This is a genomic window from Coleofasciculaceae cyanobacterium (assembly GCA_036703275.1).
Taxonomy (GTDB): domain Bacteria; phylum Cyanobacteriota; class Cyanobacteriia; order Cyanobacteriales; family Xenococcaceae; genus Waterburya.
On record DATNPK010000013.1, the window covers coordinates 1 to 40,836 of the forward strand.

Genomic DNA, 40,836 nt, shown 5'->3' on the forward strand with positions numbered 1-40,836 from the left:
TTTGCTGCCCGATCTAAAACAAGAGCATGAATGGTTGAGAAGCGAAGTTTATTCTCAATCATTGCAGCAGACATCACTCAATTTGTCTCGTGCTTTTATTAACTTCTTTGAAAAACGAGCTGGGTTTCCTAGATACAAATCAAAACACGGTAAGCAGTCTGTTGGTTTTCCTCAGTCAGTAAAAATTGTCGATCACGGATACCGCTTCGCATAATGGAGACTGGATCAAGTTACCTAAGATTGGATTAGTCAAGGCTGTATTTGATCGTCGCTATGTTGGCAAAATCAAGACAGTTACCGTCACCAAAGATAGTTCAGACAAATATTTTGCTTCGGTTGTTTATGAATTAGAAGCTTGTTTTATATCTGGTAACGGTGACAAGATAATCGGCTTAGATTTAGGAATCCTTGATTTTTGCATAGCTCATGATGGAAGTAAGACTAGTAAATATGCTAATCCTAGACACTTCAAGAAGCATGAGAAAAATCTGGCTCGTAAACAACAGAAATTAGCTAGAAAACAAAAGGATAGTAAAACCAGACAAAAAGCTAAAAAATTAGTAGCTAAGGTTCATGCGCGTATCAGTAATGCCCGTCAGGATTTCTTGCATAAGCTAAGTAGAAAACTGACCCAGATAAGCAAAGTCGTTGTGGTAGAAAACCTCAGCGTAAAAGGCATGGTGCGCAACCATAAATTAGCGCAGCGCGTACGCGCTGCGCGTCGTCTTAACGACGACTGGGGAAGCTTTGCTTCCCGCGCAATATCTGATGTTGGATGGGGGATGTTTGTAAATTTTCTGAGTTACAAACTAGAGCGTGAAGATAAACGTCTAGTTGAGATTGACAGATTTTTTCCTAGCTCCCATATCTGCCCTGATTGTCTAACTCCAACTCCTAAAATGGATTTGAGTATTAGAGAATGGATTTGCTTGAACACTTCATGTGGCAAAATCCATGATCGTGATGAAGCCGCAAGCCGAAATATCAGGGCAGAAGGTATCAGAATTATAAAGACGGATGGAACAGCTGTCTCTGCTAGTGGAGGGAGTGTAAGACAAGACCGAGGACGAAAGACTAAGGTAATGCAGCACCCAGCGAAGCTAGAAACTCATGTCTTATCAAAGATTTAGTGTGAGTAGTTCATGAAAGGACTTAGGTTAGATCTTAAAGCGCAATAACTACGGCAAAATTAAGCTAGAAATCGAATCAAAAACCTAAATATAGAAAACCGCCCGAAAAATTTTCGAGCGGAGTGTGGTGTGAGGAGTGAACGGAAACTTTTGTCTCCGCCCTCTTTATTCTAAAATAGAACTTTAAAATTGCCAGAATTTTCTTTGGTGGTAAACCGAAACTTGGGATTTTTGTAGAGATTAGTTACAAAATAATATTTGAGCAAAAGGTATGCAGAATAAAATTGAACGTTTAGAATAACCTGGTTGAATCGATCGCAATGTGTTAAAAAAATATTTATGATAAAAATGTTATCTAGAACCAAGATTGGTTCTGAAGGAAAAGCCGTTCTGCTCTCGGCGATCGCTTTTTTTATCTTGACTCTAGGTTTAACTCTGCACCGTCATTTTACTTTTTACTCATCTTACGATCAAGGAATTTTCAATCAGGTTTTTTGGAACGGTATTCACGGTAATTGGTTTCAAAGTACTCTTTCTTCGCAACTCTCAACTAATGTAATTCACGCTGGAGAAGTTCCTTATGTTGGCTATCATCGTCTAGGACAACATTTTACTCCTGCGTTGTTGCTCTGGTTGCCAATTTATTATTTGTTTCCTTATCCTGCTACTTTAACTGTCTTACAGGTAACTTTTGTCACCGCGGCAGGACTTGTGCTTTATCGTTTAGCCAGACAATATTTAGATAGCGCGATCGCAACTCTAATTACTATTAGTTTTTATGGTGCTAATGCCATAGTCGGTCCTACTCTCGGGAATTTTCACGATATCTCGCAAATTCCTTTATTCGTCTTTAGTTTGTTGCTGGCGATGGAAAAACGCTGCTGGTGGCTATTTACTATCTTAGCTATCTGTGTTTTGGCAGTTCGAGAAGATAGTGGTATTACCTTATTTGGCATTGGCGTTTATTTGGTTTTAAGCCGTAGATATCCCCGCTTAGGTCTTGCAGTATGTTTTGGTAGTTTGTTGTATGTTCTAGCCCTAACTAATGTAGTTATGCCGCTGTTTTCTGACGACATTTCCAAACGGTTTATGTTAGAAAACTTTGGACAATATACCGAAGGAGATCAGGCTTCTACTCTAGAAATTATTGCCAAAATGGTTACTAGTCCCAGACTGCTGCTAAGAGAAATATTTACACCTTTTGCTGACACTTTTAAGTATTTACTAGGGCAGTGGCTACCTTTAGCATTTATTCCTGTAGTTGCCCCTGGTGCTTGGATCATCTCTATTTTTCCGCTCTTAAAATTATTTCTCAGCCAGGGAGATTTAGTCTTGAGCATTTCCATTCGCTACGCCATGAGCGTTACCCCTGGATTGTTCTATGGTTCAATTTTATGGTGGGCAGGACAGGGTTTGAGGAAATTCGACCAGGCGATCGCACTTTGTCAACCACGCAAGCTGCGTCCTAAGTTTCGGCGTTTCTGGATTTTTTGTATTTGTTTGTCAATTTTTTTCACGATCACCTCAAATCCGAGTGATACTCTATACTTTCTAATTCCCACTGCAATTAAACCCTTAGTTTATGTTTCTGCTCCCGAACAGTGGCAACATACTGAGAAAATTCAAGCTTTATTGGCTAAAATACCAGATAATGCCAGCGTTTCTGCTACTACCTTTATCATTCCCCATCTTTCTGGCCGCAGAGAAATAATTCGTCTACCAGGATTACAGATAAAAAATGATCGCCAAGAAATACATCAGGTAGATTATATTATTGCTGACCTTTGGCACAACGAACGCTATCAGGCTGTCTTAACTGATTTGCGCAACAATCTGAAGATCGTTGCTGAATCAATCGCTCTAGCTTTAAAAGAAGGTCATTATGGGATGATCGAGTTTGATGAGGGCATAGTTTTATTACACAAAGGCGTAGAATCAAATCCTGAAGCATTAAATCAATGGCAAATTTATTTTGAGCAGGTTCAATCTTTAGTTGATTAAAGGAATTGTAAAAAGCTAATAGCTTTTCAAGATGCGATCGCCATCGGTTTTCCCGTAACATAACCCTGAACGTAGTCGATGCTAATTTTACTAATATGTTCGAGAATTTGGTCGTTCTCCACAAATTCAGCGATGGTTTTAATTCCCATTAAATGGGCTATTTCGTTAATTGAGTTAACAATTGCGCGATCGCATTCCTCATTAAGTATTGCCTTAACTAAGTTGCCATCAATCTTGAGAAAATCGATCGGTAAAGTTTTTAGATAAGAAAAAGAAGACAGTCCACTGCCAAAGTCATCTAGAGCAAACTTTACGCCCAAATTTTTCAGAGCGAAAATAAATTTTTGAGCATTGCTAATCTGAGCAATTGCTGCCGTCTCACTAATTTCAAAGCACAGACAGTCCCCAGGAACTTCTGACTTGAGGATTAGATCGATAGCAAAGTTGGTAAATCTTTCATCGTTAAGACTCGCCCCAGACAGATTGATTGAAACTAAATCTTGTCCAGCCGCAAAATACTTACCGTATGAGTTTAGGGTAGCTTCTAGAACCCAGCGATCCAGTCTGGTAATTACGCCATAACGTTCTGCTACAGGAATAAATTCTTCTGGAGTAATTAAGTTGCCCGCACGATCTTTAAGACGTAGCAGCAGTTCATAATGCCGACGTTGCTTACCATCATCGACCAGCGGTTTAATTAACTGTTTAACTAAATAAAAGCGATTCTCTTGAATAGCTTGAGATACGTTAGCAATATGTCCCATGTAGGTTTGCTGCAAATCAAGCTCTCGATCATTGTTCTCGAAAATATAAACCCGACCTCGACCTAAATTTTTGGCCTGATAGCAAGCTAAATCCGCACGGCTTAATAATTCGGCAGCATCAGTAGAATTATCCTGGATGCTCACCATGCCAATGCTAACTCCTACATCAAATTCAACGGTTTTCCAGGTGAGACGATAGTTATTGATCGCTCTAATTAATTGTTCACACACCTGTTCAGCTTCGGCGATCAAACATCCTTCCAGTAACAAGCCAAACTCATCTCCTCCTAATCTACCTAAAGTATCTTCCTTACGAATCAAACTTTGTAACAGCTTTGCCAATTCTGACAAAAGACGATCGCCGACTTGGTGTCCTGCTGTATCATTAACAATTTTGAAGCGATCGAGGTCTACATAGCAGAGAACTGATTCTGTGTGATACTTTTGCGCTTTTTGGACAGAATATTTCAGCTTTTCGTTAAATTCGCGACGATTTAATAGACCTGTCAGGTCATCATATGTTGCTTGATAGGCAATCTTTTTATAAAGATTTTGTTCGGCGGTAATCTCTTGCTTTACGCCGCGATAGCCCAAGAAATTGTTTTTGCTGTCAAACAAAGGTTTACCATTAATTTTAAAGATTCTAATTCCATCATTTTTATCCTGAAAACTAAAAGTAAAGTTTTTAAATGGTTCTCTGGCTTTGGTAATACGTTCAAATAGTTTCCAATCAACATCCAGTTGAGAATTGTTTTGATGTAGCAGAGGAGGATAGCTGCCCTTCATTTGTGAAGGTCTTAAACCACACAAATCTCCAACATCGCCAGATATATACGAGTATCTCAGTTGCTCATCTAGCTCCCAAAAAACGTTCGCTCCTGCTTTGGCTAAATCCTTGTATCTCTGTTCATTCTCTTGCAGAATTTTATTCGCCAGCTCATGCTTTCTGCCTTTTTCAATCAGCAGTATAATTGCTAACAAACTGGAAAGCAAAATAAAGCCAACCAGAAAAATAAGCATTCTGTATTTAAGATAAGCTGGTGGCTCTAGATAAAGCAATTGGCTATGCTCTGGTAATAAATCAAGCTTAATGTTGTATTTTAGCAACTGCCGATAGTCAAATACCCAGCGATTCTTGCCTGTCAAGATCGGACCAACCTCATCAGGTTTGGCCCCGCTTAAAATTTTGTTTGCCAGCTCGACTGCTTGCCAGGCATGATAGTCGGAATCAAAAATTTTTCCACCTACTGCGCCTCTACCTAAGCGAACAGCATCATTCGTATATATAGGATTAGGAATTTGTGACTGCAAGATTTGCGTATCTAGCCTGGGATCGATTAAGGTTTTTGAGGAACTATCTGTTAGCAGTTGACCCAAAATTAGAACAGGTACATTATTAGGATATTTACCCAATCGGGCGACTATTTCTTGAGGAACTAGATCGTAAATTACTTTTATTTTTAGCGATTTGTTAGCAATCTTTTTAACTGCTTCAATCTGCGCTAATTCAGCTTGACTCATCTGGGTCGTGTTATCGATGATAATGATGGTATCTGTCCAAGTCTGTCGTGTTGCTTCTAGAACCGTTTCTACCACAGAATGGTTTTCCATTACCCCTGTTAGCCAAGGTGTATCAAATAACTCTTGCCGTAAATTGTCAATCCCGAGAAACACGACGGGAATGTTAGGAAAAAACTTTTCCTGCTTACGTAACATCAACTGCAAGCTGGGATCGTCTATAACCATCAGTAAACTGATTGGGATACGCTGATACTTTTTATTGATATAGTCAATAAATTCTTGTCCGTGTTCTAACTGGGGATGACGTTTGCTATCGAGAAATTCATGATACACATTGCTGCGATCGTCTATTTCCGTAAATCCCTGTTCGATACCTTCATGTTGTTGCTTTACCGAAGATAATTCTGAATGATAGGAATGAATTACCAAAATATTGTCTTCAGCGTTAATTTTCGTTACGCTGAGATTAAGCCCAAGCAGGCTATAAATCAGGATACCGCCAGATCTTCTAGAGCAATAATTAAATATGCCTACGATACTCTTCAGCAATCCGCGACTATATGACATCGATTATAAGTAAATCGGTTGAATGTTTACAAAATACCGAAATGTAGCGAAATATTCCAACAAAATAATATTAAATAATTAGACTAATGGTCAAAAGCGAAATTGACCAAGGTTAAAGGTAATTTGACTCTTTTAGGGGTTTACTGGATTAATCATGGGTTTTTACTGCGCTAGTAGTAGATACGGTTTAGCCGTCTAGTGCATAAGCATCCTTCGCTTTGCCCAAAGCGAAAGAAAGAGAATGATGCAGATTTTTTCCTGATTGAGTCACAAAAACAATCAATGCAACTAAAGCCAAAATTGCTGCCAAAAAGAATATGCCTCGGTAGCCTCCTAGTATAAAAGAAAGAGAACCAAGGATTAAACCACCTAGAGCAATACCGACATCAAAACCTCCCATACACAAAGCAAAAACTTTGCCTCTTTCGTTGGAGTATGAACGGTCAGAAATCAGCGCCAGAGTTAGTGGAATCAGTATGCCAGCACCAGTACCCTCGGCGATCGCCGAAAAGAGAAACATAGTAGGAGTACTAGCTTGAGTTAACAATACCATCGAGATGATATAGCAAATCAGCGCACCACTGATAAACAAACCACGGCCATAGCGATCGCTTGCCTGTCCGACAAATAGACGGACGGAAAAAGAAGCGATCGCCACTGCGGTATAAAATAAACCAACGTTAAAATTGAGCTGCAACTCGGTGATGAACAAAGGGAGGAAAGCCACCAGCGTGCCAAAAACCAAACCGATTAACAGCAAGATAATAGTTGGCACAATTAAGCCTGGATCTTTAGTTAGCTGCCAAAAATCGCGACGAATTACACCCGATGCTGCTTGAGCTATGGTTGCTGGTAAAGATGTTTCTTTAATCTGATTAGACAGGGCAAAAGCCAGACCACCGCAAATCGCTGAAATTGCAAACAAAACCTCATAACCCGTACCTTCAGGAATATACTGTTTACCACTATATTGCAAAAATCCGCCCAAAGCAGGGCCAACAGACATCCCTGTTGGTACGGCTAGGTTCATATAGCCAATCAAAGTCCCCCGATGCTGAATCGGTGCTAAATCTATGACCAAGGCACTATAGCCAATAGTAAAAGCAGCAATACTAATGCCATGAAAAGCTCTAATCAATCCTAAACCTAAAATTGAATGAACCGATAAATAAAATATGGGCGCGATCGCTGCTACTAGTGTACCAATGAGAATGACTATTTTTCGACTGCGGAGATCGGCTACTTTGCCTAACCAAGTTCGAGAAGCGATTAATCCAATCGCGAAGCAACTCATGACTATGCCTACCTGTTGCGTATTACCTCCCATAGCCTGAATGTAGGTTGGTAGAGTGGGTAATAATAAAGTTATGCTTATCCAAAAGAGCAATCCTGCGGCAAACAGGTTGATTAGCTTTTGTTTTGTTGTTGATTCGAGAACTTTCCAAACTTCCACAAATATTTTAAAGAGAAAAACTACTAGTTTAGTTAATCTAACTTAATACAAGGGAAATAGAGATCGTATTTGTCTAATGTATAGAGATTTGAGAGACAATTTTAAAACTCTATAGATTAAATAAAGACGCGATTTCGCGCTTTGCGTACCCTTCGGCTCGCTTGTGTACTTAATCCAGCCAAAATAACTCTAAAAAGTGGGCAGATATTCAACTTGTTATTAGAATTGAGAAGACTATTTTTACGATTGAATTAATATTGCCAACTAGTAATTAATTATTACAATCTATTCAAGACACTATGAATAAATTATCTAATACAAACTTAAAACAAGGTCTAGGATTTTTTACAGCAGCGATTGATGCTGCTTTGATCTATGGCTTTAGTCAAGATATGTCTGATATAAAGTTATTTATACTCAAGCTATTATTAACTATTTTTATTAGTGCAGGAATTTGGTTAATAATTTGTTTTATAATTGACAAAATTGAAACTTCTGCTTAGTCAGCAATTATTACTTGAACGATAAAATTTATTTATCCTAGCGATCCGTTTTGTTTTCTATAGATTTGCAAGCGATCGCTTTATTTTTGACTCAAAAGTTAGTAGTTGCTCAAAATAAAATTGCCAGATTATTGTTAATGCTACCCTCTCAAAATTAGCGAGCAGATAGGGATAGTTCATTTTACTGTCGAATAAAGCTGGACTACTTGGTAAAGTTAGGGCAGAAGCAAAAACAGAGGAGCAAAAAAGCTGAGAAGCTCACCGCTAAAATATGACAACTGCGATCGCTACTAAATTAAAATCGGTTATTGATTCCAATACCAAATTAGTCGAACTAAATAATGCTGATGTCTATTGGCAAACCAAAATCAATCAGGCAAGAGTAAAAGTTAATCAGCCAATCTATTTATTATTTCCTCAGACAATAGAGGCTTTAGCAAAAATAGTCAACCAGGCATCTCAACAGCAATGGCGAATCTTAATCTGTGGTAATGGCAGCAAATTAAACTGGGGCAAGTTAAGTCAAGATATTCAATTAGTAATTAGTCTGCAAAAATGCGATCGCCTGATTGAACACGCGGTAGGAGACTTGACGGTAACTGTCGAAGCAGGAATGAAGTTGAGCGATTTACAAGCTATATTGCGATCGCACAATCAGTTTTTACCAATCGATCCTAGTTATGCCGATGCTACTTTGGGGGGAATTGTTGCCACCGCCGATACAGGAAGTTGGCGACAGCGTTACGGTGGGGTGAGAGATTTATTATTGGGTTTGTCTTTTGTCCGCGCAGATGGAGCAATTGCCAAAGCAGGAGGCAGAGTAGTTAAAAACGTGGCGGGTTATGATTTGATGAAGTTATTTACGGGAGCTTATGGTACGTTAGGCATCATTACTCAACTAACCTTTCGTACCTATCCTTTGATTGCCACTTCCCAGACTCTTCTACTCACAGGAAAAGCCAATCAGACTGCTCAAATCAGCCAAACCATTCGCAATTCTGGTTTGACTCCTGTAGCAATAGATTTACTTTCGACTGGGGTAATTAAACAATTAGGCTTAAATGCAGAAACTGGCTTGATAGTAAGGTGGCAAACTATTGCTGAAAGTATCAAACAACAAATTGAACAGGTACAGGCGATCGCCAAGCAGCTAAATATAACCATTAATAATTATCAGGATCAAGCCGAAGCCGACTTGTGGCAAAGGTGCGCTGCCATAACTAATATTCCCAAGTCAGATACGGCAGTTACCTGCAAAATAGGCATTACTCCCACTGCCGCCGTAAATTTTCTACAATTAAAGCAGGTGATTGAGGGTAATGTTGCAATTAGAATTCATGCCAGTAGCGGTATTGGGCAACTACAGCTAGATGCAGATAATGCAGATAGTCAAACTATTTTAGCAATGCGATCGCATTGCCAACAAAACCACGGCTTTTTAAGTATTCTCGATGCACCAACAGCACTCAAACAAAAAGTCGATATCTGGGGTTATTCAGGCAACGCGCTCAAAACTATGCAAGCCATCAAAAACCAGTTCGATCCACAAAATATTTTAAATCCAAACCGCTTTTTAGTTTGATCGACAACTATAAAAAGCTAATAGCTATTAGCTATATAAACGATAATTTCTTAACAAAATACCGATCAATATAATGACTAACTTTGATGCCAAAAATCCTCCTCAACCAGCACTAATAGATGCTTGTGTTCACTGTGGTTTTTGTCTTTCTACTTGCCCCAGCTATCGAGTAATTGGCAAAGAAATGGATTCTCCTAGAGGCAGAATTTATTTGATGGATGCTATTAATCAAGGAGAGGCGACTATTGACACTACAACCTCTCAGCATTTTGATTCTTGTTTGGGTTGTTTGGCTTGTGTGACTACCTGTCCTTCGGGAGTGCAGTACGATCGGCTAATTGCCGCTACTCGCCCTCAGATCGAGAGAAATCAAACCCGCAATTTATCCGATAGATTGATTCGAGCTTTAATCTTTAATCTGTTTCCTTATCCCAATCGTTTACGCAATTTTTTGCCCCCTTTATGGCTATATCAAAAGTCAGGCTTACAAAAGCTGCTGCGTAATACAGGAATACTTAAGAAACTAGCCCCACGTCTGGCAGCGATGGAAGCAATATTACCGAAAATAACTGATAGTTCATGGCGCGATGATTTGCCCGATGTAATTCCTGCCCAAGGCGAAAAACGCTATCGAGTAGGATTGGTTTTGGGTTGTGTGCAGCGGTTATTCTTTTCTCCCGTCAATCAAGCTACGGCTAGAGTATTAGCTGCTAACGGTTGTGAGGTGGTAATTCCTAGCACTCAAGGCTGTTGTGCGGCTTTACCTGCCCACCAAGGACAAGAAGCCCAGGCACAAACCTTAGCTAAACAGATGATTGACAGCTTTATTGACGAAAATTTGGACGCGATCATTATCAATGCTGCTGGCTGTGGGCATACTCTTAAGGAATATGGTCATATTTTGGGCGATTGCCCTGAATACAGAGAAAAAGCGGAGCAGTTTGTCAGCAAAGTCAAAGATGTCCACGAATTTTTAGCCGAGATTGAGTTAACTGTCAAACTACATCCATTAACCTCAGGGGAATTGACTCTGGTTTATCAGGATGCCTGTCATTTATTACACGGACAGAAGATTAGCGCACAACCCCGTCAGCTACTAAGAAAAATTCCTGGAGTAAAACTACGTGAGCCTCTAGATGCCAGTTTATGCTGTGGTAGTGCGGGTATTTATAATATGTTGCAGCCAGAAACAGCCGATGAATTAGGTAGGCAGAAAGCTGATAATTTGATTAATACGGGAGCGAGTGTTATAGCCTCGCCTAATCCTGGGTGTTCTTTGCAAATTCAAAAGCATTTGGAATTAAAAGGTTCGCAAGTTAAATTGCTACATCCTTTGGAGTTATTGGATCATTCGATTCGGGGTGAGCAGATCTGAATTTTGTCAATTTGAAGAATTAATAAAGTCCCCTAAAGGATATGCCCGTGCATGATTTGCCCTAAAGGATTCACGGATAAACCGCACTCCGCCCTTCGGTCTCGAAGCTTATCATGCACGGACTAGCTTCGCGTCGCAAGTAATGAACGCACCCCATAGCAAATGGTTTTGGTCTGCGCTGTCTAGTCTTTAGCTGGATAAATAAGAATAGATATAGTTGTCGTATTTATCTTAGATTAATTTTCTCTAATTTGTCCTGTATTAAGTTCTGTCGCCAAAATTAATAACGCATTAAGAATTGACGCTGCTGCGGGAGAACCGCCTTTTCTACCTTCAATAGAAATTTGCGGAACGTTTAATTTGGCTAAAGCCTGTTTAGATTCAATTACAGAAACAAAGCCCACGGGAACACCGATCACTAATCCTGGTATGACTGAGGAGTTAGGCAGCTGCTGACACAGTGCTAAAAGTGCGGTGGGTGCATTACCTATTACATAAATAGCTTGGGGATATTGCGACCAACATTTTAGTAAACCTGTTTCGGTACGAGTTTTTCCTGATTCGGCAATTTTAGCCTGTTCAATTGCCGAAATGATTGGATTATTAAAAGTTTTGGCGACTAAATTACGAATTCCTTGTTTTACCATCGTTACATCAGTCACAATCGGCACTTTCTGTCGCAAAAGAGCGATCGCCGAATCGATTGCCCCAGGACTAAATCTTAACAAGTTGAGATATTCAAAATCTGCCGTGGCGTGAATTACCCGCCTGGCGATCGCATATTCTTGATGGTTAAGATTATGTTGTCCCACTTCGCGATCGATAATCGCAAAGCTTTGCTCGACGATAGGATGGTTTAATTTGTTGTTTGAGGAATTCAAGACTAAATTATTGACCAAATTTAACCACTGCCCAATCAGATTCACGGTTATATTGAATCATATCTTCAAACTTGCGTAACTGCGCCTCTTTAACGCTGAATTCTGGTAATTCGCTTTCTACAAGTCGGTCATTGATCTGCGACAGCACAATACAAAGGCGATCGCGATTTAAACTATTTGGGATATCTTTGAAATATCCCAAGGTAATATGAGCTGTTAAATCATATTGTTGCTCAATTCCTAAACCAATCAATCCCGCATTTTGATAAAGAGAGCGACGCAGCTTTACAGTTGACTCATAGCTGGTTTGATCTTTTGGTACTAAACAAGCCATAATCGCTCTCGGTTTGGTTACAAGTCCCCATAATTGCCATGCCAAAGGCTCATTATTAGATTCAGCTTGATACTGTTGAAAACTAGCTGCGACTTGCTGCTGCAATTCTCGGTCAAAATTGGGGTTAGCTACAACGGCTTGACGATAACTCTCATCCCAAATCAAGTCAGCCAAGGTGAAATGAAAGCTGGCTGGCGGCAAAGGAACAAAAAAATCTGCTCCCAACTGTTGAAACAATTGCTGTTGTAATGTTTCAACCTGGGGATAAAAATTATCGTTAGCTTTATCTTCTCCTGCAACGGGAGTAATGACACTGTAGCCTGGAAATGATACTGCTTTATCATCGACAAATTTAGGCGACTGCTGAATGCTTTGTAGCTGCATGGCACAAGCACTCGGTAGGGTTAACCTAGCAACTCGATTAATGTACTCTTGATATGATTCGTCCAATTCTTGCTTACCTCTAATTCAATTGGACTCAATCAATAACACTATACTTGTAATCAATTGAGTCTCTTATCTTTATTATTGTGCCGTTTATCTAATATAAACCCAAGTTTTAATCATATTTTAGTTGAACTTTAAAAGTTGCTAAATACAAAGCATCGCCACTTCTGGCGATGCTTTGTGAATATCTACTAATCAATCACCAATTAGATAATATTGAATTTGCGTAGACCTAAGTATAGACCTGAAGCAATTCCAGTATACAACCCAATAATTAATAAGAAAGCGATCGCTCCACTCATTTGAAGATCTCCCTAAAGATTTTTTAAGCATTAAATTTTGTCAACCATTTTACCGCGAAACATGGCGTGACTAAAAATTTCAACAATTATCTCTCCATTTGGCTAAGTTGCATTATGGTTGCTAGTTGCTACTGCCAAATTTGATTTTCGTAGTATGCCGTGTGTTTTAAATATATCATGATTGTGATCGCACTAAAAAGCCAAAAAACTGATTAAGCTCAGATATGATAACTAAACTAAAACAGCAAAAATGGATGATATTTTTCAGTACTAGGCAATTTTGGGAATAAAACAGACTGCTTCACCCGAAGCGACCAAAAAAGCTTACCGTAACATGGCAAAAGTTTAGCATCCAGACCGCTATGTAAATAATCCTACTCTCAAAGCCAAGGCTGAAGATGAAATTAAAAAAATCAATTCGCACGATCAAACTGTGGCAAGGCAATTCTCTGAAAAATATGAGTTAAATCGTAGATTACTAGTTGCTAAGCTACAAGTTTTGAAGTTATACCTGATATTAAGCTTTTGTAATTCAGCTTTCTGGTGTTGGCAATTTTCTTAAAAACAACTTTTTGGCTTCTACTTCATATACTGGCAATCGCTATATTTTAGTTAATCGGATTGATGAAAAATGAAATATATAGACCTGCAACGAAGATTAAAGCAATATCAAGTCGCAGGGTTAGTCACAGTTAAATTAAATTCTTCTCTATCAGTTTTAGAAGCAGAGTATCAACATTGCTTACAATTAGGATTGTCTCAAAGTGACTTAGAAAGATTGACTTCGATTAAAAATTATGAACATTTAGATCTTGTTTCTTGTCTAGAGATTCAGGCTAATCCTCAGAATTTTCCCCTACGGATTATTAAAGCCAAAGCTTATAACCTAGGACAAGTTGACAATCTCTCAAAATTAAAATTAGCTTTTCCGATTTTCAAAAATCAGCAATACGATTTCCGCACTAAAGTTTCTTGGTCACAATGCGCTTATTCTATCGACCATTTAACCAAAGATTCTCAGGAATTTACTAAATTTAAACAAAATATTAAAGCATTTATTGTTGCGATTAAACAGCAGCAATATCATCAGCTAACAGGAGAGACAGCTAGAGAAGAAGCCTATGATGATTTATCAAACTATATTAGCTGGTGGAAGGGAGCGCAGTGGGAATATACTCTAGCCACCCAAGCCTCTACCTTGGATTTGTTAAAACGGGCTTGGCTAGAACAACATTTGGCCCAACATGATTTAAGTCAGTTGCTTAAATATAGCCCCATTGATTAAACCGAATTGAGATATCAAATCAGCCAAGAGATAACTATTATGACCGCGATTAAACCTGCTAAACCACAAAATAGTCTACAGGCAATTATTCAAAGTTGGAAAGATCAAATTATCTGTTTCTCGCCTCAGGGAGATGGCTATAGTGCTTATTTAGTTGATTCTCGAGATGGTAGTCTAATTGATTATATTCGAGCTAGCTGCGACGAGTTACGCCATTTGGCAACTAATTACAATTCGCTATTAAGCAAAATAAAAGAGCAGTATTACGGATACTTAAAAGAGGCAGTTCTTAATACTATTAAATATGAGGCAACTAGGCGAGCCTTTAGAAAACAGCATGAATGGATACAAGAACGCTATAACAACTTAATTGAGCAACAAAAATTTAGTGCAGAACAACAGACGATAGAAATTGCCCAGTTTAAGCAAATTATTGAGGAACAGAAGCTGGAAATTGCCACGATCAAAAGTGAATGTCGCGATCGCTTAACAGCGATTCAGACAGAAGCTTTATTAAAACAAAAAGAAACAGAAATTGAACACAAAAATAGCGAGATAGCCAAATTAAATCAACAGCTTCAAGAATGCAATCGCACCATTAATCATCTTAAGTGTGAATTGAATAATGGTCTTCAGAAATTAAGGCTTAAATACAAGCAATTAATTACTCAGTTTATTCTCAGTCGTAATCAGAAACAGCAGATTGATCGCCAAAATAAAAGCTTACAGGCTTGTAAAAATATATTTATTAAAGCTCAAAAAAAGATTAACTTATTACAGTGCGAAAATAAACTTCTCCAGCAAAAAAATATTGAGCTTCAGAGTAAGGTAAAGCTGCTGCGGATTAGTTAGCTAGGACGATTAATAATAAATCTTCAGGGTAATTACCTGGAAGACTTGGAGACTTAGGGACTTCAAACTTCATACTTTAAGAAAACTTTTGACTTTTGACTTGTGAAGGTGGCGTTTTTTAAGTTTGACTGTTAAAACTGACGTGACAACTAGCAGTAATTTAACTGACTAAATGGTCTGACAAACTGATATTTATTTTTTTATTATTTTCGATTTTATTACCATCAACTATTTAGTAATTTAAAGCCACATGAGTATTGATACCCAGGAATTTACCTTACAAGAAGTTATTCAAAGTTGGAAAGATCGTATTGTCTGCCATCCTCCTCGCGGCGAAGGCGCAGAAGCCTATATTATTAACTCAAGCTCAGGCGATCGCCTCAAGTTTATTGAAGCTAACTGTGATAGTCTGCGACATAACTCTACTAACTACGACAGACTGTTAATTGAAATTAAAGGCAAACACAAAGGAATTTATAAAGAAGCGATTTTAAATACAATTAAATACGAAACTACCAGAAGAGCTTTCAAAGCTCAACATGATTGGATTCATCATAGTTATCAAGAACTAATTAAACAAGTTAAAACTAATAACTTCGATCGGCAAATGCTGATTAAAATTGAATGTTTGAATAAGATGGTTGCCATACGCGATCGCGAATTAAAAAAGCTTAAGTCTGAATGTCAAGGTGGTTTAAAAGAGCTACAGACAGCATATAAAAAATTGCTGCGTGAGTATACTAAAGAAGTCAAGCGTCGTCAGAAACTAGGTGCAAGCAATCAAAGCTTGGGGGCTTATAAAGGACACTTCCGTAGGGCGCAAAAAAAACTTGCTGTCTTAAAAACTGAAAACAAAGACTTGCAGAAGCAGGTTAACCTATTAGAATTTAAAGCTAGAAAAGCTAATTGTTAGATGTCGCTTGTTTGTTGTTTACAGGCAACTTAAGCCCAAGACTCTGGAAATAGGCTACGCCGACTACTGCTAAGAAAGAGACATAAGCAATAATTTGTCCTAAATATAAAGTTTGTCGGTAGCCGAAAAGAGCCTTGAGGACAATACCAGGAAATTCTCGATCGGGTAATAAACTTGAACCATCCCACACTCTTGTACCAAGAATACAAGACTCGCTACTCCAGCACCAGCTATTAGCCGATAGCTGAGACAATAAAGCCAGTGCAGCATCAAAATGTTTCAGCGCACCCATTACCAAACCGCCAACAATTAACAATAAAAATATACCCATTACTTGAAAAAAGAGACGAATATTAATTCGTACTCCCAGCGAAAACAAGGCAATTCCCATAATAGTAGCGAGAGTTAAACCCGCTACTGCACCAGCGGCGGGAAGAGTCCAATCCTGCTGAAATTTTGCCAGGATAAATAAGACAGTTTCAAAGCCTTCTCGCACTACAGCAATAAAAATAAGCACAAATACCGCCTTTCCCGCATTATCATTAAGCAACGCCGAGCTAATTGCCCCCTCAACCTCTCCTTTAATTGATTTTGCCTGTTTAGTCATCCAGAGCAACATCCAACTCAGCATAGCGATCGCCACCAGTCCAAAAATACCTTCTAAAAATTGTTTGACTACAGGTGCATATATGCCTCCAGCAGTTTCTACTCCAGCGATCGCACCAGTCAAGAGAAAGCCAATGGCGACACTAGCGATAATTCCGCTCAAAATCCCTAGATAAACCCAGCGATACAGTTGTGTTTGCCCTGCTTTTTTGAGACAAGCCATCACAATACCGACAACTAAAGCAGCTTCAAATCCTTCTCTTAGGGTGACAATAAAAGTTGGTAATGCAGCAGTAAAATCCATTTTTAAGTAAGAGGTGAGTTGTGTAGGAGCAAGACAATGCCTTGCTCTTACGCTAAATTATTTTATCAATTGATAATCAGATTCCAAAACCAGGTAACGGTAAAGAAAGCAATTGTAGCAAAACCTAAGATAATTAAGCCAAGTAGCAAAATTAAGCCAAAGATAAATAGACGATCCGAAAAGGTACGCGCACCGCGATCGCTTTTACTTAGTTCGGCAATATGAAGATGTTCTTCTAATAATTCCATATTTTTGATGTTAGCCTTCCAGCCAACATCAAACAAGTCTCCTACCACGGGAATAGTGCCTGCAAAGGAATCAATAATAATATTGCCGACCATTTTCCCTAAAATTTCGCGAGGCACACCCATTCTGGCAGCTTCAACCACAATGTATGCGGCTATTCCTCCAGTAATAGTATCACCACCTCCAGGAAGTAAACCCAAGATTGGATCTAGACCAAAGCGAATTTTGGTTCCAGGTATGGCTATAGCATTGTCTAGTAGCCGACTAATGCGACGCAGTTTACTTATTTTACTAACTTGTTTAGCGGGTACAGATGTTTTCATCAAGATGCAGCAACTAATATTTTCTTAGTTTAATAAACTTATGAGCCGTATTAATCGATTAACTGATAGAAAAATCGAATCAGTAGCAGCAAAATATTTTAAACGCCTAGATCCTGCATCGCCAGACGAATTTGTTCCATACGCCGACGGTTAACTCCTAAATCTGATTCTCCTACCCTTGAGGCGGATCTGACATGAATGACGTTTTCAGCTTCGGGAAAATAAAATTCGACATCATCGACAAATTTAAAAATACGACTGGTAGATTCACTATGGATATAGTTATCTGTTTGCTCGATAACTTTGGTGCGGGGTACAACAGAAAGCACTTTCAACAAAGTTTCTTGAGCAGCAGTGCGATCGCCTTTATAGGTAATTGGTTCAATCGTATGTTTTTCATCACCATTCTGGCTGACTACGCAGTTGGCAGAACTAGGACAAGCAGATAAGCGATCGTTATTCAAACCAATAGCTGCAAAAGCAGAGGTAGTAAAGATTAAACTTGTGGCGAGGGTAACAATAATAGCGATAGTAATTGAGATAATACGGGACACAATCAATTCACTTTTTTACTAAATACTCTCTTACTATAAATTGATTTTTAATATTTTTTAATATTTATTAAGCGACAAAAGCTGACGGCGGATCGCCAAAAATAGAGCAACAACAAATTAACCCATCTAAAATCAAAATGAGATAACATTCTATGGGAATTGTTACATTACAGAGTTTATGCCCACTGGCGAAATAATTGGATTAGGAAGATCGGGAATTGCTGCTGCAAGATTACTCAACAAAGACGGTTGGCAAGTTACCTTAGTCGATTCGGCAACAGAATCACAAATAGCATTAAGATCTGATGAGAAACTACGAGCATCACAACAACAGCTAAACCAAGAGGGAGTAATTGTAAAACTCAACAGCAGCCTCTTAGAAGCTGAAGCACCGGATTTAATTGTAGTTAGTCCTGGTGTACCTTGGGATATCAAAATATTAGCAACAGCTAGACAACAAAATATTGAGACTATTGGCGAGATTGAATTAGCGTGGCGTTATTTGAATCAAATTCCCTGGGTAGGTATTACAGGCACAAACGGTAAAACTACTACAACAGCTTTGATAGCAGCAATTTTTCAAGCTGCTGGTTTAAATGCTCCTGCCTGTGGCAATATTGGCAATGCTGCTTGTGAATTAGCCATCAAGAATTTCGCTGCATCTGGCGATCGCAGTTTTGATTGGATTATTGCTGAATTAAGCAGCTATCAAATTGAATCTTCAGTGAAATTAGCGCCACAAATTGGGATCTGGACCACTTTTACCCCAGATCACCTGAGTCGGCATCAAACTTTAGAAAACTATTATCAAATCAAAGCTTCTCTTCTACGTCGCTGCCAGCAGAAAATTATTAATGGAGACGATCGCTATTTGCAAACCGCAGGTTTAGAATTCGGCAAGGATGTTATCTGGACAAGTGTTCAAGGACAAAACAGCTTTAATGACGATCGCCTTGTCGAAGTCTACATCGAAGATGCCTCGATTGTGGCTTTTGGGGAACTTATTGCCCCCGTATCCTTGTTTAAGATGCCAGGAAAACATAATCTCCAGAATCTTTTGGTAGCCGTGGCAGCAGCCAAATTAGCGGGAATTGACAAGAAAGCGATCGCTCTTGCTATAGCTTCTTTCCCTGGAGTGGCACACCGCCTTGAATATATTTGTACTCATCAGGGAATTAAATTTATCAACGATAGCAAGGCGACTAACTACGATGCAGCAGAAGTAGGGTTAAACTCCGTCGAAGCGCCAGTAATTTTAATTGCAGGAGGAGAAGCTAAATCTGGAGATGATACTGCCTGGATCGATAGTATTAAAGCCAAAGCTGCGGTTGTTTTACTAATTGGTGAGGCAGCATCAGAGTTTGCTCAAAAATTGAGCGCTCGCGGTTTTGAGCGCTATCAAATCGTAGAAACCATGGAAAATGCCGTAAAGCAAAGTTTAAAACTAGCCCAGAATCAAGCAAAAGTAGTCTTACTTTCCCCAGCTTGCGCCAGTTTCGATCAATATCTCAGTTTTGAAGATCGGGGTCAGCATTTTCGACAGCTATGTTTAGCAATCAAGAATTAGGTAGCAATATAAGCAAGTTATAAGTAATGATTCAGGCTATAGAATAAATTAAAATATTTACTTATCTTTAATTTATTGTAGTAATTTCCCAGCTATTTTTAACTAGAGCAAATATCTGTAAAGGATTTGATTTGTATGTTTCATTTAGCAGCTTAAAGGTTCTGTCTTTAAGCTTTTTTTCATCGGTTAAATTGATTACAGCATTAACGCGCTCAAAGCGATCGCTCAACAATTGACACAAGCCAAATTGGGAATTATTTTCATTTCTATCGGTGAATAGTCTACAGGTTCACCATCGACTACTAAAATACCATGGTCAGTCAAAGGTTCTAGACGAAAAGCTCGCACTTTATAATATTCCAGGTGAGGTAGATCGAGATGTTGACCCTTACCGCAGCGCAACAGTGCTGTTAAAATTTCCCAACGGGATGTTCCTTGACGCATAATCAGCACATCCATTGCGCCATCATTGAGCTGGGCGTGAGGCGTGACGTTCATATCATGAGCGGCCCAAGCGGTATTCATCGCCCACAGGAAGATAAAATCAGCTTCAATGATCCGCCATTGTCCCTGTTGAGACGTTTGACCTGGAGTAAGCTTACACTCAGCATGAGGTATAAAAGAAAATTTACCTTTATAGGTACGTAGCGAACTAAGCAACATTAACGCATATAAATCAAATCTTAAAGCACCTAGAAACTTAAGTTTTTCCGACTCAATATCGACATCGCTAATCAGACCCCATGCCAAAGATAAAAAGCTGTAGTACTCTAGATTATTTTGTTTAACAGCAGCAATATCGAAAGTTTGTTGTCTCCCCTTAGCAATTAAAAAAGCAGCGTTTAAAGGATTGTAACTTTCTCCCGATTTTGACAATAAAGTTTTACACAAGCCGTTTCCCGTCCCGCTAGGAATTATACCCAAGGGTATTTTAATCGCCGTTTCGCGATCGCCACGACTCATCAAACCAGCGATCGCATCATGGATTGTGCCATCTCCGCCGACAATGACCAATCCGTCTGTATTTTGTAAATCTAATTCTTTCACTAGGTTTGTAGTATCGGCTGCGCTAACAGTTTGGTTAACGCTATAGCTGATCTTGCTTTGCTCAAACAGCCCACGTACCTGCTCAAATATTTGAGACGCTTGCCCTCGACCACTAACGGGATTGATAATAATCTGTAAATGACGAGATTTAACCACAGCATCGACTGGTTGACCCATCAAAGTATTATTAATTGCTCGATGCCATTGCGATCGCACTTCTAGATCGGGACAGGTAAAATAATATTCTCGCAGTACTCGCTTCTGTTTCCTGGTTATTAAACCAACTCGGATTTTGGGATAGGCGCATACCAATAAACCAGGAGGATGCTTCTGGTTTGAGTCAACTAATGAAGCTCCCACCACGTCGTTTAGCTCTAGCTGCTCCTGAATCCCTTGGTGCTGCCAAAATAAGGTATTTTTAGTCAGGATGCCCAACTCTTTTGCTGGTTGAGGATAAATAGCTAACTGATGCTCAAAAACGACGTGACTTTCCATTCAAGTTAACTTTAGATAAACAAGAGTTTAATTTCTTTAAAACTAAAGATTAACAAATAATTGTCATGAATAATCAGCACGTTCAAGCTGCACCGAAATAATTACTAATTATCTTCTGCTCCACCACATAAAAACACCAGTTACTAAAGCCATAAACGGCATAATACGCAGAGCTAACCAGCTAATGATACTTGTTTGTAATGTACTAAGATTGAGACGGCGATTAGTGGCTTCTCTAGGTCGAATTAAAAGAGTATCTCGATCTTCGCCAGTTAACCAACTTATAGAATTAAGTAAAATATCTCCATTTAATTGCTGTTCAAACCAGCCGTTAGTCGCAAAGGTGATGCTGCCGAAAACGACAATCCGCGAGGGTTGTGGTTGAGCGCGCTCAACCGCGATCGCCACATTTAAAGGTCCTGATATATCTTTACCCGAATCAAAGGTAACTTCTTCACCGCTGAGATCGCTTTCTGCCCAGGTTTGCCCGTCGGTAATTGCCAGAGGTGTACTTTCAATTCCTGCTTTTTCGACTATTTTTAACGGTCTAGCATCAGGAAACAAAGAAATACCGTTGCGAAAACTAGCCGTAACTGGGTGTTCGCCATAGTTGTTTACTATCGCCACCGCAGGACCAAAACCCATCACGCGACTTCCACCCTGACCGTCAACAATCAGGCGATTATCTAGTTCGATGCCCCAATTTTGCAAGATGGGGGTAATTCCGCTGTCCAGATTGGGAGACAGCAATAGTAGTAAATTGCCTCCAGTTTTTAAGTATTGCTGCAAAGTAGAGACTTCAGCGACCAAGAGTTTGCGAGTCGCACCAGCAATAATAATTAGATTGGCATTATCTGGTATTTTGCCACTGCTAGCCAGATTTAAAGTTTGAACCGTATTGCCCCGCTCCGTGAGGGTTTGAATCGCCTGGGCTAAACCACCCTCGACCAGATCGAGAGATGCTTCTCCATGTCCTTGCAAGAAGTAAATATTGGTGGGGCGATCGCGCTTTATTTTGACAATATGATTGGTTAGCTGTGTTTCTGTTATCGCTTCACCCAGCGCGGTATTAGCTGTATCTAATTTTTGTCTTTGATCGCCATACTGCAAATATATTTCTCCTAAAGACTGTACGCCATACTGCTGTGCTAATTCTATTTCTTGCTCTGGATTGATAAATTTAAACTGGAACAGGTCGCTATAGCGTCGATAATTGAGGAGTAGCTTTTCTAGCTCAAGGTTGGTACTACGGTCAAATACTAATACTTCCAGCGGCTGTTCTAATTTGGCAACTATTGCCTGAGACTGCTTTGACAGCGTGTAAATGCTATTTTCAGTCAAGTCCCAGCGTCGATCGTAATTAACTCCTAGCCAATTTACTAAACCAACTACGAGCAAAACCACCGCCGTCTTCGCGATCGCATTTGTTCCTTGTTTAGTCGAACGCAGTTGCCAAAACTGATATTTTCTGCCCCACAACCAGATGCCCAAAGCGAATAATATTATTCCTGAAACAAATAGTATTATCGAGGTTGCTGACCATTCACTCATACTTGCTAAGACTATTCCCGCAACACCCAAAGCAATACTCAAAAAAAATAGTACGATCGCGATCATGGCAAATTTAATAACTCGCTCTAGAGCTTATTGACGATTGAGGCGCAGGGAATGAATTGATTGAGAGGTCAAAAATATTCCCAAAAATATGTAGCTAAAGAACAACATGAAGTCGCTGGTGCTAGCAATTCCTCGAACTAAATTGTTGTAACTATCAATTAAAGAAATATGCAGCAAGCTGGCTCTGAACCAACCACCTAAGCTATTGGTTAGCAGTTCTATTATCCATAGCAATAAAACCAAGCCAAAGGTCAAGACAGCCGCCAAAATCGTACTATTAGTCAAAGAGGAAATAAACATTCCTAAAGACAGCAAACTAGCGGCTAGTAAAATCAAGCCCAAGTGAGCCAAAAGCGGCAAGGCAAAAGAAATAGGTGGATCGGCGGCACTAAAAGCGATCGCTTCATAAATTAAAGACGGTAAAATCATCGAGCTAAACAACATAACAACTGCTAATAATTTCCCTATTGCTACCGCCCAGTTAGTCATTGGCGAAGTTGCTAATAATTCTAGAGTTCCTCGCTTTCTCTCCTCTGCATAAAGTCCCATTGATAAAATCGGCACAACAAATAACGTCAAAGATCCCAAAATAGCTAAAAACGAGGTTAAAAACTCGCTAGCAACATCTATTGAGCCAATTTCAGACCCCATTCTCTCACTTAGAGCTATTTGCTGGATAATTCCCTGTTCACCAATCAAGATTTCGGTAAAGAATAAACCAGAAATAAACCAGAAAACAGCAGCTACGATATAAGCTAGAGGAGATGCAAAATATCCCTGCAATTCTCGTTGCGCGATCGCTATAATATTAGCAATTATCATGTAACGTTAGATTAATAATTAAGCATTCATCTGGCGATAAAATTGATTACTGAGACTCAGTTTCTAGAGTTTCTTCGGTGGTCAATTCCAAAAAGACATCTTCTAAACTAGGACTAGTACGACACATTTCATACAAATCTAATCCCTGCCCGATAATAGTTGCGGCAATATCTTTCCCAGGTTCAGTATTTGGCGCGTAGGCAATTTTAATTAGCTGACGATCTTGATGCTTGATTGAAATGGACTCTTCTTTTGCTGCTTGGATAACTCCTGGAATCTTTTGCAACAGAGGTAGTATTTTATCGGCTTCTCCTGCTATTTCTAGCTGATAACCAGCACTAGTTTCTAGCTGTGCTTGAAGATCTGGTGGAGTATCGGTAGTAACTACTCTACCGTGATTAATGATAGTTAGGCGATCGCAAATCATACTAGCTTCTGGCAAAATATGGGTTGAGAGGATAAGAGTGTGTTCCCCTGCCAGGCTTTTGATTAGATTACGCACTTCAATAATTTGACGTGGATCTAACCCTACTGTTGGTTCATCGAGGATAATCACGGGTGGTTCATGGACAATCGCTTGCGCAATTCCAACTCGCTGTCGATATCCTTTAGAAAGTTTACGAATCGTAATATCTTTTTTGTCTACCAATTGGCAGCGTTTGATCGCTTTGTCAACCTGGCGACGGCGATCTCCAGCCCTAATGCCTTTGATTTTCGCTACAAATGATAAAAACCCCTTAACCGTCATATCTGGATACAAAGGGGGGGTTTCGGGCAAATAGCCAATCAGACGGCGTACCTGCATTGAATGACGATGAACATCATACCCAGCAATCCTGGCTGTTCCTGACGTGGCTGGCAGATATCCTGCTAATATTCTCATCGTGGTGGTTTTGCCTGCGCCATTTGGTCCTAAAAAGCCGATTATCTCTCCCGCAGCTACGGAAAAATGAATATCTTCGATGGCAGTTGTCGAACCATAAACTTTACTGAGATGTTCGACTTCTATTGTTTTTTGAGGCATTAAAAAGCATTAATAATTAGGTAATCAGTAATCAAACAAAGGGTTTAATAAATTTACCAGAGATGGCTAAATCGAGAATAAAACGAGCGATCGCAAAGCAAATAATACTTTGAATCACCAAAATACTTAATGATAATAACTCAGTTAGAACCAAGTTTCTTTCAACTAAAGCTAATCCTCTAACTAAGCCAAATGCTAATACCGCACCGTCGTTAAGATGATCATTGCGATCGTCTCGAATAATATAGCGATAGGTAACTCCAAATAAAAAACCGCTAACTAAACCAATGGCAATGTGAATCAGCCCTACCCCATCAAGCGTCGCCCAAAAATTAAATTCTGCTGCCAAATGGAACATTAAACCATGGACAACGGTAATCACTAGTTCTGTAACTGCAAAAACCACCGCGCCAACTATTCCTGCTTTAACAGACTCTATTCTTTCTGTAACTAAATTAGGCACAATTACCTCTAGTAATATTTTTTCAAGATAAATACTAGTATCCCTTGAGGTTAATTTCTAAATTTCATTGGCTAACTCAGAAAGTAATTTAACGCTTTTTGCTGTAACTCTCATTTTTACTAGTCTTACAGGTTTTTTGGTTGCTTTTTATCGATCTAAATAATCAGCAAGTATAGTTACTACATTAGTTTTTGGTCGATTATGCTTAACTTCTAACTGATATTGAATATCACGACTCTTTTGATAAAACTCACCAGATAGTTCATGGATTGCTTTACGGTAAATTAACCGACAAAAATTTGCTAATCGAACATCTTAAAAACGATAAGTACTTTACCATTTTTATCGTAAACATCACCAACCTTTAGCTGCACGATCGCGCCCATACGTTCACCAGTCCAGAGCAAGATTTCAAAAATCAATCTTTGCTGTAAGGTATTCAAAAGAGCGACCACACTATCAATACTTAACAAAATTAAACGCAAATGTTTCTGGCTCAATCTGCTGGCCTTATTTCTGTCGAACAAGAAATATACTATATTAAAGAACATCAACTGCGATAGCTACTAAGTAAATCTAACTTATTCTCTGCTTACGAACGAAATTACTGCCAAAAAAAGCCGACCCCTTTGCTTTCTGTTGCTGGCATTTAGTGTGCCAAACAAGCCTTTGTCAAGGCTACTAACCAAAGATTAGGATTTTATAACTTCAACTATTTAGATTTAGAAGTTCGCCATCGTGACAGCGGTCAACCCATGATGACACTACACGATAGTTTAGCCAAGAGGTTTCAAGAACAAAATATTAATGTGGAAATAGCGATCGCCCATACGAAAACTTTAGCTGCTGCGACGATCCTTTTTTGGTGTGCCAAAATTTAAGCGATCGCTTAATCGCGAGAGGATTTTAAATCCTGTTGAGATAGACTAAGAGCTAATGGCTTTTGCCTAAAAACAGTACGCGATACTTCTGAACTATAGCAAAATCATCAACTGATAGGGTTCGAGAACGAGTTTTTGGACGGCAGAAATGGTTCTGCCAGACACAATATCGGTAAATATCTTCCGCATTCCCAGTAATCTCAAGCGTTTAGCAATAATCTCCTGTTCGCGATCGCTAAAATTAGCTAAAACTAAGACATTTTGTTCCTGTTGAGAACGAAAATAACCAAAGACACAGTCATTGCCAGTATCAATAATCTCGGTTTCTGCCCTACTAAATGCACGATTTTGTTGGCGAATTTGAATTAGCTTCAAAAGTCCTAAATAGATACGTCCTGGTATGCTAGAATTTTCCCGTCGCTTCGCTTCACGTTCCCAGTTGAATGCCGAACGGTGAACCCAACGACTGTCGCCTTCTTTTTCTGGAGTTTCAACATAGGTATAGTCGTTTAACATCCCCAGTTCATCTCCTAAATACATGAGCGGGATACCTCCTATAGTTAAAATGACTCCATGTAATAAGAGTATGCGTCGAACTGCTAAATCAATTTCTGTCGGATCGCTCTCATCTGTCAACTTCTCTAAACCACATAAAGATGCAGTCGTGCCAGCAATACGTGCTTCTCCTGTGTCGTGCTTTTCTTGAAAAGGAAGACCTTTAGCAAAGCTTCCCTCAAACCGACCAGTATAAAATTGAGTTAGAAACCGCCGATGGTCGTAAGGATTTATTTGCAACTCTCGCATATCATCGTCAGAAATACCCCAGCCAATATCATCATGACAGCGAACGTAGTTTACCCAAGCACAGTTGTCTGGTAGAGCAAATCGCTTTTCCATGCCATGTCGCAGTAAACGAATATTTCTTACGGCTAAAGCATCCCATAATAGTGCCATCAACTGCGGATGATAAGATAGGGGACATTCTTCTTGACTAATATAGCGAGTTACTTCATCAGGATGAACGATCGCTTCTGATTTGAAAGCCATTGCTGGGGCAGCAATTTTGACTAAGGCGTTAAATGCCTGAATCAATACATGGGCTTCGGGTAGATTTTCACAACTCGTGCCTAATTTCTTCCACAAAAAAGCCACCGCATCCAAGCGCAAGATCTCCACTCCCATATTGGCAAGAAACAGCATTTCTTCGGCCATACGGCAGAATACTACAGGATTTTCGTAGTTCAAATCCCATTGGAAATTATAGAAGGTAGTCCAAACCCATTTACGAATTTTGTTTTTATAAGTAAAGCAGCCAGGGCGTTCATCAGGAAACACCGAATTGATGGTTTTTTCAAAAGCATCTGGCTGTTCTCGGTTAGGATACATCCGATAATATTCTTGGTAATCTGGATCTCCTGCTAAGGCGCGTTTTGCCCATTCATGTTCATCGGAGGTGTGATTAAATACAAAATCAACAACCAAGCTAATGCCATGCTGTCTTAATTCTGTAGCTAGCTGCGCTAGTTCCTCCATTGTTCCCAACTCGGAACTGACTTCTCGGTAGCTGCTAACGGCATAACCTCCGTCGTTATCCCCTTCGGGACATTTAAACAGGGGCATTAAATGCAGATAGGTAATGCCTAACTCAGTCAAATAAGGAATGCGATCGCGGATTCCTTGAAGATTGCCCGCAAAGAGATCGACATAGCACATTGCTCCTACCATGCGATGGGACTGATACCACTGCGGATCGGCTTGGCGCATTACATCAAGCGCTTTAAGGTCGTCAGACCGTTCCAGCCACATTTTAGTAGCGGTAGCCAAGATGTTGTCTAAATGATAAAAGAAATCATATTGATTACCGTAAAGCTGATAAAGCAGCCGAAACAAACGGGGAAAATGAGTATTGATACGCTCTAAATAACCTTGCCATTCTACTCGATCAACGCGATCTGCAAAACGTTCTTCTAATCTCGGCAGCAAACGCAATAATGAAGTAGCACTCCGCTTTTCCCAAGAAACAACCTGACTCATATATGTGAAAACAACCCTATTTAGTAATTCAGTATCTACATTGTCAGCTTTTTTAGTTCTGAATGTAATTATTTATTTCAATATTTGCCAATCGTCGGGATTTTTATAATTGTCCCTATTTGACTATGGTATGCTACTTGGCAAAAAATCTATTGTAGATTACTCGGTTTTGAAAGTAATGAAGCGATCGCCTCTTGTAAATTTCTCCAATCTTATACCGAATTGAATTGTCTTCGCTGTAGATTATTCATCAGGCTAAACAATTTGTATTCGATCAAAGTCGAGCGTTTATATTTCTAGTTAATTTTTATTTTCTGGCTGCACTCTACACTCTACTTCGTAAACCCATTCGATCAATGGTGCTAAAATTTTACTCGCTTGCTTGATCTTTTTAACCTCTTTTATAGCTGACAAATAGCGTATATGTATTTGTTATATTTTTATTTCATAATCGAAGTTTAAATGACATTAAAAAGTAGTTGATTGTAACTTACTAATTTTGAATGCGTTACTTTGTTTTTTCAATTTATTTCCCCCTCGTCTTGCAGATTATATCCTTGACTTAAAATAAATTCTCGCGCTTCGTGTAGATTTTCTTGAGCGTATCTTAGCTCTTTTTGTAGTTGCTGATTTTGTGTAATCAACTGAATATTTTCTGACTGAAGACTATTTAAGCTGTTTTTAGCTGCTTTTACCTTACCGATACTAGCTTTTAATTTCTCAATTTCTTGGAGCAATTCGGCTTTCTCTCGCTGCAATATTTTAACCTGTTGCTCTGCCTTTTTAGAGACGCTATCGCCTTTAACTAAGCTATATTTCTGCTGCTCTCTCAGTCTCTGTATATTATAAGCCAATTCAGGATATTTATAGATATAGCTAGTAGAAACCCCTGCTTCTCTAGCCACAGAACGAATCGTTATTTTTTGGTTATTGTCGGTTAATTTAGCGATCGCTTTTTCGGTTTTCAGCAATGCTTCTTGCTGCTTTTTCTTACTTGCTAGACTCAATCCTCTTATCTGTTTATCTGACATTTTGTTATTTAATCTAGATTTACGCAACAACGATGTAGACGCTGTAGACACTTTACATTTTACTGCCGATAATTACCCTTATCGGCAGTAAACTATTTTCTGAATAACTTATTTAAAATGCTTGCTGTATAAGAAAAGTAGCGATTAACATAGAAAAATAGGATTATACTGAGGATTATTTAGATTTCAATACAATAGGCTATAATCGACTATCTGATTTCGCCTTTATGATAGTTTATTAATCCAGTAGTGCCACTCACAAGCTCTATATAGTCCTTAATTAGAATCAGCAATTAATACTGAAGATGCTAAAAAAAAACAACTATAAATAGCTTTAAAATTTAATTGGACAAATTGCATTTATTCTTTAACGACAAAGATTAGTCGAGCAAACATATGCCGATCATTTTATGGCGATCGCTTTAATTGTCAACTATTTTAATAGTTAAATATACATTCCCAGAATAGTAACTAAGTCAGAAATAAGATCGACAATCAAGGTGTTACCAATAACGCAGCGAAGAACTCGAATACAACTAAATGCGAGTTGTAATTATTACCTACAATTGTCTGATTAAGAATACTCACAAAATGTCATAAGTTTAAAATTGACACAAGTATTGAGCAAATACTCAAATAATACCTATCATTCCTCAAAAGTAATAAGAAACTTGGTAGGTTGGGGAGCCACTGCGTTGCAGCAAGTGGCGTTAGAACAAAGCGTGAAACCCAACAAAATCTTATAATCGTTCGGTTTCGTACCTCAACTACATACAATTTAAAAAGAACTAGCGTTTGTGGATACTTCTGACTTCAATTGATAAATGTTAAATGTTATACAGTGATGGGAAAAGTTATTGCGGTAAGTATTAATTCAAGCCACTCTTTTAGCAAATCAAATAGGGAAAAAATCAAGCTATTAGCCGGTTTAGGTGTGGAAGGAGACGCGCACTGTGGAAAGACAGTTAAACATCGATCGCGCTTAGCTAAAAATCCGAAGCAACCTAATTTAAGACAGGTACATTTAATCCATGCTGAACTGCATGAAGAGTTAAATAATGCTGGATTTAATATTTTACCTGGTCAAATGGGAGAAAATATTACAACGATGGGGATTGATTTATTGGGGCTGCCTACTGATACGCTGTTGCATATAAAAGAAGCTGTAATTCAAATAACAGGATTGCGAAATCCTTGCGCTCAACTAGACAATTTTAAACCAGGCTTAATGGCTGCGGTATTGGATCGAGATAAAGAGGGTAAGATAATTCGCAAAGCGGGGATTATGGGCATTGTATTAGCCAGTGGAGTGATATCTGCTGGAAACATTATACAAACAGAGTTTCCCTCCCTACCGCATCGACCGCTAGAAAAAGTTTAAACATGTGTCATTAGTTTATTTTTGACACAATAAAATAGACAAGCCGTTTCTCACAACGGTTCAATTTTGCGATTTGCTGGCTATTATTGTCCTGACATAGCCGATTTACCTATTCAGCCAGCAATTAAAAGTATTTGAAATTGAGTATTAATCAACTTGCTATTTTGCCAATCCTTGTTTTGTGTCAGAATTAGAATTTTGAAACATTTCATAGTAAGGAATATTATTCTTGAGGGCAAAATCACTTTTAGAAGAGTAAAAAGTACCGTTGCGATCGTGAAAAGCCCAATTAGTCGGGAACTGGATAATTGCCCCCATTGTCAAAGGAACACCAGATTGTTTTAAAGCCTTGATTCTTCTATGCAGTGTACTTCTAGATAAACCTGTTTCTTCAATTAGCTGGCGATAAGTATATTTTTTGCCGTCAATCAACATGATATTTATTTTTATGTAATTGGGTTGTGTCAGGAGTTTAATTTTGACACATTTGTCTATATTTGACTTTAAATTGCCTTAAACAAGCCTGAAGGATTCAAATTTATTAGTTAATCTCAATCCTATTTTGGAAGATTTGTTAAGAGCGAGCGCACAAGCTAAGGTGTCATATATTTAATTTTGAAACATATTTTATGATAATTGTGACTTATGTAGTAAACTAAACTATTTCGACAATATGGCATTACCTAGAATTAAAGTAGCCAAAGATAAAGCTGAATTAGTTCAAAAGCTTCTGGATACAACAGGGACAACAGGAGCATTTTCAACCTACGCAGATATCATTGCCTTTGCTGCGAGTTTGGGAGCAAAACATCAACAGCGATCGCGCCTTACTGAAATATCTCAAAGTGAACCTGCGCCAATCAGCCTCGAGATATTTATCTCTCGTGGTTACGATCGCCTGATCAAATTACTTGCGGTAATAGCAACTCAAGACATTAAACTCTTATCTACAGAAGATCAAGCAGCAGAAGCAAAAAGAGTCCTAATTTTTGAAGAATACGCTAACGGCGGGCTAGAAAAGCTACTGGATGAACTAAGGGGTGCGGTAGACTATACCGAAAGATTAGTTTTAATTTTAAACGCCGAAAGATTTGTAACAGAGATTAATGATGAAGAATTCGATCTGAGCAGATTTCTTTAATGTGTCAAAGATTTAAAAATGACACAAAAAAAAGTATTTTTCGATACAAAAATGCTCGACCAATTACGACCAGCAACACCTTGAAAATTTCTTATTACTGCTTTTACATTTAGACTAAATTCGCTATGATTCGATCGACCACGCCTGATGATACAACTGCGTTAATTGCCATAGCTGAAGCGACTGGACTGTTCGAGCCGAGCCAACTTGATGAAATTAAGCAAATGCTGGCTGAATACTTCAGCAATAGCGATCGCCAAAACTTATGGTTTACTGACGATGACAACGAGCCAGTGGGAATCGCCTACTGCGAGACAGAACGAATGACTCACCAAACATGGAATCTGCAATTAATCGCCGTTAGACCCGATCGCCAAAGACAAGGACGCGGTGCGCTGCTGCTGCGCTATGTTGAACAAGCATTGACAGAGAAAGGCGGACGCATACTGTTGGCAGAAACATCAGGAGTGCCAGGTTTCGAGTCTACGCGGCAGTTCTATCGCAAATGCGGTTATGAAGAGGAAGCACGGATTCGCGACTTCTACGAAGCAGGTGACGACAAGATCGTTTACCGCAAAGTGCTAACCGCTTAGGAGCAGTGACCCAACGTAGTAAGTCAGATGTATCTAGTGGAAATTTAGAAAGATGAGAGATCGCCATAGTTTAAATTCCACATTACTGAAGTTAGATAACAGTAGCTATAAAGCCTATAAAGATATAGGTGGTAGCTATAAGTTTGAAAACTTTTCTTTAATTATCGATCGCGTACAGGGAGATCCTTTTGCTGCACCTAGCCAATTACGGGTAATCGTGCCTCAAGCAGTTGCCAATTTTCCAGCGCAGCTATATCGAGCAAAAAGTAGAGAAGTTGCTCTAAAAGACTATTTAGCGCGTCAATTTGCTCGAGCCGCCGCTCGATTCAGTACTCGTCGGGGTACAGGCAAGAGTGGTTTAATTGCGATCGCCTCTTTAGGACAAGAAGTTTTAGAACGGACTGCCGTATTGATTAATTCCCAGCAGCTAGAAGTACGTTTTTTCGTAGGATTACCAGCTAGAGGCAGAAGAATACTAGGTCGTCAAGCAGCAGCCATGTTATGTGAGGATCTGCCCAAAATTGTTGAAGCTGCTTTACTGTATCAATCATTAGATGCCAAAGCCATACAGCAGCAGGTAGAAACTATTGAAGATGCAGACTGGTTGCGCCAACAGCTAGCGGAGCATAACCTAGTAGCGTTTGTGGCTAATGGGGCGATTTTGCCTCGGCGTAGTGGAATCGATCCTCGTCCTCTATTAGATGCTGTTCTTTTTCAGTCTCCTGCCAGTTTGGAAGCAGAGTTTACCTGTCCGAATCAAGGAACAATCAAAGGGATGGGTATACCCGCAGGAATCAGCTTGATTGTTGGTGGTGGCTATCATGGCAAATCTACCCTATTAAAAGCAATCGAGTTAGGAGTATATAATCATCTTCCTGGAGATGGACGAGAATATGTGGTGACTAATCCTCTGGGGATTAAAATTCGCGCTGAAGATGGACGTAGCATTGCGGGAGTAGATATCTCGCCTTTTATTAATCATCTACCACAGGGACGTTCTACTACGCAGTTTTCCACTACTAACGCCAGCGGTAGCACCTCTCAAGCAGCCAATATCATTGAAGCCTTAGAGGCTGGTGCAAAACTATTACTGATAGATGAAGATACATCAGCAACCAACTTTACAATTCGCGATCGCCGAATGCAGGCATTAATTCCCCGAGAAAAAGAACCAATAACTCCGTTTATAGATAAGGTGCGTCAGCTTTACGATAATTATGGCGTATCGACTATTTTAGTTATGGGCGGGAGTGGTGATTATTTCGATGTGGCAGAGCGAATAATTGCTATGGATAACTACTTACCGCAAGACGTTACCGCACTGGCAAAAGCGATCGCGCTTCAATATGTCACCGAGAGAAATACCGAGGGAGGAATCAGCTTTGGCAAGATAAGCAGCAGAGTTCCTGTACTAGAGAGTATCGATCCTAGTCGGGGCAAACAAGAAGTAAAATTATTTTTTAAGGGAATAGACAGCCTCACCTTAGGTACAGACGAAATTGACCTCTCATTAGTAGAACAGATAGTCGATTCAGGACAGTTAAAAGCGATCGCCCTGGCTATGCTTTATGCCAAAAAAACCTACCTGAACCAACAGCTAACTGTCTCAGAAATCCTAACTAACATCGAGCGAGATATCTCTACATCAGGATTGGATATTATTGCCAGCTTTCTAGAAGGCAACTTAGTTTTGTTTCGTCCTCTAGAATTAGCAGCAGCTTTGAATAGACTGAGAACTTTGCAGGTAAGATAACCTTAAGCATTTTTACAGCTATAGTTTAATAGTTTAATTTAAAGAAGTAATTCAATTAATTAATATTACAGTAAGCATTATTTTACCGCAGCTATATTCGGCTTTTTTACTTAAATTTGATCCTAAAAATACAGCAAAATAACAAAGTTAAGCTAATATCACCTAATCAAATAATAAATTCTTGGCAGGCGACGGTAGAACGTTGACTAGAGAATCATACATAAGCTATTACGGACAAATAAAACAATTAGCGGCTCAAAGCAGCAATCAACCCTAAATTAAACATTAATATGAGTAAGTTTAGTCTCAAATCCCACAAAAAATCTCCTTTTTCAAGTTCTCAGCGTCAAGAATTAGAAGTTAATCTCATATCACTACTGCTAATATCAGCAGCTATTTTTGCCGTTACATATATAGTAGTGGGTGTTTTACCACCGCTACGAGAATCTTATGTAGGAATCTTGTTATATGAACGGGGTTTTCTTCAGTACCTGGCAGTTGCTTTGGCTGCTATAGTAATGGCCACTTGTATCCTTAAATATTTACTGTTAAAAAAAGAACACAAAGCTTTAAGTAAGATTTGGATTGCCGATCATATTCCGTTGGATCAACCTGAGGCCCATGAAGTAAATTACTTTCAACAGAGATTAATCAAAGATGGTAACTTGGTGGCAATACGCTGTGGGAGAATTCTCAGAGTCTACATCCAAAGTGGCGATCGCACTACGGCTAATGAGTTTGCTATAGACGATTCGTCTTTCTATCTCAGTGCTTTAGAGTCTTCCTATTCTTTCCCGCGAGTTCTAGTCTGGGCAATTCCTCTATTGGGGTTTATCGGTACAGTTCTTGGTATTAGTGGCGCGGTTATTGGCTTTTCAGGAGTCTTGGAAAATACAGCAGATGTCGAGCAAATCAAAGAAGGTATTGGTCAGGTTACCAGTAGCTTGGGCTTGGCTTTTGATACTACTCTGCTGGCTTTATTTCTTAGTGTCTTGGTGATGATTCCTTTAGTATTGGTCGAACGCTATGAATCCAAACTACTTTTGGGTATAGATGTCTTCATTAACGACAAACTATTACCTCGTCTGAGAAAGAAAAACGAACAGTTAGATCCTGAAAGCATCGATCGAGCAATAGCAGGAGCAATTCAAGAACACTTTCCCAATCCCCAAGACTTAATTGAGCCAGCTCAAAGCTATGCAGAACTAGCAGCTACTCAACTTTCTACAGGGTTTATCACCGAAGTAAGTAAAGTACAGGATGTTAGCTCTCAGGTAATTAATCAGGTTAATGAAATTAGAGAACAGGCAAATCGCGATCGCCAAGAATTTTTAAATTTCTTCTCGCAACAACAACAGGCAAATCAAGCACTGGTACAGCAAATTAGAGCGATTGTCGAAGAAATTAGAAGTAAAAACATGGCAGCAGCCGAAGATCTCAACGTCCAAACCCAGGGAATCAGCGAACAGTTAGAAAAAGCAGCTCAAATTTTAGCAAGTCGGGTTGGCTCTTTAGAAGTTTCTACCCAGAAAATGTCAGACTTCCAGCAAATTCAGCAAGGTTTGGAACGAAGTTTCGCCTCCCTAGAAAAGACTGCTCAACTCGAAAATGTTTTAGCAGGAATCAAAGATAATCTTGCTCAACTTCAACCCGTTCTCAGACAGCTTAACAAACCCCGCCGTATTACCCTGGTAGAAGATAACAATGGCATAAAACCCTGAATCATAACCAAGTTAGTTAGTGTTTGCCCTTTTGCCAAACTGAACCAGGAAATATTTTTACTAAAAACACAAATGCTATATGCCAAGACGTAATACCTATCGCAAACAGCAAGCAGAGGTAGAGCTATTTCCTTTTCTTTCTGTTCTCGCCTGTACAATCGGTACACTGATCTTATTGATTATTGTTTTAACTACTCAAGCTCTTGAACCCCAGGAAGCCGTTGTCGTTGCCAAAACCGATGAGAACAGCAAAGGTGCGAATAAAAATAAAATCCCCATCTACATTGAATCTCGTCAAGATGGTTTTATTTTGCATCCCAATCAAGAATTTGCTCCTAGAGCCGATTTGTATGACGAAAAATCTTCTTTAAGAAAAACCATTGCTAATCTAAAAGCCAATAAAGACAAACAATATCTGATCTTAATTTTGCGTCCAGATGGCTTAGAAATGTTCGATAAAGTCCGTGAGCTAGTAGAACAAGAGGGGGTAGATATCGGCTATGAGCCATTAGAATATGGTCTGGAGCTAAAAATAGAAAGTTAAATAAAATTATTTATAGTTTATGAGAAGTAGAGCCAGACGTAAGGCTAGTCATGTCAGCCAAAATTTAGATTCTTTTTTAGACGTTCTGACTAATACTGTCGGCGTATTAATGTTTATTAGTTTGTTTGTTACTCTAATTGCTACAGGCAGTAGTCCCAAAGGTCGGGTGACAATTGAAACGCCTTTATCTTCTCCAACTGATAAACAATCATTATGGTTTGAAATAAAAGATAATCGGGTAAGCTACCTAGATTTACGTTACGTAAGAGAACAAGAATTAGAGTTAACCCAAAATCTACCCAACTGCAACAAGCCAAGCAGTAGTCCTAATTCCTCAGAATACTTAACGCGTCAAAATGACTATCAATCTTGCTTATTAAGTGTCTTAGGTCGTCAGAGCAACTTTAGAACTGATACTAAAAACTATAAAGTAAGCACAATAGACAGGGGAGTATCTTTGCTATTTGAACCCTTATCAGAAGTTACTGGAGAAACAACCGCTCAGCTAAAAGCAGCAGATTCGGAATACAAACAAGTTTTGTCTAAGTTCAACCCCAATCAAGATTACCTGGTGTTTATTGTCAGACCAGATAGCTTCGAGGCATTTCGCACAGCGAGAAAACAAGCTTGGGATGCTGGATATGAGGTCGGTTGGGAGCCTCAGTCCCAGGATTTACCCATCAAAATTCGTACTATCATTGGTTCAGAACTTCCAGGAGGTAAAGCGATCGGAGTACAGTAAGATATAAGATAAAAAAATAAGGAATATACTAGCGGTACAGTTTCGCCTTTAGCTTTTCCTATATATGACGATCGCCTTAAATCAACTGCTATTATTTTGATCATGAAATCCTTTACTAGCTTACTTAGTTCTCTGATTTTGGCAACTTTAGTAGTTGCGATCGCTATCTTCTCGATCCAAAATATTCAGGATGTCTCAGTTAAGTTCCTCACCTTTGAATCGATTACTATCCCTGTCGGAGTATTATTAGCCTTCTGTAGCGGTATCGGCATAATTCTCGGCTGGTTTATTCCTCTGCTTTTCTCTCGGAAAAGAACTCGCCGAAGTTAGCTTACAGTAATTTGGACATTGATTGCTCAAAGGTAATTCCTAGCTGTACTAACATAAAGTATTATAATTAACATTTATCATCAATTTTTCAGAAATAATATGGCAGATATTGTTGATATTGCAGTGAACACCGAGGGTTTTAGTACATTAGTAGCTGCGGTCAAAGCAGCTAATTTAGTAGAAACTTTAAAAACTCCAGGACCATTTACCGTATTCGCTCCCAATGATGCTGCTTTCGCCAAACTTCCTCCAGGCACAGTTCAAACCTTAGTCCAAAATCCGCCCCAACTAGCCAGAATACTTACTTATCATGTAGTTGCCGGAAAATTAACTAAAGCAGATTTAAGTAAGGTAGATTCGGTAGATTCGGTAGAAGGTTCACCAATTTCCATTAATTGTGCTGATACTTTTGAAGTAAAAAATGCCACCGTGATTGCAGCAGATATCGAAGCTGACAATGGCATTATTCATGTGATTGATAACGTCATTTTAATGGGTTGATAGCTCCAGATTCATGAGGGTCAATATTTTTTCAGTGTTTTATAACTTATAGATAAACTAAGTTTTTAATACTGTGAAAAAAATTAAGCTATCAACAATAGCGATCTCCATTTGAAATAGTTTTATTTTTGCTGATTCTTGACTCGAAACTATCTTCAAAATTGATTATTTTAAATTTAAACGATACACCAACTTTCAAGACAGCGATCGCAAATTAAGTGGCTAAAAACTAAGAATTTAGCTTCACATTCCCAGCAAATACGTTCAATGATTATGATGCTGGTAGTGGTAATTTCTTCTACGACAGTGATAATAATGGAGGGAATGAGCAAGTAAAAATTGCTCAATTGAGTTCTGGTTTGAGTTTGGGTAGTGATGATTTATTTGTGAGCTTATAAAAATGTTTATTTCTAAAAAATACCAGATAAAACAATACTTTTGCTATTGACACAGAGCCGAGATAGGGATACTGTTGGCGAATTAAAAACAAACTAGCTTCGCGATCGCACTTCTAGACTTTTGGATTTTTTGATGTAATAAGGTTTTAGGTTTAACGTTGTTTGCTGTACATTTGCTACTCGGATACATTAACCAATTTGCCGGAAATTGTTCAGTATAACGGTCGTTACATTGAACTTATAATAGAAGTGCGATCGCCCTAAAAATGCTTGTTCTAATTTTTCGATATTGGTTGGTTTGCATTGTGCTTAACTGTTAATCTACCATTTTCAAGAGTTTCTGCCCTTGGCAACGCTTATTTGTACAACAACACTGTTTGGCTGTAAAAATCTATTACAATAGGTCAGTAAAGATTTGTTAATACAACTAGACGACAGGATAAAACAATGAAAAGCGAAGAAATTACGCCTAGCGTAACTCCCGATTTAGAAGATCCTAAGTTTGGCTTTAACTCTTACGCCGAACGCTTAAATTCTCGTGCAGCTATGATTGGGTTTGCTGCGATTTTGATTATTGAATACACCACAGGAAAAGGTTTATTAGCCTGGCTTGGTTTGCAATAATCGTTGGAGATAAGAAATTGGGGATTAGGGATTGGCAAAAATTGCTTGAGCAAAAAGCCTCCTCCCTCTTTTTTTAAGTATTACCAATTGCTTACCAGATGAGATCTATCAATAAAATCACTTATTTTTGTCAGTTAAAACGCGAATTGTGATAGTAGTTTTAATAGCAAGAGCAATGACTTTAGTAGCGATAGGCTATCAGGGCAAAACTAATGACCGAATTAAGTATCCAAAATAACTTCCCAGATTCTAGTGATGGATTAATTTCTCCTAACCTTGCATCAATCCCATCTCCATCTCTCCCTCTTCAGTTGGGATTAATGGCTTCTGGTAATGGGACTAATTTTGCAGCAGTAGCAAAAGCGATCGCCGATAGTCAACTTAATGCAGAGATTAAAGTTTTAATCTACAATAATCCTCAAGCCGAAGTAAAAGAGCGTGCCAAGAAATATAACATTCCGACAATCTTGATCGATCATCGCAACTATCAGAAGCGAAAAAACTTCGATCACGAAATTGTTGCCGTCTTAAAGGCTTATGGTGCAGATTGGGTAGTCATGGCGGGATGGATGCGAATCATTACTCAAGTCTTACTTGATGGTTATCCTAACCGCATTATTAATATTCATCCAAGTTTGTTGCCCAGTTTCAAAGGGATTAAAGCTGTCGAACAAGCATTGGAAGCAAAGGTAAAAATTACTGGCTGTACAGCGCATCTGGTGAATCTAGAAGTTGATAGCGGTGAGATTATTATGCAGGCTGCCGTACCAATTTTAGCTAATGATAATTTAGATACTCTTCATGCCAAAATTCAACAACAAGAGCATATTATATTGCCGAAAGCGATCGCCCTAGCTGCTTCAGTGGCAGACAATGAGCGTATTAGTCGAATTGGCTGATTTACTTAATCTATGCCTGACAAAATCATGAATTTACATTATAAGTTTACTAAGTAAATTTATCTCCTTAGTCGTAATTTTGTGTTGATGGGGATAAAACTTCTGTAATCATGACAGGATTCATTACCGTAGTTGTTCCTCGATCCGCATAAATAGGTTCTCCTTTAATCAACATTACGTCAGGATAAGTATATAGACGATAACGAGGTATCTAGAGACGCACATCGGCCATATAGACACGGTAGTTTTGCTTTTTCAGCTGAATTTAAGACTGGTTACTAGATTCAAACTAATTTCATTATGATTAGTTGTACCTCCTGTCATGGGGATAATTTCTCCATCGCGATATTCGCTTTTGTATTCTGCCTGTTCTTCTAGCTGCAAGTATTCTTCTGGCGTGTAAGTACGAGTTTGTAGTTGCATGATGAGGAAAGGAAAATCTTATTTCTTTAATCTTAGTCTTGAAGTCGCACTACCATTTCTATACGGGAGATAACTTTTAATTTCCGAAACATTTTTTTCAAAGCTTGCTTAACTGTATTCTGGCTAATCCATAATTCTTTACCAATCTCGGCATTAGTCAATCCCTGGGCAACCAAACTGGCAATTTGTTCTCGCTTGGTTAATAGTTTTAGGTATGGATTTGGCTGAAATTCAGGTTGAGAACGTAAATTAGCTAAACAAGCAGATAGATGCAGACACACTGCACTTAAATTACTTAAATATTTAATATCAAAAGCTACTGTAACACCTATACGAGCAAAATTAATCCTACCAATTAATTTTCCCCGATCAATAATTGGCTCAGTCATTATATGTTCATGGTCATATTCAACACAACATCGTTGCTACTTCATATTTTCCTCATTAATTGACTTTAAAATTTAACAAAATAATTTACGTATAACACTATAAATAGGACATGAAGTTATGGTTACAAAAATAGGTGATGATGCCGACAACAAAATTGTTGGCACAAAGGATAATGACTCTCTTCGAGGGGGTAATGGTGTAGATACTATCCTGGGTTTAAAAGGCAATGACACCATCATTGGTGATAAAGGAGATGACCTAAAAGTTGGTGGAGCAGGAGACGATCGCCTAATTTGGAATAATGGCGATGGTAGCGACATTATGAAAGGTAATGAAGGCTATGATGTAGTCGAAGTCAACGGTGCAGTTGATGCTGGAGATGATTTTGAATTAAGAGCTAATGGCGATCGCGCTGAATTTGAACGCTTAAACTTAGGCAACTTTACCCTAAACGTAGATAACGTCGAGCAGT

Annotated in this window: 42 protein-coding genes; 23 read left to right on the top strand and 19 right to left on the bottom strand. The window is 38.9% G+C overall.

The window, feature by feature from the left end:
- From V6C71_02445 to V6C71_02455, 3 genes are all read left to right on the top strand, one after another.
- The coding region (locus V6C71_02445; protein ID HEY9767351.1) for a transposase at nucleotides 1–214 on the top strand (214 nt) is incomplete at its 5' end.
- Nucleotides 186–1,130 (top strand): RNA-guided endonuclease TnpB family protein, encoded by a 945-nt coding sequence (locus tag V6C71_02450; protein HEY9767352.1) that lies wholly within the window; start codon nucleotides 186–188, stop codon nucleotides 1,128–1,130. The genes V6C71_02445 and V6C71_02450, both read left to right, overlap by 29 nt.
- 339 nt (nucleotides 1,131–1,469) lie before the next feature.
- Nucleotides 1,470–3,131 carry a DUF2079 domain-containing protein gene (locus tag V6C71_02455; GenBank protein ID HEY9767353.1) on the top strand — a complete coding sequence of 554 codons (1,662 nt, stop codon included), beginning with the start codon at nucleotides 1,470–1,472 and terminating at the stop codon, nucleotides 3,129–3,131.
- 26 nt (nucleotides 3,132–3,157) lie between these two features.
- Here the strand turns inward: V6C71_02455 and V6C71_02460 are convergent, their stop codons facing one another.
- A complete protein-coding gene (locus V6C71_02460) occupies nucleotides 3,158–5,983 on the bottom strand; it encodes an EAL domain-containing protein (GenBank protein ID HEY9767354.1) in 2,826 nt (941 codons plus the stop codon).
- Nucleotides 5,984–6,170: 187 nt separating this feature from the next.
- The gene (locus V6C71_02465; GenBank protein HEY9767355.1) at nucleotides 6,171–7,436 is read right to left on the bottom strand and encodes an MFS transporter; all 1,266 of its coding nucleotides are present in this window, start codon (nucleotides 7,434–7,436) and stop codon (nucleotides 6,171–6,173) included.
- A 299-nt stretch (nucleotides 7,437–7,735) separates the two neighbouring features.
- Between V6C71_02465 and V6C71_02470 the strand changes: the two genes are divergently transcribed.
- The 3 genes from V6C71_02470 (at nucleotide 7,736) to V6C71_02480 (ending at nucleotide 10,896) form a co-directional block, all read left to right on the top strand.
- Nucleotides 7,736–7,939, top strand: a complete 204-nt coding sequence (locus tag V6C71_02470; GenBank protein HEY9767356.1) for a hypothetical protein — start codon at nucleotides 7,736–7,738, stop codon at nucleotides 7,937–7,939.
- 271 nt (nucleotides 7,940–8,210) lie between these two features.
- The gene (locus V6C71_02475) at nucleotides 8,211–9,521 is read left to right on the top strand and encodes an FAD-binding oxidoreductase (GenBank protein ID HEY9767357.1); all 1,311 of its coding nucleotides are present in this window, start codon (nucleotides 8,211–8,213) and stop codon (nucleotides 9,519–9,521) included.
- A 73-nt stretch (nucleotides 9,522–9,594) separates the two neighbouring features.
- A complete protein-coding gene (locus tag V6C71_02480; protein ID HEY9767358.1) occupies nucleotides 9,595–10,896 on the top strand; it encodes a (Fe-S)-binding protein in 1,302 nt (433 codons plus the stop codon).
- 236 nt (nucleotides 10,897–11,132) lie between these two features.
- On the opposite strand, the gene V6C71_02485 is transcribed toward V6C71_02480, so the two are convergent.
- Both V6C71_02485 and V6C71_02490 read right to left on the bottom strand, forming a co-directional pair.
- Nucleotides 11,133–11,777 carry a cobalt-precorrin-8X methylmutase gene (locus V6C71_02485; GenBank protein ID HEY9767359.1) on the bottom strand — a complete coding sequence of 215 codons (645 nt, stop codon included), beginning with the start codon at nucleotides 11,775–11,777 and terminating at the stop codon, nucleotides 11,133–11,135.
- A gap of 7 nt (nucleotides 11,778–11,784) precedes the next feature.
- Nucleotides 11,785–12,561 (bottom strand): DUF1868 domain-containing protein, encoded by a 777-nt coding sequence (locus tag V6C71_02490; protein ID HEY9767360.1) that lies wholly within the window; start codon nucleotides 12,559–12,561, stop codon nucleotides 11,785–11,787.
- Nucleotides 12,562–13,491: 930 nt separating this feature from the next.
- Here V6C71_02490 and V6C71_02495 point away from each other — a divergent pair.
- The 3 genes from V6C71_02495 (at nucleotide 13,492) to V6C71_02505 (ending at nucleotide 15,910) form a co-directional block, all read left to right on the top strand.
- Complete coding sequence (locus tag V6C71_02495) at nucleotides 13,492–14,145, top strand: hypothetical protein (protein ID HEY9767361.1); 654 nt, start codon at nucleotides 13,492–13,494, stop codon at nucleotides 14,143–14,145.
- A gap of 39 nt (nucleotides 14,146–14,184) precedes the next feature.
- A complete protein-coding gene (locus tag V6C71_02500; protein ID HEY9767362.1) occupies nucleotides 14,185–14,997 on the top strand; it encodes a hypothetical protein in 813 nt (270 codons plus the stop codon).
- Nucleotides 14,998–15,247: 250 nt separating this feature from the next.
- Nucleotides 15,248–15,910, top strand: coding sequence for a hypothetical protein (locus V6C71_02505; GenBank protein ID HEY9767363.1), 663 nt, complete (start codon nucleotides 15,248–15,250; stop codon nucleotides 15,908–15,910).
- Here the strand turns inward: V6C71_02505 and V6C71_02510 are convergent.
- From V6C71_02510 to V6C71_02520, 3 genes are all read right to left on the bottom strand, one after another.
- On the bottom strand, nucleotides 15,900–16,820 hold the full coding sequence (locus V6C71_02510; protein HEY9767364.1) for an FTR1 family protein: 921 nt from the start codon (nucleotides 16,818–16,820) through the stop codon (nucleotides 15,900–15,902). The genes V6C71_02505 and V6C71_02510 overlap by 11 nt on opposite strands.
- Nucleotides 16,821–16,885: 65 nt before the next feature.
- Nucleotides 16,886–17,389: a DUF4112 domain-containing protein gene (locus V6C71_02515; GenBank protein HEY9767365.1), complete on the bottom strand. Its 504-nt coding sequence runs from the start codon at nucleotides 17,387–17,389 to the stop codon at nucleotides 16,886–16,888.
- 98 nt (nucleotides 17,390–17,487) lie between these two features.
- Nucleotides 17,488–17,943 carry a DUF1499 domain-containing protein gene (locus tag V6C71_02520; GenBank protein ID HEY9767366.1) on the bottom strand — a complete coding sequence of 152 codons (456 nt, stop codon included), beginning with the start codon at nucleotides 17,941–17,943 and terminating at the stop codon, nucleotides 17,488–17,490.
- Nucleotides 17,944–18,121: 178 nt separating this feature from the next.
- Between V6C71_02520 and murD the strand changes: the two genes are divergently transcribed.
- The gene (murD, locus tag V6C71_02525) at nucleotides 18,122–19,510 is read left to right on the top strand and encodes a UDP-N-acetylmuramoyl-L-alanine--D-glutamate ligase (protein ID HEY9767367.1); all 1,389 of its coding nucleotides are present in this window, start codon (nucleotides 18,122–18,124) and stop codon (nucleotides 19,508–19,510) included.
- A gap of 225 nt (nucleotides 19,511–19,735) precedes the next feature.
- Here the strand turns inward: murD and V6C71_02530 are convergent, their stop codons facing one another.
- From V6C71_02530 to V6C71_02555, 6 genes are all read right to left on the bottom strand, one after another.
- Nucleotides 19,736–21,052 carry a diacylglycerol kinase family protein gene (locus tag V6C71_02530; GenBank protein HEY9767368.1) on the bottom strand — a complete coding sequence of 439 codons (1,317 nt, stop codon included), beginning with the start codon at nucleotides 21,050–21,052 and terminating at the stop codon, nucleotides 19,736–19,738.
- A gap of 108 nt (nucleotides 21,053–21,160) precedes the next feature.
- Entirely contained in the window at nucleotides 21,161–22,669 is a 1,509-nt protein-coding gene (locus tag V6C71_02535; GenBank protein ID HEY9767369.1) for a Gldg family protein, read from the bottom strand.
- Between the two features lie 27 nt (nucleotides 22,670–22,696).
- A complete protein-coding gene (locus V6C71_02540; GenBank protein HEY9767370.1) occupies nucleotides 22,697–23,491 on the bottom strand; it encodes an ABC transporter permease subunit in 795 nt (264 codons plus the stop codon).
- Nucleotides 23,492–23,537: 46 nt separating this feature from the next.
- Entirely contained in the window at nucleotides 23,538–24,515 is a 978-nt protein-coding gene (locus tag V6C71_02545) for an ABC transporter ATP-binding protein (GenBank protein ID HEY9767371.1), read from the bottom strand.
- A gap of 31 nt (nucleotides 24,516–24,546) precedes the next feature.
- Complete coding sequence (locus V6C71_02550; protein ID HEY9767372.1) at nucleotides 24,547–24,978, bottom strand: hypothetical protein; 432 nt, start codon at nucleotides 24,976–24,978, stop codon at nucleotides 24,547–24,549.
- A 302-nt stretch (nucleotides 24,979–25,280) separates the two neighbouring features.
- Nucleotides 25,281–25,478, bottom strand: coding sequence for a hypothetical protein (locus tag V6C71_02555; protein HEY9767373.1), 198 nt, complete (start codon nucleotides 25,476–25,478; stop codon nucleotides 25,281–25,283).
- Nucleotides 25,479–25,733: 255 nt separating this feature from the next.
- On the opposite strand from V6C71_02555, the gene V6C71_02560 reads away from it, so the two are divergent.
- On the top strand, nucleotides 25,734–25,859 hold the full coding sequence (locus tag V6C71_02560) for a hypothetical protein (GenBank protein ID HEY9767374.1): 126 nt from the start codon (nucleotides 25,734–25,736) through the stop codon (nucleotides 25,857–25,859).
- Nucleotides 25,860–25,952: 93 nt separating this feature from the next.
- Here V6C71_02560 and V6C71_02565 read toward each other — a convergent pair whose 3' ends face one another.
- Nucleotides 25,953–27,893, bottom strand: a complete 1,941-nt coding sequence (locus V6C71_02565) for an amylosucrase (protein HEY9767375.1) — start codon at nucleotides 27,891–27,893, stop codon at nucleotides 25,953–25,955.
- Between the two features lie 521 nt (nucleotides 27,894–28,414).
- Entirely contained in the window at nucleotides 28,415–28,924 is a 510-nt protein-coding gene (locus V6C71_02570; protein HEY9767376.1) for a DUF6262 family protein, read from the bottom strand.
- An 844-nt stretch (nucleotides 28,925–29,768) separates the two neighbouring features.
- Here V6C71_02570 and V6C71_02575 point away from each other — a divergent pair.
- Nucleotides 29,769–30,305: an MOSC domain-containing protein gene (locus tag V6C71_02575; GenBank protein HEY9767377.1), complete on the top strand. Its 537-nt coding sequence runs from the start codon at nucleotides 29,769–29,771 to the stop codon at nucleotides 30,303–30,305.
- A 159-nt stretch (nucleotides 30,306–30,464) separates the two neighbouring features.
- Here the strand turns inward: V6C71_02575 and V6C71_02580 are convergent, their stop codons facing one another.
- The gene (locus V6C71_02580; protein HEY9767378.1) at nucleotides 30,465–30,740 is read right to left on the bottom strand and encodes a winged helix-turn-helix domain-containing protein; all 276 of its coding nucleotides are present in this window, start codon (nucleotides 30,738–30,740) and stop codon (nucleotides 30,465–30,467) included.
- Between the two features lie 238 nt (nucleotides 30,741–30,978).
- On the opposite strand from V6C71_02580, the gene V6C71_02585 reads away from it, so the two are divergent.
- The 8 genes from V6C71_02585 (at nucleotide 30,979) to V6C71_02620 (ending at nucleotide 37,630) form a co-directional block, all read left to right on the top strand.
- Entirely contained in the window at nucleotides 30,979–31,446 is a 468-nt protein-coding gene (locus V6C71_02585) for a DNA phosphorothioation-associated protein 4 (protein HEY9767379.1), read from the top strand.
- Between the two features lie 125 nt (nucleotides 31,447–31,571).
- Nucleotides 31,572–32,039, top strand: coding sequence for a GNAT family N-acetyltransferase (locus tag V6C71_02590; protein ID HEY9767380.1), 468 nt, complete (start codon nucleotides 31,572–31,574; stop codon nucleotides 32,037–32,039).
- Between the two features lie 52 nt (nucleotides 32,040–32,091).
- Entirely contained in the window at nucleotides 32,092–33,792 is a 1,701-nt protein-coding gene (locus tag V6C71_02595) for an ABC-ATPase domain-containing protein (GenBank protein ID HEY9767381.1), read from the top strand.
- Nucleotides 33,793–34,082: 290 nt separating this feature from the next.
- Nucleotides 34,083–35,513, top strand: a complete 1,431-nt coding sequence (locus V6C71_02600) for a MotA/TolQ/ExbB proton channel family protein (GenBank protein ID HEY9767382.1) — start codon at nucleotides 34,083–34,085, stop codon at nucleotides 35,511–35,513.
- 79 nt (nucleotides 35,514–35,592) lie between these two features.
- The gene (locus V6C71_02605; GenBank protein ID HEY9767383.1) at nucleotides 35,593–36,057 is read left to right on the top strand and encodes a hypothetical protein; all 465 of its coding nucleotides are present in this window, start codon (nucleotides 35,593–35,595) and stop codon (nucleotides 36,055–36,057) included.
- Nucleotides 36,058–36,076: 19 nt separating this feature from the next.
- Nucleotides 36,077–36,799: a hypothetical protein gene (locus tag V6C71_02610; GenBank protein HEY9767384.1), complete on the top strand. Its 723-nt coding sequence runs from the start codon at nucleotides 36,077–36,079 to the stop codon at nucleotides 36,797–36,799.
- A 102-nt stretch (nucleotides 36,800–36,901) separates the two neighbouring features.
- Nucleotides 36,902–37,129 (top strand): LapA family protein, encoded by a 228-nt coding sequence (locus V6C71_02615; GenBank protein ID HEY9767385.1) that lies wholly within the window; start codon nucleotides 36,902–36,904, stop codon nucleotides 37,127–37,129.
- 99 nt (nucleotides 37,130–37,228) lie between these two features.
- Nucleotides 37,229–37,630, top strand: a complete 402-nt coding sequence (locus V6C71_02620; GenBank protein ID HEY9767386.1) for a fasciclin domain-containing protein — start codon at nucleotides 37,229–37,231, stop codon at nucleotides 37,628–37,630.
- Between the two features lie 176 nt (nucleotides 37,631–37,806).
- On the opposite strand, the gene V6C71_02625 is transcribed toward V6C71_02620, so the two are convergent.
- Complete coding sequence (locus V6C71_02625; protein HEY9767387.1) at nucleotides 37,807–37,977, bottom strand: hypothetical protein; 171 nt, start codon at nucleotides 37,975–37,977, stop codon at nucleotides 37,807–37,809.
- A gap of 498 nt (nucleotides 37,978–38,475) precedes the next feature.
- Here V6C71_02625 and V6C71_02630 point away from each other — a divergent pair, with 498 nt between their 5' ends.
- Both V6C71_02630 and purN read left to right on the top strand, forming a co-directional pair.
- Entirely contained in the window at nucleotides 38,476–38,652 is a 177-nt protein-coding gene (locus tag V6C71_02630) for a hypothetical protein (protein HEY9767388.1), read from the top strand.
- Nucleotides 38,653–38,864: 212 nt separating this feature from the next.
- Nucleotides 38,865–39,551, top strand: coding sequence for a phosphoribosylglycinamide formyltransferase (purN, locus tag V6C71_02635; GenBank protein HEY9767389.1), 687 nt, complete (start codon nucleotides 38,865–38,867; stop codon nucleotides 39,549–39,551).
- A 255-nt stretch (nucleotides 39,552–39,806) separates the two neighbouring features.
- On the opposite strand, the gene V6C71_02640 is transcribed toward purN, so the two are convergent.
- Both V6C71_02640 and V6C71_02645 read right to left on the bottom strand, forming a co-directional pair.
- Nucleotides 39,807–39,974 (bottom strand): Uma2 family endonuclease, encoded by a 168-nt coding sequence (locus V6C71_02640; GenBank protein HEY9767390.1) that lies wholly within the window; start codon nucleotides 39,972–39,974, stop codon nucleotides 39,807–39,809.
- A gap of 32 nt (nucleotides 39,975–40,006) precedes the next feature.
- Nucleotides 40,007–40,363, bottom strand: coding sequence for a helix-turn-helix transcriptional regulator (locus V6C71_02645; GenBank protein HEY9767391.1), 357 nt, complete (start codon nucleotides 40,361–40,363; stop codon nucleotides 40,007–40,009).
- Nucleotides 40,364–40,481: 118 nt separating this feature from the next.
- Between V6C71_02645 and V6C71_02650 the strand changes: the two genes are divergently transcribed.
- On the top strand, nucleotides 40,482–40,836 hold a 355-nt coding region (locus V6C71_02650), incomplete at its 3' end, for a hypothetical protein (protein HEY9767392.1).

What these genes read in the sequence shown, in the direction of transcription:
- V6C71_02455 (HEY9767353.1), top strand. Translation starts at nt 1,470, where the DNA reads ATGATAAAAATGTTATCTAGAACCAAGATTGGTTCTGAAGGAAAAGCC.
- V6C71_02460 (HEY9767354.1), bottom strand. Translation starts at nt 5,983, where the DNA reads ATGTCATATAGTCGCGGATTGCTGAAGAGTATCGTAGGCATATTTAAT.
- V6C71_02470 (HEY9767356.1), top strand. Translation starts at nt 7,736, where the DNA reads ATGAATAAATTATCTAATACAAACTTAAAACAAGGTCTAGGATTTTTT.
- V6C71_02475 (HEY9767357.1), top strand. Translation starts at nt 8,211, where the DNA reads ATGACAACTGCGATCGCTACTAAATTAAAATCGGTTATTGATTCCAAT.
- V6C71_02480 (HEY9767358.1), top strand. Translation starts at nt 9,595, where the DNA reads ATGACTAACTTTGATGCCAAAAATCCTCCTCAACCAGCACTAATAGAT.
- V6C71_02495 (HEY9767361.1), top strand. Translation starts at nt 13,492, where the DNA reads ATGAAATATATAGACCTGCAACGAAGATTAAAGCAATATCAAGTCGCA.
- V6C71_02500 (HEY9767362.1), top strand. Translation starts at nt 14,185, where the DNA reads ATGACCGCGATTAAACCTGCTAAACCACAAAATAGTCTACAGGCAATT.
- V6C71_02505 (HEY9767363.1), top strand. Translation starts at nt 15,248, where the DNA reads ATGAGTATTGATACCCAGGAATTTACCTTACAAGAAGTTATTCAAAGT.
- V6C71_02510 (HEY9767364.1), bottom strand. Translation starts at nt 16,820, where the DNA reads ATGGATTTTACTGCTGCATTACCAACTTTTATTGTCACCCTAAGAGAA.
- V6C71_02515 (HEY9767365.1), bottom strand. Translation starts at nt 17,389, where the DNA reads ATGAAAACATCTGTACCCGCTAAACAAGTTAGTAAAATAAGTAAACTG.
- murD (HEY9767367.1), top strand. Translation starts at nt 18,122, where the DNA reads ATGCCCACTGGCGAAATAATTGGATTAGGAAGATCGGGAATTGCTGCT.
- V6C71_02530 (HEY9767368.1), bottom strand. Translation starts at nt 21,052, where the DNA reads ATGGAAAGTCACGTCGTTTTTGAGCATCAGTTAGCTATTTATCCTCAA.
- V6C71_02535 (HEY9767369.1), bottom strand. Translation starts at nt 22,669, where the DNA reads ATGATCGCGATCGTACTATTTTTTTTGAGTATTGCTTTGGGTGTTGCG.
- V6C71_02540 (HEY9767370.1), bottom strand. Translation starts at nt 23,491, where the DNA reads ATGATAATTGCTAATATTATAGCGATCGCGCAACGAGAATTGCAGGGA.
- V6C71_02545 (HEY9767371.1), bottom strand. Translation starts at nt 24,515, where the DNA reads ATGCCTCAAAAAACAATAGAAGTCGAACATCTCAGTAAAGTTTATGGT.
- V6C71_02560 (HEY9767374.1), top strand. Translation starts at nt 25,734, where the DNA reads ATGATGACACTACACGATAGTTTAGCCAAGAGGTTTCAAGAACAAAAT.
- V6C71_02565 (HEY9767375.1), bottom strand. Translation starts at nt 27,893, where the DNA reads ATGAGTCAGGTTGTTTCTTGGGAAAAGCGGAGTGCTACTTCATTATTG.
- V6C71_02570 (HEY9767376.1), bottom strand. Translation starts at nt 28,924, where the DNA reads ATGTCAGATAAACAGATAAGAGGATTGAGTCTAGCAAGTAAGAAAAAG.
- V6C71_02575 (HEY9767377.1), top strand. Translation starts at nt 29,769, where the DNA reads ATGGGAAAAGTTATTGCGGTAAGTATTAATTCAAGCCACTCTTTTAGC.
- V6C71_02580 (HEY9767378.1), bottom strand. Translation starts at nt 30,740, where the DNA reads ATGTTGATTGACGGCAAAAAATATACTTATCGCCAGCTAATTGAAGAA.
- V6C71_02585 (HEY9767379.1), top strand. Translation starts at nt 30,979, where the DNA reads ATGGCATTACCTAGAATTAAAGTAGCCAAAGATAAAGCTGAATTAGTT.
- V6C71_02590 (HEY9767380.1), top strand. Translation starts at nt 31,572, where the DNA reads ATGATTCGATCGACCACGCCTGATGATACAACTGCGTTAATTGCCATA.
- V6C71_02595 (HEY9767381.1), top strand. Translation starts at nt 32,092, where the DNA reads ATGAGAGATCGCCATAGTTTAAATTCCACATTACTGAAGTTAGATAAC.
- V6C71_02600 (HEY9767382.1), top strand. Translation starts at nt 34,083, where the DNA reads ATGAGTAAGTTTAGTCTCAAATCCCACAAAAAATCTCCTTTTTCAAGT.
- V6C71_02605 (HEY9767383.1), top strand. Translation starts at nt 35,593, where the DNA reads ATGCCAAGACGTAATACCTATCGCAAACAGCAAGCAGAGGTAGAGCTA.
- V6C71_02610 (HEY9767384.1), top strand. Translation starts at nt 36,077, where the DNA reads ATGAGAAGTAGAGCCAGACGTAAGGCTAGTCATGTCAGCCAAAATTTA.
- V6C71_02615 (HEY9767385.1), top strand. Translation starts at nt 36,902, where the DNA reads ATGAAATCCTTTACTAGCTTACTTAGTTCTCTGATTTTGGCAACTTTA.
- V6C71_02620 (HEY9767386.1), top strand. Translation starts at nt 37,229, where the DNA reads ATGGCAGATATTGTTGATATTGCAGTGAACACCGAGGGTTTTAGTACA.
- V6C71_02630 (HEY9767388.1), top strand. Translation starts at nt 38,476, where the DNA reads ATGAAAAGCGAAGAAATTACGCCTAGCGTAACTCCCGATTTAGAAGAT.
- purN (HEY9767389.1), top strand. Translation starts at nt 38,865, where the DNA reads ATGACCGAATTAAGTATCCAAAATAACTTCCCAGATTCTAGTGATGGA.
- V6C71_02640 (HEY9767390.1), bottom strand. Translation starts at nt 39,974, where the DNA reads ATGCAACTACAAACTCGTACTTACACGCCAGAAGAATACTTGCAGCTA.
- V6C71_02645 (HEY9767391.1), bottom strand. Translation starts at nt 40,363, where the DNA reads ATGACTGAGCCAATTATTGATCGGGGAAAATTAATTGGTAGGATTAAT.